The sequence below is a fragment of the Kitasatospora sp. NPDC059648 genome (assembly GCF_042734825.1).
Taxonomy (GTDB): domain Bacteria; phylum Actinomycetota; class Actinomycetes; order Streptomycetales; family Streptomycetaceae; genus Kitasatospora.
The window spans coordinates 1-48,430 of the sequence record NZ_JBHWDU010000063.1 but is presented as its reverse complement, the minus strand read 5'-3'; the positions used below and the strand labels follow the sequence as shown (position 1 = coordinate 48,430).

At 71.9% G+C, this 48,430-nt stretch carries 45 protein-coding genes and 1 pseudogene; 20 read left to right on the top strand and 26 right to left on the bottom strand.

Annotation, left to right across the window (positions count from 1 at the left end; genetic code table 11):
• Nucleotides 1-79: 79 nt before the first annotated feature.
• From ACFV1W_RS29120 to ACFV1W_RS29100, 5 genes are all read right to left on the bottom strand, one after another.
• On the bottom strand, nucleotides 80-1,303 hold the full coding sequence (locus ACFV1W_RS29120) for an MFS transporter (protein WP_380420224.1): 1,224 nt from the start codon (nucleotides 1,301-1,303) through the stop codon (nucleotides 80-82).
• Complete coding sequence (locus ACFV1W_RS29115; RefSeq protein ID WP_380420223.1) at nucleotides 1,300-1,956, bottom strand: TetR/AcrR family transcriptional regulator; 657 nt, start codon at nucleotides 1,954-1,956, stop codon at nucleotides 1,300-1,302. Before ACFV1W_RS29115 ends, ACFV1W_RS29120 begins: the two co-directional genes overlap by 4 nt.
• A 154-nt stretch (nucleotides 1,957-2,110) precedes the next feature.
• The gene (locus ACFV1W_RS29110) at nucleotides 2,111-2,836 is read right to left on the bottom strand and encodes a hypothetical protein (RefSeq protein ID WP_380420222.1); all 726 of its coding nucleotides are present in this window, start codon (nucleotides 2,834-2,836) and stop codon (nucleotides 2,111-2,113) included.
• Nucleotides 2,837-3,179: 343 nt separating this feature from the next.
• Complete coding sequence (locus ACFV1W_RS29105; RefSeq protein WP_380420221.1) at nucleotides 3,180-4,205, bottom strand: peptidase; 1,026 nt, start codon at nucleotides 4,203-4,205, stop codon at nucleotides 3,180-3,182.
• A gap of 4 nt (nucleotides 4,206-4,209) precedes the next feature.
• A complete protein-coding gene (locus ACFV1W_RS29100; protein ID WP_380420220.1) occupies nucleotides 4,210-4,725 on the bottom strand; it encodes a hypothetical protein in 516 nt (171 codons plus the stop codon).
• Between the two features lie 308 nt (nucleotides 4,726-5,033).
• Here ACFV1W_RS29100 and ACFV1W_RS29095 point away from each other — a divergent pair, with 308 nt between their 5' ends.
• The 3 genes from ACFV1W_RS29095 (at nucleotide 5,034) to ACFV1W_RS29085 (ending at nucleotide 8,866) form a co-directional block, all read left to right on the top strand.
• A complete protein-coding gene (locus ACFV1W_RS29095) occupies nucleotides 5,034-5,663 on the top strand; it encodes a GNAT family N-acetyltransferase (protein WP_380420226.1) in 630 nt (209 codons plus the stop codon).
• A 243-nt stretch (nucleotides 5,664-5,906) separates the two neighbouring features.
• Complete coding sequence (locus ACFV1W_RS29090; RefSeq protein ID WP_380420219.1) at nucleotides 5,907-6,605, top strand: SDR family oxidoreductase; 699 nt, start codon at nucleotides 5,907-5,909, stop codon at nucleotides 6,603-6,605.
• A gap of 185 nt (nucleotides 6,606-6,790) precedes the next feature.
• Entirely contained in the window at nucleotides 6,791-8,866 is a 2,076-nt protein-coding gene (locus ACFV1W_RS29085; RefSeq protein ID WP_380420218.1) for a multicopper oxidase family protein, read from the top strand.
• A gap of 176 nt (nucleotides 8,867-9,042) precedes the next feature.
• On the opposite strand, the gene ACFV1W_RS29080 is transcribed toward ACFV1W_RS29085, so the two are convergent.
• From ACFV1W_RS29080 to ACFV1W_RS29060, 5 genes are all read right to left on the bottom strand, one after another.
• The gene (locus ACFV1W_RS29080; protein WP_380420217.1) at nucleotides 9,043-11,010 is read right to left on the bottom strand and encodes a hypothetical protein; all 1,968 of its coding nucleotides are present in this window, start codon (nucleotides 11,008-11,010) and stop codon (nucleotides 9,043-9,045) included.
• Nucleotides 11,011-11,232: 222 nt separating this feature from the next.
• Entirely contained in the window at nucleotides 11,233-11,688 is a 456-nt protein-coding gene (locus ACFV1W_RS29075) for a hypothetical protein (RefSeq protein ID WP_380420216.1), read from the bottom strand.
• Between the two features lie 363 nt (nucleotides 11,689-12,051).
• Nucleotides 12,052-13,236, bottom strand: coding sequence for a cytochrome P450 (locus ACFV1W_RS29070; RefSeq protein WP_380420215.1), 1,185 nt, complete (start codon nucleotides 13,234-13,236; stop codon nucleotides 12,052-12,054).
• 30 nt (nucleotides 13,237-13,266) lie between these two features.
• The gene (locus ACFV1W_RS29065) at nucleotides 13,267-14,622 is read right to left on the bottom strand and encodes an NAD(P)/FAD-dependent oxidoreductase (protein ID WP_380420214.1); all 1,356 of its coding nucleotides are present in this window, start codon (nucleotides 14,620-14,622) and stop codon (nucleotides 13,267-13,269) included.
• Nucleotides 14,612-14,821, bottom strand: a complete 210-nt coding sequence (locus ACFV1W_RS29060; protein ID WP_380420213.1) for a ferredoxin — start codon at nucleotides 14,819-14,821, stop codon at nucleotides 14,612-14,614. Before ACFV1W_RS29060 ends, ACFV1W_RS29065 begins: the two co-directional genes overlap by 11 nt.
• 376 nt (nucleotides 14,822-15,197) lie before the next feature.
• On the opposite strand from ACFV1W_RS29060, the gene ACFV1W_RS29055 reads away from it, so the two are divergent.
• The gene (locus ACFV1W_RS29055; protein ID WP_380420212.1) at nucleotides 15,198-15,791 is read left to right on the top strand and encodes a DUF4291 domain-containing protein; all 594 of its coding nucleotides are present in this window, start codon (nucleotides 15,198-15,200) and stop codon (nucleotides 15,789-15,791) included.
• Between the two features lie 227 nt (nucleotides 15,792-16,018).
• Here the strand turns inward: ACFV1W_RS29055 and ACFV1W_RS29050 are convergent, their stop codons facing one another.
• Nucleotides 16,019-17,224 (bottom strand): hypothetical protein, encoded by a 1,206-nt coding sequence (locus ACFV1W_RS29050; protein WP_380420211.1) that lies wholly within the window; start codon nucleotides 17,222-17,224, stop codon nucleotides 16,019-16,021.
• A 626-nt stretch (nucleotides 17,225-17,850) separates the two neighbouring features.
• Here ACFV1W_RS29050 and ACFV1W_RS29045 point away from each other — a divergent pair.
• The 3 genes from ACFV1W_RS29045 to pip all read left to right on the top strand — a co-directional run bounded on the left by ACFV1W_RS29045 (nucleotide 17,851) and on the right by pip (nucleotide 22,839).
• Nucleotides 17,851-20,577 carry an AAA family ATPase gene (locus ACFV1W_RS29045; RefSeq protein WP_380420210.1) on the top strand — a complete coding sequence of 909 codons (2,727 nt, stop codon included), beginning with the start codon at nucleotides 17,851-17,853 and terminating at the stop codon, nucleotides 20,575-20,577.
• An 85-nt stretch (nucleotides 20,578-20,662) separates the two neighbouring features.
• Entirely contained in the window at nucleotides 20,663-21,619 is a 957-nt protein-coding gene (locus tag ACFV1W_RS29040; RefSeq protein ID WP_380420209.1) for a helix-turn-helix domain-containing protein, read from the top strand.
• 263 nt (nucleotides 21,620-21,882) lie between these two features.
• Nucleotides 21,883-22,839, top strand: a complete 957-nt coding sequence (gene pip, locus ACFV1W_RS29035) for a prolyl aminopeptidase (protein WP_380420208.1) — start codon at nucleotides 21,883-21,885, stop codon at nucleotides 22,837-22,839.
• A gap of 213 nt (nucleotides 22,840-23,052) precedes the next feature.
• Here the strand turns inward: pip and ACFV1W_RS29030 are convergent, their stop codons facing one another.
• Nucleotides 23,053-25,446, bottom strand: a complete 2,394-nt coding sequence (locus ACFV1W_RS29030) for a phosphoketolase (protein ID WP_380420207.1) — start codon at nucleotides 25,444-25,446, stop codon at nucleotides 23,053-23,055.
• Between the two features lie 788 nt (nucleotides 25,447-26,234).
• Nucleotides 26,235-26,882 carry a hypothetical protein gene (locus ACFV1W_RS29025; protein WP_380420206.1) on the bottom strand — a complete coding sequence of 216 codons (648 nt, stop codon included), beginning with the start codon at nucleotides 26,880-26,882 and terminating at the stop codon, nucleotides 26,235-26,237.
• 596 nt (nucleotides 26,883-27,478) lie between these two features.
• Between ACFV1W_RS29025 and ACFV1W_RS29020 the strand changes: the two genes are divergently transcribed.
• Complete coding sequence (locus tag ACFV1W_RS29020; RefSeq protein WP_380420205.1) at nucleotides 27,479-29,608, top strand: HEAT repeat domain-containing protein; 2,130 nt, start codon at nucleotides 27,479-27,481, stop codon at nucleotides 29,606-29,608.
• A 206-nt stretch (nucleotides 29,609-29,814) separates the two neighbouring features.
• Here ACFV1W_RS29020 and ACFV1W_RS29015 read toward each other — a convergent pair whose 3' ends face one another.
• On the bottom strand, nucleotides 29,815-30,495 hold the full coding sequence (locus ACFV1W_RS29015) for a hypothetical protein (protein ID WP_380420204.1): 681 nt from the start codon (nucleotides 30,493-30,495) through the stop codon (nucleotides 29,815-29,817).
• Nucleotides 30,496-30,725: 230 nt separating this feature from the next.
• On the opposite strand from ACFV1W_RS29015, the gene ACFV1W_RS29010 reads away from it, so the two are divergent.
• The 3 genes from ACFV1W_RS29010 to ACFV1W_RS29000 are packed head-to-tail and all read left to right on the top strand — an operon-like array spanning nucleotide 30,726 to nucleotide 32,417.
• Nucleotides 30,726-31,481 (top strand): alpha/beta fold hydrolase, encoded by a 756-nt coding sequence (locus ACFV1W_RS29010; RefSeq protein WP_380420203.1) that lies wholly within the window; start codon nucleotides 30,726-30,728, stop codon nucleotides 31,479-31,481.
• Nucleotides 31,474-31,932, top strand: coding sequence for a MarR family winged helix-turn-helix transcriptional regulator (locus tag ACFV1W_RS29005; RefSeq protein WP_380420202.1), 459 nt, complete (start codon nucleotides 31,474-31,476; stop codon nucleotides 31,930-31,932). Before ACFV1W_RS29010 ends, ACFV1W_RS29005 begins: the two co-directional genes overlap by 8 nt.
• A gap of 53 nt (nucleotides 31,933-31,985) precedes the next feature.
• Complete coding sequence (locus tag ACFV1W_RS29000; protein WP_380420201.1) at nucleotides 31,986-32,417, top strand: SRPBCC family protein; 432 nt, start codon at nucleotides 31,986-31,988, stop codon at nucleotides 32,415-32,417.
• A gap of 201 nt (nucleotides 32,418-32,618) precedes the next feature.
• On the opposite strand, the gene ACFV1W_RS28995 is transcribed toward ACFV1W_RS29000, so the two are convergent.
• The 3 genes from ACFV1W_RS28995 to ACFV1W_RS28985 form a co-directional block, all read right to left on the bottom strand.
• Nucleotides 32,619-32,852, bottom strand: coding sequence for a hypothetical protein (locus ACFV1W_RS28995; protein WP_380420200.1), 234 nt, complete (start codon nucleotides 32,850-32,852; stop codon nucleotides 32,619-32,621).
• Nucleotides 32,853-32,859: 7 nt separating this feature from the next.
• Nucleotides 32,860-33,699 (bottom strand): class I SAM-dependent methyltransferase, encoded by an 840-nt coding sequence (locus ACFV1W_RS28990; RefSeq protein ID WP_380420225.1) that lies wholly within the window; start codon nucleotides 33,697-33,699, stop codon nucleotides 32,860-32,862.
• Between the two features lie 122 nt (nucleotides 33,700-33,821).
• Nucleotides 33,822-34,403, bottom strand: a complete 582-nt coding sequence (locus tag ACFV1W_RS28985; protein WP_380420199.1) for a TetR family transcriptional regulator — start codon at nucleotides 34,401-34,403, stop codon at nucleotides 33,822-33,824.
• 227 nt (nucleotides 34,404-34,630) lie between these two features.
• Here ACFV1W_RS28985 and ACFV1W_RS28980 point away from each other — a divergent pair, with 227 nt between their 5' ends.
• The 3 genes from ACFV1W_RS28980 to ACFV1W_RS28970 all read left to right on the top strand — a co-directional run bounded on the left by ACFV1W_RS28980 (nucleotide 34,631) and on the right by ACFV1W_RS28970 (nucleotide 35,857).
• Nucleotides 34,631-34,981, top strand: coding sequence for an antibiotic biosynthesis monooxygenase family protein (locus ACFV1W_RS28980; protein ID WP_380420198.1), 351 nt, complete (start codon nucleotides 34,631-34,633; stop codon nucleotides 34,979-34,981).
• 72 nt (nucleotides 34,982-35,053) lie between these two features.
• Complete coding sequence (locus ACFV1W_RS28975; protein ID WP_380420197.1) at nucleotides 35,054-35,479, top strand: DUF4267 domain-containing protein; 426 nt, start codon at nucleotides 35,054-35,056, stop codon at nucleotides 35,477-35,479.
• Nucleotides 35,480-35,569: 90 nt separating this feature from the next.
• Entirely contained in the window at nucleotides 35,570-35,857 is a 288-nt protein-coding gene (locus ACFV1W_RS28970; RefSeq protein ID WP_380420196.1) for a hypothetical protein, read from the top strand.
• On the opposite strand, the gene ACFV1W_RS28965 is transcribed toward ACFV1W_RS28970, so the two are convergent.
• The gene (locus ACFV1W_RS28965; protein WP_380420195.1) at nucleotides 35,851-36,504 is read right to left on the bottom strand and encodes a DUF4360 domain-containing protein; all 654 of its coding nucleotides are present in this window, start codon (nucleotides 36,502-36,504) and stop codon (nucleotides 35,851-35,853) included. The two genes, ACFV1W_RS28970 and ACFV1W_RS28965, sit on opposite strands and share 7 nt — an antisense overlap.
• 175 nt (nucleotides 36,505-36,679) lie before the next feature.
• Nucleotides 36,680-37,732: an Lrp/AsnC family transcriptional regulator gene (locus ACFV1W_RS28960; protein WP_380420194.1), complete on the bottom strand. Its 1,053-nt coding sequence runs from the start codon at nucleotides 37,730-37,732 to the stop codon at nucleotides 36,680-36,682.
• A gap of 146 nt (nucleotides 37,733-37,878) precedes the next feature.
• Here ACFV1W_RS28960 and ACFV1W_RS28955 point away from each other — a divergent pair, with 146 nt between their 5' ends.
• Nucleotides 37,879-38,595 (top strand): SDR family NAD(P)-dependent oxidoreductase, encoded by a 717-nt coding sequence (locus tag ACFV1W_RS28955; protein WP_380420193.1) that lies wholly within the window; start codon nucleotides 37,879-37,881, stop codon nucleotides 38,593-38,595.
• Between the two features lie 69 nt (nucleotides 38,596-38,664).
• Here ACFV1W_RS28955 and ACFV1W_RS28950 read toward each other — a convergent pair whose 3' ends face one another.
• Nucleotides 38,665-39,051, bottom strand: a complete 387-nt coding sequence (locus ACFV1W_RS28950; protein ID WP_380420192.1) for a hypothetical protein — start codon at nucleotides 39,049-39,051, stop codon at nucleotides 38,665-38,667.
• A gap of 60 nt (nucleotides 39,052-39,111) precedes the next feature.
• Here ACFV1W_RS28950 and ACFV1W_RS28945 point away from each other — a divergent pair, with 60 nt between their 5' ends.
• Entirely contained in the window at nucleotides 39,112-39,564 is a 453-nt protein-coding gene (locus tag ACFV1W_RS28945) for a MarR family winged helix-turn-helix transcriptional regulator (protein WP_380420191.1), read from the top strand.
• A 536-nt stretch (nucleotides 39,565-40,100) separates the two neighbouring features.
• On the top strand, nucleotides 40,101-40,190 hold the full coding sequence (locus ACFV1W_RS28940) for an MYXO-CTERM sorting domain-containing protein (protein WP_380420190.1): 90 nt from the start codon (nucleotides 40,101-40,103) through the stop codon (nucleotides 40,188-40,190).
• 127 nt (nucleotides 40,191-40,317) lie between these two features.
• Here ACFV1W_RS28940 and ACFV1W_RS28935 read toward each other — a convergent pair whose 3' ends face one another.
• Together ACFV1W_RS28935 and ACFV1W_RS28930 are read right to left on the bottom strand one after the other, a co-directional pair.
• Complete coding sequence (locus tag ACFV1W_RS28935; RefSeq protein ID WP_380420189.1) at nucleotides 40,318-40,656, bottom strand: hypothetical protein; 339 nt, start codon at nucleotides 40,654-40,656, stop codon at nucleotides 40,318-40,320.
• Between the two features lie 137 nt (nucleotides 40,657-40,793).
• On the bottom strand, nucleotides 40,794-42,281 hold the full coding sequence (locus ACFV1W_RS28930; RefSeq protein WP_380420188.1) for a purine-cytosine permease family protein: 1,488 nt from the start codon (nucleotides 42,279-42,281) through the stop codon (nucleotides 40,794-40,796).
• Nucleotides 42,282-42,863: 582 nt separating this feature from the next.
• Between ACFV1W_RS28930 and ACFV1W_RS28925 the strand changes: the two genes are divergently transcribed.
• Together ACFV1W_RS28925 and ACFV1W_RS28920 are read left to right on the top strand one after the other, a co-directional pair.
• The gene (locus tag ACFV1W_RS28925; protein ID WP_380420187.1) at nucleotides 42,864-43,145 is read left to right on the top strand and encodes a hypothetical protein; all 282 of its coding nucleotides are present in this window, start codon (nucleotides 42,864-42,866) and stop codon (nucleotides 43,143-43,145) included.
• 186 nt (nucleotides 43,146-43,331) lie between these two features.
• Nucleotides 43,332-44,228, top strand: a complete 897-nt coding sequence (locus tag ACFV1W_RS28920) for a hypothetical protein (protein WP_380420186.1) — start codon at nucleotides 43,332-43,334, stop codon at nucleotides 44,226-44,228.
• A gap of 154 nt (nucleotides 44,229-44,382) precedes the next feature.
• On the opposite strand, the gene ACFV1W_RS28915 is transcribed toward ACFV1W_RS28920, so the two are convergent.
• Complete coding sequence (locus ACFV1W_RS28915; RefSeq protein ID WP_380420185.1) at nucleotides 44,383-45,426, bottom strand: GlxA family transcriptional regulator; 1,044 nt, start codon at nucleotides 45,424-45,426, stop codon at nucleotides 44,383-44,385.
• A 144-nt stretch (nucleotides 45,427-45,570) separates the two neighbouring features.
• Between ACFV1W_RS28915 and ACFV1W_RS28910 the strand changes: the two genes are divergently transcribed.
• Nucleotides 45,571-46,494: an NADP-dependent oxidoreductase gene (locus tag ACFV1W_RS28910; RefSeq protein WP_380420184.1), complete on the top strand. Its 924-nt coding sequence runs from the start codon at nucleotides 45,571-45,573 to the stop codon at nucleotides 46,492-46,494.
• 151 nt (nucleotides 46,495-46,645) lie between these two features.
• On the opposite strand, the gene ACFV1W_RS28905 is transcribed toward ACFV1W_RS28910, so the two are convergent.
• The 3 genes and pseudogenes from ACFV1W_RS28905 to ACFV1W_RS28895 form a co-directional block, all read right to left on the bottom strand.
• Complete coding sequence (locus tag ACFV1W_RS28905) at nucleotides 46,646-46,855, bottom strand: hypothetical protein (protein ID WP_380420183.1); 210 nt, start codon at nucleotides 46,853-46,855, stop codon at nucleotides 46,646-46,648.
• A gap of 122 nt (nucleotides 46,856-46,977) precedes the next feature.
• Nucleotides 46,978-47,430 (bottom strand): peptidoglycan-binding protein, encoded by a 453-nt coding sequence (locus ACFV1W_RS28900; protein WP_380420182.1) that lies wholly within the window; start codon nucleotides 47,428-47,430, stop codon nucleotides 46,978-46,980.
• Nucleotides 47,431-47,781: 351 nt separating this feature from the next.
• Nucleotides 47,782-48,249, bottom strand: a pseudogene (locus ACFV1W_RS28895) (diadenosine tetraphosphate hydrolase); the annotation flags it as partial.
• Nucleotides 48,250-48,430 lie beyond the last annotated feature (181 nt).

Sequence of the window (48,430 nt, the reverse complement as noted above, 5' to 3'; positions counted from 1 at the left end):
CTCCCGCTACCCATGAAGTCAGGATGATCAAGAGATCACGAAGTGACCCGCTTTTGATCCGCTGTCCGTGGTCCTCGTTTCACCCGTTGCCGACAGGCCCGATGTTCATGGCGGTCTGCTTGAGCCCGCTGACGACCCCGGCGTACCCGGGCGGCGCGTCACCGACGACGGTCCCGGTGGCGGTGACCATCACGGTGGCGAACCCGGCACCGATGGCGGCGAAGGCCGCGGCCATGGCCGTCCATGTAGTGGCAGGACCGAGCCGGGACAGCCCCGCGATGCCGACCACGACGAGGACCGTACCGGCGATCGCGGTGCGGCGCGCACCGTACCGGCGCAGTGCGGCGACCGCCGCGGGTGAGCCGAGGACCATGAGCACGGTCAGCGGGAGCACGCGCAGACCGCTGGCGAGTGGGTCGAGGCGAAGTACGTCCTGGAGGTAGAAGGTGGCGCTGAACAGCGCGCCGAACAGGCCGGCGGTGGTGACCAGCAGGATCGCCATCGACGCCGTCACCGCTACGGACCCCGCTACGGCTGGTGGAACGATCGCGTGCGTCGTGCGGCGTTCGTGCCGGGCGAGCACCGTTGCGACGCCGATGACGGCGAGGAGTTCGAGCAGCGTCGGCGCGGTGGTCCATCCCCGCGCGGGCACGTCGGCCAGGGCGTGGACCAGGATGGCGAGCACGGCCGCCAGCAGGCCCGCCCCGGCGAGGTTGAGCCGTGGAGAGTCTGCACGTTGAGGTGCCGGCGTCCGCACGGCGAGGGCGAGAACGGCGATGACGAGCGCGAGGGGCACGTTGACCCAGAAGACGGCGCGCCACCCCAGATGAGCCACGAGAACACCGCCCAGGAGCGGACCGGACCCTGCCGCCACCGCGATCGCACCGGTGCGAATGGCGATCGGCCTGCCGAGCCGGTCCGCGGGATGCGCCAGCCGTAGCAGCGCGAGCGTCGCAGGTTGCAGGAACGCGGCGAACCCGCCCTGCACCGCGCGCAGGACGATCACCCAGCCGACGCCCGGCGCGAGCGCGATCCCGGCCGAGGCAGCCCCGAAACCGAGGACGCCGACGAACAGCAGGCGCGGGTGACCGTACCGATCCCCGAGACGCCCGGCGATCACGAGTAACGCGGCCACGGCGACCAGATAGCCGGTGCTCGTCCACTGGATCTGCGCCACGCTCGCGCCGAGATCACGCTGCATGCCGGGCTGCGCCATGAGCAGGATGGTTCCGTCCAGTGCGACGATCACCGCGCCGACCACGCTGACCAGAAGTGCGATCTGCCGCTGTACGGGTGCGGTCATGAGGTCACCGGGCCGAGATGGGCGTCCAGAACTGCCGCGATGAGCCGGTCGCGTTGGTCGTCGCCGGGGTCACCGCCCAGCGGTGGGGTGCCGAGGGCGAGTTGCAGGCTGCCCCAGGCCCACAGCTGGGCCATGCCGTGCAGGTTCGACCACAGGGCGGCGGCAGTCACCGCGGGCGGCGGTCCGGCCTCGTTCGGCCCGTCGGCGTTTCGCGCGGCATCCCGCTCCGACCGGCATCGGGCGACGAGTCCGGTGAAGTGCCCGAACAGCGGGATGGTCGACTCGCGCAGCCTCGGTTGGTCCGATGCCTGCGCCGCGCCGTCGAGCAGGTCGTGCCGCCACATGAGCTCGAACATGCCGCGGCGTTCCAGTGCGTACCCGAGGTACGCCCGCGCGAGGGCCTCCAGTTGGCCGCGCGGTGTGGTCGTGCCGGCGACTGCGTCCTCGAACATGGCTGCGAGGTCCTCGAAGCCGCGACGGCCGATGGCCGAGAGCAGCGCGTGGTGCGTGGGGAAGTACCTGCGCGGCGCCCCGTGCGACACCCCCGCTCGACGGGCGATTTCCCGCAGGCCCACGGACGCGGAGCCCTCGGTCAGCACGAGGTCGACCCCGACGTCGATCAGCCGCTCCCGAAGGGAGCCTCCATCAGTCATAGACAGTGTCTACCAGGCGGTTGTAGACACTGTCTACTCGCGGAGTGAGTGATCGTTCTCCATGGCAGCCCCTGGGCGCGGATGACCGCGGCGACCGCCGTGGTCGTCCGCACCCGGGGCCGGCCACGGAGCCGACCGGTGGTCCGTGCCGCTGTCAGTGGTCGTGGCGATCGCAGTGGTCGTGACCGTCATGACCGTCGCCGCCGCCGTCGCCGTTGCCGTCGTGACCGTGGTGCTCGTGGTACTTGATCGTGGTGGGGTCGGTGGCCGTGCGGATGGTGGTGTCACCGCCTCCGGTGACGGTAGCGGTGTTGGTGACCCGTTCAGGGGCGTCGCAGGAGACGTCGACCTTCAGGGTGACGGGCGGGTAGCTCTGCCCGGCAGGAAGGACGTCGCTGCGGGTACAGGTGAGGGTGGCCAGGACGCAGTTCCACCCGCTGCCGGTGATCCTCTCGGCCGCAAGACCTGCGGGAAGGACGTCGTGGACGGTCACCGTGCCGCCGTCGGTCGGGCCCGCCGCGCTGGTGTTACCCACCGTGATGGTGTAAGTGCCGTCCTCGCCCCGGACGAAGGGGCCCGTGTGACTCTTGGCGATGGTCAGGGAGGGTGGGACCGGAATCACCGTGAATGCGAGGCCGGTAGTTCCGGTGCCGACGGCTCTGTCGGTGCCGCGGTCAGTGGTGGCGGTGCCACCGGGTTCGGTCCGGCCGGTGGTGGCGGTGCCGCTCGCCAGCGCCCTCCCGTCGTCGACCCGGGCGACGTGCGCTCCCTGAACCGTGGCGGTCCAGGCTGCGGCCAGGACGACCGCCAGGACGGCCGACCCGCCCATCATGACCGACCCCGCCTTGCGGGCCCGCACCCTCAACCACGATCCGAACATGCCACCCGTACCTTCCGTGCCGCGGCTCGCGCCGGCCCGCCCTCTCCCATGCCTGAACACCGACATCTCCGTTTCCAAACCGCCGACAACAAGCCATGGACACTCATCGTGACATTGATGCCACTCCCTGCTTCAGCAAGTGGGCTCGCGCTCACGGACTCGTCGGTGCGGCGAGCACACGGGCCCCGGCAACCACAGCGGATGGGCACATGGTGCGCCAGCGCCAGCGCGCCGGCGAGGCTGACGCCGACGCGAGGGAGCGGTGACGCGCTCGATGACCACCACCGTGCGTCGCCCACGGAACAGGTCGGCCCGGCGCGGGGACGGGGCTCGATCGGAGTGGTCACCGGCGGCGCCGGACGAACTTGAAGAGCGAAAGGCCCAGAGCGGCGAGGACGAGGGCTGAGAGCCCGGCGACCGCAGAAGCGGGGAAGTACCCCTGCTGGGCGGCCGGCGCGGCGACTGCTCCAACGCTGCCGGGAGTCGTCGGGAAGGTGACGGTGGCACGCGTGGCGTGCTCGACCAGGCCGCTTCTGAGCGTGAGCTCCGCGGTCCACGGGCCCGGCAGCCTTGCGTCCAGCGGGACGGCCACCTCCGCGGCGTCGCCCGGAGCCAGCGTGGTGCCCGGCTCGACCGGGAACGGTCCGGCGCGCCGTCCGCCCGGCCCGTCGACGAGGGAGAGCGCCCCGCCGATGTCCAGGGCGCGGGACCCCGTGTTACGGATCCGGGCGCGCGCCTCTTCCCGCCCGTCGCCGGCTCGTGTCGGATAGAGCCGCTCGATCCTGAAGTCCGACGGTGGTTCACCGCCGGGACCGACGTCGATGTACATCCGGACGCCCACCCGGCCGAGGAACGTCACATTGTGCGAGCGGTCCGTGGGGGTGTCCGTCTGCGCCCAGATGACGCCGTATCGCTCCCCGGCGACCGCGTCGCCGGGGACCCGGATGGTGGTGCGTACCCGCGCCGTTTCGGAGGCCGCCAGCTCAAGGTCCGCCCTGTCGAACGACGTCCAGCCGGTCAGCTCGTTGGGGGTGCGCTTCGGCGCGAAGGTGGCCTTTCCGTTCGTGATGGTGGCCGCCGCGGCGTAGACGTTGACGTGCATCGGCACAGACGACTTGTTGGAGACCTCCACCCGCCGCTCGATGGTCGTGCCGGGCGCGACGTGGTCGACGATGTAGGCCTGCGCCCTGGGATCGGCACGGCGGCTTTCCGGAACGTCAAGCAGCCTGATACCGATGCTCCTGCCCGCAGCCGGGTCCTGCGGGGAGGACGCCCCGGGCGCTCCGTGCCCCGCCGCCGGCATCACCCCGGCCGCCTGTACGAAGGCCAGCACCAGTAGCACGACCCAGTACCGGCGCGCCCCCGTCATCCCATCAGGCAACGGACTGGGTCAGCGTACCGGTGTAGGTCCCGCCGACGGCGCTGGCGGGGACGTTGACGGAGATCGTCGGGTCCCAGGTCGCGGTGTTGTCTCCGACACCGGCGGTCCCGCTGAGCACCGTCTGCGCGGTGTTGCTCAGCGTCACGTTCGTGGGAGTGACGGTGATGGTACCGGTCGTCGTCACCACCCCGACCGTGTAGGTGGCGTCGGTGGCGGGTACCGTCGACGTACCGTTCACGAAGTCCGTCTCCGCTGCGGTCACCGTCCAGGAGGCCGACAGGAGGGCGCGGTCGTCGGTGACCGTGCAGGGGCCGATCGGCGCGCTGATGACGGTGCCGGGCGCTCCCGAACCGAGGTTGGCACTGGCCGGTACCGTCAGCGTCAATGCGCCGGACGTGACGGTGAACGTCTCCGTGGTGCTGGGGTCGCCCGCTGCGACGGCAAGGCCCGGCTGGACCGCGACGAGAGCAGCGGCTGCGGCCGCGACGGACAGGATTCGTGAACGCACAACAACTCCCGAAGTGACAGCCCGCCAGCACACATGCTGGTTGACAGCGGACACGCAGATTGACGTGGCGTCAGGAAAGCGGGCGGGGCCCGTTCACGCAAGCCGACGCACGCCGCACTCCCCCGGACGAATGACCACATTCCAGCTGGAACGAAGCCCAGCACGCCCTTCGACGGGGAGGAGGACGCGGTAGTCGGCGAGGCAGCCGCGCTCGATGCCCTGGCCGAGGGTCCAGGTGGAGCAGGTCTTGGTGCCCGGTCAAACGCGTTGTCGGGGCAGCAGCCTGCTGTCAAGATCGTCTGGTGAACATGCCGCAGAACCGGAGCGCCCCTTCCGTACGCCCCATCACCGACACCGACGTTCCCACCGCGGTCGACACCCTCGCCCGCGCCTTCGCCGACTACCCCTTCACGCGGCACGTGATCGCGGCGGATGGCCATGAGGAGCGGATACGGCGTTACCAGGAGCTGTGCCTGACCCGCATCGGCATGGTGTACGGCCGGGTCTGGGTCGCCGACGAAGGCCGCGCCGTGGCCGTCTGGGCCGTTCCCGGCCGGGACCCCTCACCAGTCCTCGCCGAACTCGGGCCGGTCCTCACCGAACTCGGCGGCGACCGGGCCGCCGCTTCCGAGAGCGCCGACACGGCCATGGCCCCGTACCGGCCCGAGGAGCCGGGATGGTTCCTGGAGACCGCGGCCACCGCCCCCGAGGCTCAGCGGAAGGGCCTCGGCAGCGCCGTACTGATTCCCGGCATCCAGGAGGCCGAGCGCGCCGGGTATCCGGCGTTCCTGGAAACCTCCAGCGAGGCGAACGTGCGGTTCTACGAACGCCTCGGCTTCAGGGTCACCGCCGACGTCCGGCTCCCCCACGACGGCCCGCGCACCTGGTGCATGCGCAGGGATCCTGAGGCGGTGCGGCGGTGCCGTGCCGCAGGGTGACCACGACGAGCACCCGGTGCTGACCGTCGGCGGGAAGAGCGCGACGGTCCCCGCCCGGGGGCACCGGGCCACCGGCGGTGAGCGATGGTGCACCGGGTCGCGGGGAAGATCGCTGGGTATAGTGCAGGCGTTTCGGGGGCCGACCACCGGAAGTCTGTTCGACCTCACGCGTCACCTCGCGTTCGTCGACATCCATGAACGCCGCGGGAGCCCCGCTGACCACGTCGCCGAGGAGGCCGTCCCATGGAACCCGTCACGCTGATCACCGGTGGCTCGACCGGAATCGGCGCCGCCACGGCCCGCATCCTGCTCGACCACGGCCACCACGTGGCCGTCACCGGACGTGACGCGGACAAGCTGGCAGCCTTCGCCACCTCGGCCGGAGCGGGCGAGCGGCTGCTGACGATCACCGGCGACACCAGTGACGCGCACGACGTCGCCTCCGCGGTGCGCCACGTGGTGGACCTGTGGGGCCGGCTGGACAACGTCATCGCCAATGCCGGTTTCTCGTTGCCGGGCAACCTGGAGAGCCACGCCCCCGAGGACATGCGCGCCATGGTCCTCACCAACGTCCTGGGACCGGCCCTGCTGGTGCGCGAGACCCTGCCGCACCTCAGGGAGTCCAAGGGCCGGATCGTGATCATCGGTTCGGTCGCCGGGGTGCGCAACACGCCTGGCAACCTGTACTCGGTCACCAAGTGGGCCGCGCACGCGCTGGCCGAGAACACCCGGCTGCTGGTCGGCAAGGACGGCGTCGGCGTGACCGTCGTCGCCCCCGGGGTCGTGGACACCCCGTTCTGGGCCGAGCGCGGCGGCACCCCCGACGCGTCGCCGTCGATGACCCCTGATCAGGTCGCGGACACGATCGCCTTCGCCATCAAGCAGCCCGCGGGCGTGGACATCAACCACATCACCGTGCGGCCTACCGGGCAGCTGGGCTGACGCCGCGCTCCCGACGACCGTACGGCAGGGCGCCTTCGGCCTGCGCTGCGAGGGACGCGGCGAGGCCGAAGGCACTTTCAGATCGGCCTCTGCAGTAATAACCTAATGATCAGACTTTAAGGGGCGGGGCATGTCGACCGGCAGAAATAACGCCGCGCTCCATAACGTGCACATACAGTTCGAGCGTGATCAGGGATGACGACCCTCCGGGGAATTCGCAGGCTGCCGATGTCGCCGAAAATTCTCTGCCGAGCCGACGCGAGCTGCTCAGAACCACCGTTTCGGCAGTCGGCGCCGCAGGCTTTGTCGGCGTGCTTGCGGACGGACATGCCTACGCGGTCAATTCTTCACCGGGGTCGGATGCCCTTCGACACGGTCGGCGCCACCCGCAGCCTTCGCGGCCACCGGGAGGCGCGCTCGATCCGTCATCCGTACCCAAGTACCGAACGCCGCTGTTCCTTCTCGGGGAAATGCCCAGCGCGGGCCGGGACTCCTACCGCATCGCGATCCGTCAGTTCCGACAGCAAATGCTGCCGATCGGGATGCCGGCCACCACGGTCTGGGGCTACGGAGCCGTGGGCCACGAGCAGACATTCCATACGCCGGGCTTGACCATTGAGGCCCGTGTGGACCGGCCGATCACCGTGACATGGGTCAACGACCTCGTCACCTCTCGCGGCTTCCATCTTCCCCATCTATGCGCTGTGGACCCCACCTTGCATTGGGCGAACCCTCCTGGCGGAAGGGGCGGACGTGATGCGCGGCCTACCTTCTCGGCCACCCCCGGGCCGTACACGGGACCGGTGCCCATCGTGACCCATCTGCACGGCGGGTACAGCCGGGAAGAGAGTGACGGATACCCGGAAGCCTGGTACCTGCCGGCCTCTCGTGACATTCCTCGTGGATACGCTCGTGCAGGTACCTATTACGACCGGTTCGCCGATCAGTTCCGTGACCGTTACGGCATCCGCTGGCGCCCCGGGTCGGCCACCTTCGCGTACAACAACGATCAGCGCCCCGCAACCCTCTGGTACCACGATCACACTCTGGGCATGACTCGGGTGAATGTCTACGCGGGCCTTGCCGGCTTCTACCTGCTGCGAGGCGGACCAGCCGATCTCCCCCCGGGAGCACTTCCCGGGCCGGCACCGGGGCAGGACGGGCGAGGCGGGCGCGACCGCGCCCATCCCTACGAAATCCCCCTGGTGGTCCAGGACAAGTCCTTCAACGCGGACGGGTCGGTGTTCTTCCCCAGCAGTCGTGGATACTTCGGGGACACCCCGCCGGACGGTCCGTGGATCCCGGGTACCGATGTTCCGCCCATCTGGAACCCGGAGTTCTTCGGCACCACGATGGTCGTCAACGGGAACACCTGGCCGGTACTCGACGTGGAACCGCGGCGATACCGCCTGCGCATCCTCAATGCGAGCAACGCCCGTACCCTCATCCTGAAGATCGCGGCTGACGCCACGGCCCCCCGCCCCGTCAACCCCGCGCTGCCCTTCTGGCAGATCGGGAACGACCAGGGATTCCTGCCGGCTCCGGTCCAGTCGGATCAACTCCTGCTCGCCCCCGCGGAGCGCGTCGACGTGGTGGTCGACTTCACCGGCGCCCCGGTCGGCACCGGGCTCTACTTGATCAACGAGGGCCCGGACGAGGCGTACGGCGGCGGCGCACCGGTCACCGACTTCGCCCCGGCGGATGTCACGACCACAGGGCAGGTCATGAAATTCAGCATCGTTCCCCTTGCCTCCACCGACACCAGTGTCCCGCCGTCGCAGATCGCGCTTCCTCCGGTCCCGGCGCTTCCCGGGAGCCGGGCGGTCCGGAAGCTGTCGCTCAACGAAGAGGACTCCGCGTACTTCACCGGCGCGCCCACCATGGACATGCTCGGCACGGTCACGCCAAGTGGCTCGGCCACCCCACTCGCGTGGTCGGACCCGGTCACCGAGACGCCGGTGAAGGGCGACACCGAAATCTGGGAACTGCACAACTTCACCAGCGACGCACACCCGGTCCACATTCATCAGATCGGATTCCAGGTCCTTGACCGCCGGGCGATCACGGGCGGCGCATCGTCACCCCCGCAACCGGGGGAAGGCGGGTACAAGGACACCGTGATCGCATTGCCGAGTCAGATCACCCGCGTCAAGGTGCGCTTCGGCATCGCGGGACGGTACGTCTGGCACTGTCACATTCTGGACCATGAGGACAATGAGATGATGCGGCCGTTGCAAGTACTTGATCAGCGCAGCCATTGAGGTCCTCTCGGCGGTGATCACTCGGCGGCGGGATGAGAAGACCGGCCGCCGCACGGCCCCGCGGACATCCTCCGCGAACTCCTCGACGGCACGGGGCCGCTGACCGCAGACCACCGCTCACCGGTGCGCCGTGCGGCGCGGGCACCGGCCCGGCCGGGCGGCATCGCCGGGCGTGGTCATCCGGGCTGCGTGCTGGTCTGCGAGGGGCAGGCGGTTGAGCTGGTCGTTGCCGGGCGCGAGGGTACCGGGGTCAGGGGTGTGCAGACAGGTGTGGCGACTCCGATGAGTTCGACCAGGCCGTTACCGCCGGTGGGCGGGACGACTTCGGACCAGTTGTTGGCAAGCCAGACGTTGCCGGACTGGTCGAGTTGGATGGCGGTGAGGTGCTGGATGGAGCTGCTGCGATAGCCGTGGGGCGGCGTCAGCAGCGAGCCGGTGGAGGAGCCGGGTGGACAGGTGCTGGTGTTCACGCCGCACAGGACGGAGACGGAGGGGGCGCCGAAGCCGGCGACCCATACGCGGTCGGAACCGTCGATGGCCACGGACCAGGGAGCGATGGCGGTCGGCAGTCCGTACACGCCTGTGATCCTGCCGCTCGGCCCGATCTCGGTGACCGAGTTGCTGACGAAGTCGGGCACCCAGACGTTGTTCTTGGAGTCGACGGCCAGGCCGAGGGGCCAGTCGAGCGAGCTGTCCTTGATCGGCGAGAACGAGGTCGGCTTGAAGTCGGGCCCGATCACGGTGACGCTTCCGCCCGCGTGGCCCTCGGGCACGCGTGTGTCCAGGAGCCTTGCCCCGTTGAGGCGGGCGTTGGTGACCCAGGCCCGGCCGAAGCCGTCGATCTGGATGGAGAACGGGTGGTCGAGGCCGCCGCCCTCGATGGTGATCGCCTTCGAGGGGTCCCCGTGCGGGTAGACGATCACGCTCCCCTGGCCGCGATTGCCTTTCAGACCGTAGAAGTTGGCGATCCAGACGTTGCCCTTCTGGTCGACCGCGGTGCCCTGGGGGTGGTTCAGGTCGCCGTTCTTGAATCCTGTGCCGGGTGAAAGCGGGTTTCCGGTCGACGAGTACTTCGACATGGCATCGCCGCCGTAGCTGGGCACCCACACGGAGCCGTCGTGGTCGATGGCGATGCCCCAGGCGCCCGCCTTCATGCCGCCGCCACTGATGGGGCTGTTCAGGACGGGGTCACCCACCGGATCCTGCACGGTGACGTAGGGGCTGGGGTTTCGTGTTCCGGGCAGCCAGTTGTTGGAGGCCCAGACATTGCCCTTGGCGTCGATGGCCATCCGGCCGGGGGCGTAGACATCGGGTGGGGTGTAGTGCAGGGCCAGGACCCAGGCTTCCGGTGCCGCGGTGAGCGCAGGGGTGTAGGTGTGCGCCCGGCCGGCCAGGGCGTACAGCTCTCCGGTGGCCAGGCTCGGGTTGTGCGCGAGGTTGAGCACGGCTTGTGCCGTGTCGGCGGGAGTGGTCCCCTGCTGCGGTGTTGCCAGACGCAGCACGTCCTGGCACCGGCCGGTGTCCGCTTCCGGCGCGCAGAGGGAGACGAGGTCGGCCAGGGTGCCCATGGTGGCCAGGGTCTCGTTCCTGGTGCCGTTGTTCTGGTCGGTGACGACCTTGCCGGGTTCTCCCGAGGCCGGGTCGGCGAGGTTGTAGGACGTCGCAGCAGCGTTCTCCAGGCCGGGGCTGGGACCGGTGATGCCGTGCTGGTCGGTGAACTGGGCCAGTGCGTAGGTGGCGGCGACCGTGGTGAATTCGTTGACCGTGACAACGGATTCCCGGCGTTGTGGCACGCCGCCGCCCGGGCCGATCCCCACGACGGAACGCAGACGCAACGACCGGTCGCCGTGGGGCGCGGCGTCGACGTACAGCACCGAGCCCGTGGCCTGGGCGGACCGGATCTGGAAGGCTCCCCCGGCGTCGGTCGTGGCGCGGCCCAGATTCCGGACGCCCAGGCGGTCTCCGGTGAGGAGAGTGACGTCGGCGTGAGGCAGCGGTTTTCCCGCGCTGGTGACTGTGCCGTGCAGCGTCGGCGGCGTGCTGGGGGGCGGGGCAGCGGGTAGCCCCGCCAACGCCAGTGCCGCGGTGGCCAATGCCGCCACGACAGTGACCGGCCGGTGCCGGGAGAGCTTGGCCGGTGCCATGACGCGTGGCGTGTGGGGCGCGGACCTACGGGGGCGGTTCATAGCGGGAGGCACGGTCAGGTCCTCTCATGATGTCGGCATGATGCCGAGCCTTCGCCTGCGGACCGACTACCCGAGCGACGCGCCGAAGGGTCTCGCTGCGTGTTCGCGGGGAACACGCCCTGTCGAGGCGGGCGCTCGGAGCGACGGTGATCAGGCACCGGGGTTCCGGCGCGGTCGGCCCTATGCGTTGCTGTTCTCCGCGTTGGCCGGGTCGCGCAGCGTGAACCATCCGATCTTGCGGCCGGCCAGCCAGATCAGGCCCAGGTAGAGGCCCGGGCCGACCTGACGGACCTCGTCTCGCACGCCTGCGAACACCAAGGACGTGTGGGAATAGTCGATGACGATGCACTCCTGGTCGTCCAGACGGCTCGGTCCTGGTCCGACCGTGGCGACGATGGACAGGATGTCCATGGCGGTGAGCCGGTTGCTGAGGTAACCGTCCGGGCTGAAGACCTTGCCCCGCCACGCGGTCAGGTTCACCAGACTGGTGATCAGCCGGGCTCCCGCCCGACCTGCCACGGGGAAGACCGCCCGGCCCTCCATCGGACCTATGGGGATCTCACCGGCCGAACTCTTGCGAAACAGTTCCTCAAGCCGCTGATCGTCGGATGTGAGCAGTTCAGCCTCTGTAGTCATCGCAGCCTTCCTCGCTCCCGCACCCGTGCGGTCATGGACTGGTCTGTGAGCGACCGGCACACCATGCGCGCTCAGCGGAAATCCGCTCGACCCGCGACCGGACCGGCGCTCAACGAAGCCACAGGCGCACGCAGCGGAAAGACACCGTGAATCCCGACATGGACGCTTGATCACTGTTTTGGCGTGCAATCCGCCGCTGAATCCATCCTGGCCCACCGCCGCGGGGCTCACCACCGCTGCCTACGGCTGAGGTCCGCGCAGTCGCGCACGGTCGAAGGAACGGCCGGTGACCGTGGACAGGGCGCACGGCCGGGACGGAGGGGCTTGCCGGCGCTTCCGGAGCCGCGCCCCCTGGCTCGGACTTCACAGGCGGACGGGCAGGTGGCGGGGTCCGCGGAGCATGGCGTTCTGCCGGTAGGGGGGCGGGTCCTGGACCAGGCTCGCCGTCGCGAGGTGGGGAAGCAGCGCGCCAAGCGCGGCGTAGGCCTCGACACGGGCCAGGGGGCCGCCGTAGCAGGCGTGGATGCCGCTGCCGAAGCCGAGGTGCTGGTTGTCCTGGCGGGCGGGGTCGAACCGGTCGGGGTCGGGGAACCGCTCGGGGTCACGGTTGCCGGAGGCGAGGGCCAGGATCACGGAGGCGCCTCGGGGGATGGGCGTGCCGGCGACGTCCACGTCGGCGTGCGGGATGCGCTCGCGCATGTGGACCGGGGGCTCGTAGCGCAGCAGTTCCTCCACCGCACGCGGCAGCAACTCTGGTTCCCGGCGCAGCCGGTCCAACTGCTCGGGCTGGCGCAGGAAGGTGAGGGCGCCGTTGGCGATCAGGTTGACCGTGGTCTCGTGTCCGGCGATGAGGAGCAGTACGGCGGTTTCCGCGAGTTCCTCCTGGGTGAGCCGCAGGGCCGGGTCCGGCTCGTTGACGAAGGCGGAGAGCATGTCCTCACCCGGCGTGCCCCGGCGCTGCTCGGCCAGGTTCAACAGGTAGCCGCCCAACTCCATCCGTGCCTGGTCACCGCCCTTGTCCGGCTCGGCGGAGTCGTCGTCGGGCCTGACGTCGGCGGCTGCGACGATCGCGTCCGACCAGGCCCGGAAGAGCGGCTCGTCCTCGTGCGGCACGCCGAGCAGGCGGCAGATCACGGTGACGGGCAGCGGGTAGGCGAAGTCGTCGACGATGTCGACCTGGTGCCCCGCCTCGAACGGCTCCAGCAGTTCCTCGGTGATCCGGTCGATCTCGCCACGCATGCCGTCGACCCGGCCAGGGCTGTGCGGAGGCCCGAAGGGCCGCATGGCCAGGGTGCGCAGCCTGTGGTGCTCGGGGTCGTCGAGCCGCAGGAACGGCGGCTTGTGGGTCACCTCGCCACGGGTGCGGGGATCGGCACTCATCCGTGGGTCGTGGAGCAGAGCGGCGATGTGGTGGTAGCTGCCGATCAGGTAGCTGCCGTCGGCCTGCGGCACCACAGGACCGGCCTCGCGGAGTTCCGCGTACAGCGGATAGGGGTTGGGACGGCTGGCGTAGTCGGTGATCCGTGCGAGCAGGGTCGCGGAGTCCATGGTGGCTCCTCACAGGGGGCGGGATGTGGGCTACACCACCGTCAGCCGGCGGTCCGGAAGGTGCCCGGTGAGTGCGACGGTCGGGCCGTGGGACAGCACGGAGGGGTCCGGTACGGCGGAGGGGATCGTGATGTCGGCCGCGATCGCACGGTCCTGTGCGCCGGTCGGGGGCGGGAAGGGGGCGGCGGTCTCGATCAGGTGCCGGTAGTAGTCGAGCGCCTTGGCCATGTCGACGGTGACGGCGGCGGTGACCCGGCCCTGGTAGCCGTAGACCATCGCCAGACGGCGTGCCTCCAGGGACCCCTGGGCGATGACCACGTGGTCGGAGTAGGTGGGGACGCCCACCGACTTGATGTTGAGTCCGAACTGGGTCGACCAGAACACCGGTAGGGCCAGGTGCGGGCGCTGCAGCGGCCCGGGGTTGACCATGTTGTGGGCCGCGACCGCGGCCTGCTCGACCGCGTTGCCCCAGTGCTCCAGGGAGAGCATCTGGTAGCCGAACAGCGGGTGGGGGAAGCGGGAGACGTCGCCGGCCACGAAGACGTCGTCGGTGACGATCCCGTACATGGTGAAGGCCCGGCAGCCCGCGTCGCAGGCGATGCCGCGTGGGCCCGCCGCCAGCCCGGACTCGGCCAGCCACTCCACGTTGCGGATCGCGCCCAGCGCCACGACGCACACGTCCGCCTCGACGCGGCTGCCGTCGGACAGCTGCGCGCCGGTGAAGGCGCCGTTGCCGTTCAGGGCGGTGACTGTCACCCCGGTGCGCAGGTCCACGCCGTGGTTGCGCTGCATGACGGCGGCGAGCTTGGACAGGGTGCCGCCGAGCGCACCCACCAGGGGTGCGGGGCCGCGTTCGGCGACGGTCACCGCGAGGCCCAGTTCCCGGCAGGCGGAGGCGATCTCGGAGCCGGTGAAGCCGCCGCCGATCACCAGTACCCGCTCCGGTCCCGCGGCCAGCCGCTCGGCCAGTCCCGCGCCGTCCTCGCGCGTGCGCAGGGTGAACACCCCGTCCAGGGCACCTTCCTCCGGGTTGGGCCAGGGCCGCGCACGGGTTCCGGTGGCGATCAGCAGCCGGTCGTAGGGCAGCGACTCGCCGTCAGCCAGCAGCACCCGTTTCGCCAGCAGGTCCACACCGGTGGCGCGCACGCCCAGGCGCCACTCGGCGTCCGGGTCCCGGCGCATCGGCAGCTCCAGGGTGTCCGCCGTCGCCTGCCCCAGCAGCACCTGCTTGGACAGCGGCGGCCGGTCGTAGGGCGCATGGGGCTCGTCCCCGACCACGGTCAGCGACCCGGCGAAGCCCTCCTCGCGCAGCGCCTCCGCGGCTCTCAGCCCGGCCAGCGACGCGCCGACGATGACGATGAGGCCGTCTTTCAGGTCACCGGCCACCGGTGCTCACCTCTTCCCCGAGGAGGATCGCCTGCACCGGGCACGCCGCCGCGGCCTGGCGTACGCGATCCACCTGGTCGTCCGGGACGGCCGTGGCGTACAGCAGCCCCTCCTCCCCGTGCAGCTCGAACACCTCCGGGGCGAGGAACACGCACTGTGCGTAGCCCTGGCAGCGCGTGAGGTCGACAACGGTCCGCATCTCCACCACTTCTTCCTCCGTTGTCACACCCCCCTCATCTCCAGCATGGGGCCGGACCCGGGTGCCTGCATGCCTCGTGGCGAGAGCTGTGGTTCGGGTCGGCGCGATGGAAGAAGTGGACGAACTCCGGAGAACGGCCTTCCCGTTGCTCGTCAGGATTCAGCGGTGACGCCTTCTCCTGCCCCCTGCTGATGCGCCGGGACGGCGCAGCCCACCCACCGCAGGCAGGCCGCGCCCCTTGACCGGGGATCGGCCTGGCAGCACCGGTTTCGGCCGGTGCTGCCGCCCTGTGGCGCGTCCGGGCGGCCTGGCAGCCGCCACCGGGCCCAGAGGAATTCGCTGGCGCGATGCGCGCCGAAGACCGAACCTGGTCAGCGTGCCAGTACCCAAGTTCGAGATCCGCGCCCTGCACACCGCCTCCACGGTGACCGTCTACCAGGCGTACCGCCCCGAGATCGGCCTGCCGGCCGCACGGGACGGGCGGTTTCCGTCGGCGTGGAAACGGGACCGGATGACGTGGATCAAACCGTCGTTCCTCTGGATGATGTACCGCTGCGGCTGGGCGGCGAAGGAGGGCCAGGAGACCGTCCTCGCGATCGAGATCAGCCGCGAGGGCTTCGAATGGGCCCTGCGGAACAGCTGCCTCTCCCACTACGTACCCGGGCTGCACGCCGACCGGGCCAGCTGGAAGCGCGATTCGAAGCGGTCCCCGGCCCGCGTGCAGTGGGATCCGGAACGTGACCTGCACCTACAGCCGCTTGCGCACCGCTCGCTTCAGCTCGGCCTCGCCGGGGAGGCCGCCAGGCGCTTCGCGGACGAGTGGATCGTCTCGGTCGAGGACGTCACCGCGCTCGCACGGACGGTCCACGCCCAGGTGCGGGGCGGGAAGCCGGACGCCGCGCGGGAGCTGCTTCCCGTCGAGCGCCCCTACCCGACGGACGACACGCTCCTGGCCCACCTGGGCGCCTGAGCTGCTGCTGCCGAGTCCCCGTGCCCCTTCGCGAGGATCGCCGCGAACCAGCCGTTGTTCTCGGGCCTTGCCCGCAGCGGACAGCTCGTCTCCACACACCCTCCGGCTACCGCGCCTCGAACGAACCGGTCCCCGGTGCTGCTCGGCGCCGGGGGCGGTCGACCACCCCCGGCCTTGTCGCGAAGGCCGTGCGCCGGCATCGACATGCCGCACGTACCGGGACGGACTCAGGCGTTGGCCGGGGGCGGCCCGCCCGTGGTCGTGGGGGACGGTGCCCGGTCACCGTCCCCACCGGTGTCCAGGAACTCCCTGATCGCGAAGGCCAGCGCCACGAAGAAGGTGATCCACAGCCCCACCGCCCAGGTCGGGTATGACCAGGTCGCCAGGATCACGGCCGCCACCAGCAGGATCAGCACGCCGATCCACCGCTTGAAACGGTGTACGAACGGGCCCACCGGGCCGAGCCTCATGCCGAGCGAGTACAGCGCACCGCGCAGCGAGCCGATGATCCGTCGGCAGCCGGTGCGCACCGCGACCGCTGGTCGGGAGGGACCGACCAGGAAGGCGCCGACGGCGGTGACCACGGCGACGGTGCCGACCGCGCGGACGGTGGCGCGCATGAACCGGATCAGGGTGTCGTAGACCGTGCCGGCGGCTGCCTGGCTGGCGCCGGGCGGCAGGTGGTCGAGGTAGAACGCGCGGAAGATCGTGAGCGTGATCCCGAGCAGGAGCATGGCGAGCGCCACCCCGACGGCGGCGCCGACCAGTGCCCGGCGACGGTTGACGGCGAGGAACACACCACCGGCGGCGATCAGGACGGTGACGACCGGCAACCAGGCGCCCATGATCTCCAGCAGCCGGAGGTACGACTTGACCTTGCCGATGTCGTCGGAGGCGAACACCACGAAGTCGGTGTGCACGTCCGGGATCTTCGCCGCGACCCCGAGACCGGCGTTGACGAGCTCGTCCTTCACCTTGGCGATCACGGGCGCGAGATCGACGGCGACCTGGTTGTTCTCCAGTTTGATCGCGCCACCGCCCTGGCCGGTGAGCGCCTTGTCCAGGGAAGTGTGCACGGCCCGGTTGGCCTCCACCCACACGGTCTCGAAGGCGCTGCTGGTGACCACCTTGTTCACGACGGAACCGACCAGCTGGGTCAGGCCGCTCCTGATCGGACCGCTGAGGTTGTTGATGAGGTTCGCGGCGTTCTGCGGCACGCCCTGCTGGGCGGCGGCATCGGAGAGCTCCTTCACCAGGGCGTTCACATCGATCTGCTCCAGCACGACCTGGGTGACCCGGCTGGTGACTGCCGCCTGGACGTCGGGCTGGGTGGCGAGCGGAGCGACGGTCCGGACGTACCGGTCGGTGTCGCCCACGAAGTCGGACGTCCACACCGCCAGCACCGACAGCAGGGACAGCAGCGACGCGATCACGATCAGCACCACCGCGCCCGAGGTCCGCCACCGATGGTGTTCCCTACCGCGCGGCGGCGTGGCCGCCTCGAGTGCGGCGATCCGCGCCCTCAACTGCGCGACATCTTCCGCTACGCCGCCCTGCACGCCCTCACCTCCGGCCCCGGCCGGGGACGCGGGAGCGGGCGGCACCGGTTCGCCGGATCCGGGCGCGGCGGAGCCCTCGGGCCCCGGCGCTCCTCCGTCCTCGGGATCGCGACCGGGTTCGCTCGACGCCATCGCACACTCCTCGGGTCAGGGCACCATGTCAGGTCAGAGCACCATTCCGCTCACCCCACCCAGGAGAAACGCTGCGTCACCGGTCCACCAACCGATCCGGGCATCCAGGTATCGCCCATCCGGCTCGCGCCGGAGCAAGAAGATCGGCCCCGGGCCGGCTCCGACCGGCCAGACAGGTTCGGCAGAGGCCTGCGTTCAGGGCGACGCGCACCGGTTCCCGGTGACGCCGGTCCTGACTTCCGGCCCCTCGCAGGCCGCGGCCCGTGCTGAATCCACGACCGAGCGGTGGATATGCTCCGGCGGTGATGTACCTCGTCCGTTCTTCCGAACGGACGAGGTCTCGGCTTGGAACGGAGTCTCGGGAATTCATGGTGATCGGTCGTCATCAGGAACGGGCGATCATCGCCGACGTGCTGTCCCCCCGATCGGCGTCGCCCGTCGCTCTCCTGCTCGGCGAGGCGGGGGTGGGCAAGACCCTGCTGCTGGACACCGCGGTCCAGGAGGCGGAACACGAAGGCTCTCGCGTCCTGAGGGTGCGGGGCAGCGTCGCCGAGAGCGAACTCGCGTTCGCCGGCCTCCACCAGCTTCTGCTGCCCGTCCTCGACGGCGTGCACGAGGACCTGCCCGCCCGTCAGCGGGCGGCACTGCTCGGAGCCTTCGGGCTCAGCGAGGACCTCACTCCCCCGGACCCGATGATGGTGAGCCTGGCCGTGCTGACGCTCGCCTCACGGATCGCAGCGGCACGTCGACTGCTGCTCGCCGTCGACGACGCCCAGTGGCTCGACCAGGGCACCTGCCAGGTTCTGGGCTTCCTCGCCCGGCGGCTCGCGGGCGAGTCGATCGGGCTGATCGTCGCGGTGCGCGGCACCCGCCGGCCCCACTGGCTGGACCCGACGGTGTCGCAGGTGGTGGTGGCTCCCCTGCCCTCGGCCGAAGCGGAGGAACTGCTCGGCGCACAACCCGATCCGCCCGTCGGCCTGGCCCGGCGCCAGGTACTGGCCACCGCCGCCGGCAACCCCCTCGCCCTCATCGAGCTCGCCCGGCAGACGGCACGGGACGGCCGGCTCCCGCCCGTCGGGCCGGTGCCGATCACCGACCTGTTGGAGGACACCTTCGCTGCCCAGGCGGGCGAGCTGCCGCAGGCCACCCGCGAGGCCCTGCTGATCGCGGCCGCGGCGGAGGGCGTGGCCCTGGCGGACGTCCTGGCCGCCCTCCCGCCGGGCTCGGACACCGACGTGTGGCTGCCGGCCGAGCGGGCGGGACTGATGCACGTGCGGGCGGACCGGATCGAGTTCCGCCACCCGCTGGTCCGTTCCGCCGTCTACGGCGCCGCGCCCTTCGCCGAACGGCGGCGGGCGCACCTGGCACTGGCGGCCGCGCTCGGCGGCGACCCCGACCGACGGGCCTGGCAGTTGTCGGCCGCGACGGTGGCCCCCGACGCCGCGGTCGCCGCCGCCCTGGAAGCCACCGCCATGCGTACCTTCGGGCGCGGCGCCGTCGCCGAAGCCCTGGCCGGGCTGGAACGGGCCGCCCAGCTCCACCCGGACGCGGGTGAACGGGCCAGGCTCCTGTCGACCGCGGCCTACGCAGCCGTACTGGCCGGGGACCTCGACCGGGCCGAGACCCTCGGCGCGGAGGCGTCGTACCTCGCTCCGGATCCGGCCGCGACCAGCTGGATCAGCGCCCTGAACGGGCTGATCGCCATGCTGATGCTGCGCTTGGAACGAGCGTTCGCCCTCGTCGTCGGCGAGGAAGCACCGCCCGCGGGGCAGCTCGCCGAGGACGTGTCCACGATCGCGACCGGGATCGTCTACCACTCGGGCCTGGCCGCCCAGCGCGAGCGGATCCGGCCGCTGCTGACGGCCCGCGCAGCGCAGGACGGCGATGCGGTCGGCCGGCCCTTCCACCTGTGGGACATCGGCGTCACCGACCCCTTCGTCCACGGGAACACCGTGCGCGCCCTGCTGCCCTCGGTCACTGCCGCGCCCGGCCTCGTCCCGACCGAGACCCACACCCTCGGCGTCCTCAGCATGCTGCTGGACGAGACCGAGACGGCGGTGAGCCTGCTCGGGGAAGTGGTAAACCCGCAGTGGGAGGACGCGGCCGACTTCCACGGGGGGATGACGGCCGTGGACCTGGCCTGGGCCAACTTCGACTGCGGCCGGTGGGCCGACGCACGCCTCGGCGTCGAGCGGCTCGCGGAACGCTTCCTGGCCGGACACCACAACCTCGGCCCGGCACGGGCGCTCACCGCGCTCGCCACCGTGTGCGCGGTGACCGGCGAGCCCGAGACGGCACTGCGCCACGCCTCGGCGGCCCTGGCCGTCACCGAGCCGGCCCGAGCGCTCGCCACCGTGGTCCGGGCCTGCCGGGCGGCCGCGCTCGCCGCCACCGCCCTCGGCGACCACCACACCGCTCACCTGCACCTGAGCTCCCTCTTCAGCGGCTCGGGGGCACCGGTGCACTACCACCTGTCGTGCTACGCGGTCGCCGACCACGCGGCGGCCGCCGTCCTCACCGGTCATGCCGAACAGGCACGGGCCGCCCTGCACGAGGTGACCGCCGCCGTCGGCGCGGGAGCATCGGCGCGGCTGCGGCAGATCCTGCTCCGGGCCACCGCGCTGCTGGCAGAACCGGACGCGGCCGGCGCGCTCTTCCGCGAAGCGCTGGAGGATCCGGCCGGACAGCGCTGGCCGTTCGAACGGGGACAGGTCTGGTTGGAGTACGGCGAGTGGCTGCGGCGGCAGCGGCAGATCGCGGAGTCCCGAGCAGCTCTGACGAGGGCCCGTGAGATCTTCCGCGGTCTGGGCGCCGTCCACTGGGTGGAGCGTGCCGAGGCGGAACTACGGGCGGCGGGCGTCAGCGTCGACGCCGCCCGGCACAGCGTGCTGCGCTCGCTGACACCGCAGCGGCAGCGGATCGTACGGCTCGCGGCCCAGGGCCTGACGAACCGGGAGATCGGCGAACGCCTGTTCCTGTCGCCGAGGACCGTCGGAACCCACCTCTACCAGGCCTTTCCGGCCCTCGGCGTGACCTCGCGCAGCCAGCTGCGCGACGTGGTGGAGCGGGAGGACGGTTCCGGCCCGGACCGGTGACGGCGCAAGTCATGTGACGGATGGCTGAGGCGCCGAGCGGTCCGAGAGTAGGTGGGGAACCACCCGACAGCACCCGGAGTCCTCCATGTCCGTCGCCCTGCCCGAGCACACGTCCGCCACGCCGTCACCCCGCGACCATGCCGGTCGCTGGCACGCGCTGGTGTCCGACACGTTCGTCCCGCTCGACGTGATCCTGCACGGACACGCGTCCCCGGTCGGGACGATCACCAGCCGACAGCTCGGCCGGCTCCGGATATCCGAGGTCGAGGCGGGCCCGCAGACCGTGTCACGCGGCAGGCGCCGCATCTCCCAGGGCGGTGCGGAGTTCCTGACGGTCACCCTCCAGCACCGTGGCACCGCCCGGCTCACGCAGGACGGCCGGCAGGCACTGGTGGGGCCGGGCGGCTTCACCTGCTCCGACGCGGGCCGTCCCTACGTGCGGGAACATCCCGAACACTTCCGCGTCACCGTGTTCCGGCTGCCCAAGGCAGCGCTCGGGGTGACGGACGACGAGCTGCGAGCAGTCACAGGTACGGCGTTCAACGGCGGTTCGGGAACCTCCGGGCTCGTCGCCGGCTACCTGGAACAACTCGCCGCACAGGCGGCGGACTTCGACCCCGGCACCGGGCACCGGCTCGCCCTGACCGCCGCCGACCTACTGGCGGCACTGGTCCACGAGCGCCGGGGCCTGCCCGTCCAGCGGTCCGCGCAGGACGCGCGGAGCATGCTCGCCCGTATCGAGGACTACGTCCTGCGCCACCTGGGTGAGCCCGACCTCTCACCCGCCCAGATCGCCGACGCGAATCACATCTCGGTGCGCTACCTGCACAAGCTGTTTCGCGCCGAGGGAACGACGGTCAGCCGCTGGGTGCAGCGCGAGCGGCTGGAACGCTGCCGACGCGAGCTGTCCCGCCCGGCCACGACGGCGCCGGTCATATCGGGGGTCGCCCGCCGCTGGGGCTTCGTGAGCCCCTCCCACTTCAGCCGGTCCTTCCGGGCGGCATACGGCATGTCCCCCCGTGACTGGCAGGCCATGTCCTGACGACGGCCCGGGATGCGGGAGTCCGCCGCGAGCTCGTCCCGGCTGGCGGCGGGGCTGCGGCGGCCACCGGCCCGGTGCGGTTGCCCTCGCCGGCGGCGGAGGCCGGCGTGGAGGTCAGGGCGATCGCGACGCCGAGCCGAGGACGGCGACGGCGGATCGCAGGGACGTGCGGCGAGTCGGTACGGAACGACTCCCCCGTACGGACATGACGGGACAGCCCAACAGCCCCTCGACTACGAAGACTTCTGGCTACGATCACGGCCATGGCCCTCTACGCTCCGACCGAGCCGTACGACTCCGGGTTACTCGACACCGGTGACGGCAACCAGATCTACTACGCGCAACTCGGCAGCCCTCAGGGCAAACCCGCCGTGTACGTCCACGGCGGCCCGGGGGCGGGCACGGTACGGCGGCCCCTCAGGGCCTGGGACCCGGAGCGCTACCGGGTCATCCTCTTCGACCAGCGCAACTGCGGCCGCAGCACACCGCACGCCAGTGACCCGGCGGCGGACATGAGCCTGAACACCACGCAGCACCTGATCGACGACATGGAGCGGCTGCGCGAGCACCTCGGCATCGAGAAGTGGCTGGTCAACGGCGCCTCCTGGGGGGTGACCCTGGCGCTGGCCTATGCGCAGCAACACCCCGAGCGGGTCAGCGAGATCATCGTCCAGGCCGTGATGACGACCAGCCGCACCGAGCTCGACTGGCTCTACCGGGGTGCGGGGCGCTTCCGCCCCGAGGCCTGGGACCGGTTCCGCGACGGCGTCCCCGAGGGCGAGCGGGACGGCGACCTGCTCGCCGCGTACGCGCGGCTGATGGAGCACCCGGACCGCGCCGTCCGGGCGAAGGCCGCGGCCGACTGGCTGGCCTGGGAGGACGCGGTGATCACCGGCGAGCCGAACAACTCGCCCGGCATGTACAGCAACAGGGAGGTGGACGAGCAGATCGCGTTCGTCCGGATCTGCTCCCACATCTTCAGCCACGGGGCCTGGCTGGCCGAGGACCAACTCGTGCGCGAGGCGGCCAAGCTGTCCGGCATCCCGGGCATCATCGTGACCGGCCGCCACGACATGGGCTGTCCGCCGCAGACGGCCTGGGAGCTGGCGAAGAACTGGCCGGGCGCCAGGCTCCACATCTCGGACGACTCCGGCCACATCGGCAGCCCGAGCATGGTCCAGGTCGTCCACGACGCCATCGAGGAGTTCAAGATCCGCTGACCGCTACCACGCCACCAGCCACCACGGCGCGGACGATACCGGGAAACCGGGATACCGGGCCGAAGGGGGATCGCGAGGCGCTCCGGCGAGCTTCTCAACCGCGTCCAGATCGCCGGGGCGCCGCTCGGCCTCCCCCAGCCCCTGCCGCTCTTCCGGAGTCATCGTCCCGGCCGCCCGGCGGCGGCGCGTAGGCGGGGCCTGGGCCCGGGCTGGTCAGTTTGGCCAGGTCCAGTCGGTGACTTCGGGCAGGTCGGTGCCGTGCGCACGGATCCAGGCGTCGTGGCGGGTGCGGACGTCGGTCATCCGCTGGCGGACGTGGGCGGCCCGCACGGCCAGGCCGGGAACGCGGTCGATGACGTCCATGACCAGGCGGTAGCGGTCGAGGTCGTTTCGCAGCACCATGTCGAACGGCGTGGTGGTGGTGCCGATCTCCTTGTAGCCGCGCACGTGGATGTCGGGGTGTCCGGCGCGGCGGTAGGTGAGGCGGTGGATCAGCCACGGGTAGCCGTGATAGGCGAAGATCACGGGCTTGTCGCGGGTGAGGACGGCGTCGAACTCGCGGTCGGGCATGCCGTGCGGATGCTCCTCGGCCGGCAGCAGGCGGGCGATGTCGACGACGTTGACGACCCGGACCGCGAGATCGGGAAGGTGCCGGCGGAGCAGGCCGGCGGCGGCCAGCACCTCCATGGTGGGTACGTCCCCGGCGCAGGCGAGGACCACGTCGGGCTCGCGGGCGCCGTCCTCGGTGCCGGCCCAGTCCCAGATGCCCAGCCCGCGCGCGCAGTGCACCCGGGCCTCCTCCAGCGTCAGCCAGTCGAAGCAGGGCTGCTTGCCCGCGATGACGACGTTGACGTAGTCCTTCGAGCGCAGCACGTGGTCGGCCGTGACGAGCAGGGTGTTGGCGTCCGGCGGGAAGTAGACGCGCACGGCTTCGGGGCTCTTGTTGAGGACGTGGTCGACGAAACCCGGGTCCTGGTGGGAGAAGCCGTTGTGGTCCTGGCGCCACACGTGCGAGGTGAGCAGGTAGTTCAGCGACGGGACGGGCGCGCGCCAGGGCAGCCGGCGGGTGGTGCGCAGCCACTTGACGTGCTGGTTGACCATCGAGTCGATGATGTGGACGAACGCCTCGTAGCATGAGAAGAGGCCGTGTCGGCCCGTCAGCGTGTAGCCCTCCAGCCAGCCCTGGCAGACGTGCTCGGAGAGGATCTCCATCACCCGGCCGCCGCGTTCCAGGTGCTCGTCGGTCGGCAGCAGTCCTGCCTCCCACGCCTTGCCCGTAGCTCGGTAGACGGCCTGGAGCCGATTCGAGGCGGTCTCGTCCGGGCCGACCAGGCGGAAGTCGCGCCGCTCGGCGGTGTCGGCCATGACCTGCTCCAGCAGGTCGCCGAGCACCCGGGTGGGTTCGTGCGTGGTCGCGCCGCGCTCGTCCACCGTCACCGCGTACTTCTCCAGGGGCGGGATCGGCAGCTGACGGGTGAGCAGCCCGCCGTTGGCGTGCGGGTTCGCCCCGAGCCTGCGCTGACCTGCGGGCAGGCAGGCGAGCACGTCCGGCACCGGGCGGCCCCGGTCGTCGAAGAGCTCGTCGGGGCGGTAGGAGCGCAACCAGGCCTCCAGCTGGGCGAGGTGTTCGGGGTTGTCCCGCACCTGGTCGAGCGGCACCTGGTGGGCGCGCCAGGTGCCCTCCACCGGTACGCCGTCGACCTCGTGCGGGCCGGTCCAGCCCTTGGGCGTGCGCAGCACGATCACCGGCCAGCGGGGGCGCTCGGTGGCGCCGTCGGTGCGGGCCGCGTGCTGGGCATCGGCGATCCGGTCGAGTGCGGTGTCCATCGCGGCCGCCATCGCCCGGTGCACCTGCGCCGGTTCGTCGCCGGCGACGTGCAGGGGTTCGTGGCCGTAGCCGCGCAGCAGTGCGTCCAGTTCCCCGTGCGGGAGGCGGGCGAGCACGGTGGGGTTCGCGATCTTGTAGCCGTTGAGGTGCAGGATCGGCAGCACCGCGCCGTCGTGGACCGGATCGAGGAACTTGTTGGCGTGCCAGGAGGCGGCCAGTGGGCCGGTCTCGGCCTCGCCGTCCCCGATCACACAGGCGACCACCAGGCCGGGGTTGTCGAGTGCGGCACCGTAGGCGTGGGCGAGCGAGTAGCCCAGCTCGCCGCCCTCGTGGATGGAGCCCGGTGTCTCGGGTGCCACGTGGCTGGGCACGCCGCCGGGGAAGGAGAACTGCCGGAACAGCGCGGCCATCCCCACCTCGTCGCAGGTGATGTCGGGGTAGTGCTCGGTGTAGCTGCCGTCCAGCCAGGAGCCGGCCAGCACGGCCGGACCGCCGTGGCCGGGGCCCCAGACGCAGATCGCGTCCAGATCGCGCGCCTTGATCACCCGGTTGAGGTGGGTGTACACCAGGTTGAGGCCCGGCGATGTGCCCCAGTGGCCGAGCAGGCGGGGCTTGGTGTGCTCCGGCCGCAGCGGCTCGCGCAGCAGCGGATTGGCCATCAGGTAGATCTGCCCGGCCGCCAGGTAGTTCGCCGCACGCCAGTGGGCGTCCAGCTCGGCGAGTTCCCGCTCGTCCGGCACGGCGCAGGTGCGGGGACTGTTCGACTGCTCGGTGCGCATCGGGGGCCTTTCTCCGTCGGTGGTCAGTCGTAGCGTCCTCCGGCTGGTTCCCCGCTGAGCGACTCCGCCCCCGGCGTCAGCGGCACGCGGTGCCGATTCACCCGGTCGGGCGTATCGGTGTGGGGTTCGGGCAATGGGCTCGGGGCAATGGGCTCGGGCAGTGCGCTCGGGCGGCCAGAGGCCGGGGCCGAAAGGCCTCGTAGCGGATGCCGGCGCCGGGCACACCGGCCTCCGGGAACTGGGCGCGGAGGGCACGCGTGAAGGGCAGCGAGCCGCACAGGTCGATCACGGCGTTCGCCGGCGGGCCGGCCCGTTCAGATCCGTCGGGCCGGCCTCGAAGGCCAGAACGCGCCCAGGTGTGGCACTGCGGGCTTCTCCGAACTCCCTCGCCAGCCCTCACCCGCCCGGCGCGTTCGTCTCGAACTGTCCGCCACCCGACCAGCACTGGGGTGGGCCGGACGCGAGGTGCCGGACACGCGCCCAGCAGCGCGCAGACGGCTGCACCCGCGGTTGCGGGGGTAGCGACTGAAGCGACCGAGGACCCGGGCGTGCCCGAGGAGGAGTCCGGCCGGCCTCGCGGGAATCGGCGGCACACTCCTGCGGCGGGCCGCCGCCCGGGCGGCATCGAACGGCAACCCCTCCAACTCCAGGACGCACAGCGGGCGAAAGCCGAGGGGAAGAAGGCCGCGCGCAGGGGCCTGTGGCGGCCGCAGGCACGGCAGCCTCGGAGCAGCGAGACGAGACGTGCCCCGCCGTCGGCCTCCGTGATCGTGCCGGCGAGACGCCGTCTACTTCTTGTTGGCCTTGGCCGCTTCGTCCGCCGCGGTGTCCGTGGCCCGCTTGCCGTCCTGGACTTGCTGCAAGCGTTTGACGATCGCGGCGAGCGTGTCCTCCACGCCCGTCGTGTCACCCTTGGACTCCTCGACCCTGACCTCGATGTTGACGGTGCCGGTGCGGCTGTAGGCGTAGGCGGACGGTTCGCGAAGAATCACGGCGGACTCCTCGCCCACCTTGGACTTGGTGGCCTGCTCCGTCTGGTCGTTGTCGCCCTTGCCCCGCTTCCATGAGGCATAGGCGTTCTTTGCGTCCTCGGGGCTGTCGAACTGGCAGATTTGGACGTACATCATGTTGTCCGTGGACCCGTTGAACTCATACGAGGTGGAGCCGCCACGCGTCCAACCCTTGGGTGACTTCTCCCGTTCTCCTTGTCCCCCGGAACAGTATTCGCCCGACTCGGACACGCCCTTGTCGTGATGCAGGCTCCAGCCCTTGGGCATCTCACCGTTGCCCGGTAGTGCCTGGGTGATGTCGCCCTGAGCGAGTTGCTTGGTGATCGGTTTTCCGGTTCCGGTCTCCTCCCCCGACCCGGAGGAACAGGAGGTCAGGGCCGTGACGCCCAGGAGCACGGTGAGAACGGTGGTGCGCGTGCGTGACATGGGCACAGCCTATACAAGCTTGGCGATGAGCACTTTGACGTCTTATCAGGAAAATCCAGTTGCACCCGGTCCATGACGGCGCGGATGGCGTCGGCTGCGAACTTCGCCCCGGTCCGCACCAGCCTCTGATCAACCGACTCATAGCATTGGCCCCCGGCCAACCCCCGAAGGACTTCCGGCGCCGACCGCGCAGCCGGGATGTTTGAGGAGCCGCGGCGGTGAGCGTGCCGTCGTCACGGCGCCGGGCGGCGGGGTGCACACCGCCGCCGCACTCGTCCGCGTCCGCGCTCGTACCCGGTCACCGACCGGCCAGGGGGCAGCCCTCGGGCACATGCGAACCTTCGGTCGCTCCGGTCGCTGCCTCCACGGCCACGGTGGGTCTCTCCACGCACCGCCCAGTGCGTGTCCGGGCCGATCGGTCGTCCCGCGACCGTGGAGGACAGGCCGGCTCGGACAGCTCCGAGGCCTCGGACACGCCGCTCTCCCGCGGTCCGGGTGCCCCGGCGCGCCCGCCCGGGGGCGGCACGGGGAATCGCCGACGAGCGGCCCGCTGTGCGCCGGTGGCGGTGTCAGTGCCTCGTGCCACCGTACGGCCCATGATCGACAAACTTGAGGGCCTCGACCTCGTCGACTGGTCGTCCATGGGTCACGCCTACGGTCCGGCGGACGAAGTCCCGCTGTGGCTGAGGCAGATGGCCTCGCCCGACCGCGGCGTCCGGGAGCGGGCCTTCAGCAGCTTCTACAGCTCCGCCCACCACCAGGGCGGCGTCTACTCGTGCACGGCGGCGAGCCTGCCGTTCCTCTTCGCGCTCGCCGACGATCCCCGGGTACCCGACCGCGCGGCTGTCGTCCAGCTCCTGCTCAGCATCGGCAGCGCAGCCCTGGCCTGCGACCCCGACGGCGTCTACTACAGTCCGTCCGGCCACGCGTCGACGCCCTACGCGGATGTGGTGCCTCGGATGCGCGAGCGCGTCGAGCAGTTCGCCCGGCACTCGGCGGACCCGGACCCGCGGGTGCGGCAGGCCGCCGTCCCGGCCCTGGGGCTGTTCCTCGACGACGCCGACCGGGCGTTCACCCTGCTGCGGGAACGGCTGGCGGCCGAGGACGGCACCGTGGAGCGGCTCCTGGTCGTCGAGGCGGCCGCGACGCTGGCCCGGCGGCTGCCGGCCGCGCTCGGCCCGGTGACGGCCTGGCTCGGCGCCCTCGCGGCCGACCACTCGCTGGACGCCGACATCCGGCTCGCCGCCCTCGTCCACCGGGCCGCCTGCGCACCGGAGGCCATCGACGCCGGCCTCGTCCCGACGGCGACCGGCCTGCTCCGGCAGCTGACCCCCGAACCGGAACCGGAACCCGAGCACGAGGACAAGGCCCGACCGGCGGACTGCGGGCAGTGCGCCTTCGCGGACACCGCCGCCGAACCCGCACCGGACCAGAACGTCCCCCCGCAGATCGCCGCCGTCTTCGCCGACCTCGACCGCCACAGCCGCGTCCACTCCCCCACCACCGAGCTGCTGACCACCTTCCACCGGGTGCTGGACGCGCGGGTGCCCGAGCGCACCGTCCTGCTCACCGCCCAACTGCGCAGCCCCGATGCGGCCACCCGCTACGACGCCATCGCCATGACCTGGGAGCTGATCCGCTCCTGGCGCGGCGACCACACCGGCCTCGTCCTCCTGCTCGCCGACTGCCTCCTCCCCGATGACCCCTACACCGCCGCCGAAGCGGCCGGAACCCTCGGCAAGCTCCCCGCCGCGCTCGCCGAACCCGCCCGCGAAGCCCTTGCCTCCCTCGTAGGGGCGCACCGCGCCACCCACGGCCCGGACGTCTGGGCCGCACGGCACCCGCTGCTGCGCCGGGCCCACCAGCAGGCGGTCACGGCGCTGGCCGGCCTCGGTGACGAGCGCGCCCTTCCCAGCCTGCTGACGGCACTCGACACCGGCACCGACGACTGGCGTGCCCTGCAGGTCGCCGGCCACCTCCCTCAGGCCGCCGGCGAACTACTGCCGCGGCTGATCCGGCGCCTGGCCGACGCGGACTTCTCCTCGCCCTGGGGATCCGCCACCGCGCTGATGGCCGCCCTCAACCGGCTCGGCGACCCGGCGGCCGTACCCGCGCTCACCACGGCCCTCGGCACCGCCGTCGAGCAGGAACAGTGGCGCACCGCCGCCGTGGCCCTGCGCGCGCTGGGCTCCATCGGCAGCGGCGCCGCGTCCGCGCTGGAGACGGTCCGGGCGCTCGCCGACGCCGAGGACCCGGCCCTGCGCCTCGCAGCCGTGAAGGCCCTGTGGGACATCGAGCGCAACCCCGCCGACGCCGTACCGCGGCTGACCGCCCTGCTCGACACCGGCGCGAACGACGACGCCGCCGACGCCCTCGGCCGGGTCGGAGAACCGGCGGCCGCAGCGCTGCCCCGCCTGCGGCGGATGCTCGAAGCCGGCCATGCCCGGACCCGCACGCGCGCCGCCGCCGCGGTCTACGACATCGGCGGCCCGGCCGAGGCCGTGGCCGTCCTGCCCGTGCTGCTGCAGGGATGGGAGGAGAACGACTCGACGGCCGGCCATGTCCTGGACTGCCTGCGGCGCATGGGCCCCGCCGCCGCACCCGCCCTTCCCCGGATCCGCGCGGAACTCGCCTCGGCCCGCCGAAGCGACGACATCTTCCACAGCGTCGAGGGCGACGAGGCCCTGCAGCGCGCCGGCCGGGCCGTCGTCGACCAGCTGGCCTGAACGGATGAGGTGGCCGCCCGCCCCTCCTTCCGGTTCGGTCCGGCCTGCCGGGCGGGCGAGCGGAATCGGAGGAACTGCTTGTAGCCGTACCTCTCCTGACGGCGGCCCGGGCGAGTCCCCCGAACCGGTGGAGGCCGCGCGCCGCAGGCAGCCACCTACGGTCACCATCCGGCCGGCCTCCCCGACCACTTACCGACGAATGAAGCTCAGACCTCGTCCCGGACCGGCTGCGGGTAGCCGATCTCGGCGATGTCCTCGGCCAGGTCCACGAGGGTGACCTCCGAGTTCAGCGATGACACGAGCTTCTGGCTCAGCGGTCGCAAGGCGTACACATCGCGCACCGCTTCCAGGTCCACGGGAACCTCGTAGCAGTCCTCGGCGAAGCGCTGGAACGCTTCCGGCGAACGGTCGGTCAGGAGCTCGAACAGACCCGTCGCCCCGTCGGGGTCGGAACATCCGGCGGGGAAGTCGATCACGCCGTGCCGCCACCGGTCGTCCGTCGCTTCCCGCCACAGGCAGGCCGTCACGAGGGGAACGCCGTCCTCGTTGGTGAACGCCGGCTCTTCGACGAAGGGCCTGAAGACCTCCGGAACCTCGTCGATCACTCCCGCCCACGGCTCGCCATCGTTGCCGTACGGGCTCATCGGCGCTTCGTGGTCGAAGCCGCGGACACAGGCCCCGGCCGCCGAGAACACGATGGAGTACTCGTCCCCCGACCCGTTGCGCATCGACGCCATCTCCTCGCCGTCGGCCCAGCCGGCGTTGAAGGAGTAGTACCGGCCCTCCCAGTCCGGGCTCAAGATCGCATCGAGCATCGCCAGTGAGCGGCACAGATTCCGCAGGTCAGCGATGGAAGGGAGTCGGCGGGCTACGTCATGGACAGTCATGCACCCATCCAACCGGCTGCCTCCGACACCCCAGAATCTCCCTCCCTACTGTCACGCTCAGTAGCGGTCCTGGGGCAGGGCGCCCCCCAGCGGGCCCTGCCACGCAAAAGGGCTCGGGCAGACCGCCGGGACGGGCGGCCGCATGGATCGCATCCGCTCCTCCCGGCGTCCACCGGCATGTGACCCAGGTAACCTGTGTCACGACACATGTGTTGTGTAATGTGTCCGATATGAGAACTCCAGAGAAGAATCCGACCCTCGTCTTCATCCCCTGCTTCTCCGGCGCCCCGTGGAGCGCCGAGCAGCTCGCGCCCTACGGCGACGTGCCCAAGCGCACGCTGCGCCTGCCCGAGGGCGTCGACGACATCGAGCGCTACGCGGACCACGTCGAGAGCGCGATCGCGGACCTGGACGACTTCGTACTGGTCGGCGACTCGTTCGGCGCGAACATCGCGCTCGCGCTCGCCACCCGCCGCCCGCAGGGCCTGCGTGCCCTCGTCCTGTCCGGCGGTTTCGCGGCCAACCCGGTCGACTCCAAGCCGTGGAAGGCCCTGATGCGAACGATCGGCAAGACCCGCGGTCCGCTCTACCGGCAGCTGACGCTGCGCGCCCACGCCCACCGCCTCGCCTCCCCGTTCGACGGAGAGGGACAGGTGCCCTGGAGCGAGGCGCGCAGCCGCGAACTGTTCCTCGCCAACACCCCGGCCGCCTCCTTCGGCGCCCGCGTGCAGGCCAGCCTCACCGCCGACTACGTCGACGTGCTCGACCTGGTCGAGGTCCCGACCCTGCTCCTGACCCCCTCGCACGACGTGCTGATCGGCGAGAACGCCTCCAAGGTCATGCTCGCGGGCATCCCCGGCGCCCGGGAGGTCGTGCTGCCGCGCACCGGGCACATGTTCCGCTTCTCCCACCCGGCCACCTACGCCGCCGCCGTCAAGGACTTCCTCAGCGCCCTGACCGCCACCCGACAGGACGCCGATGCGTAGGGCCGAGCACCTGCGGTTCGCGATCCTGGCTGCCCAGCGCGAAGGCAACCGGCTGCTGATCCAGGCCCTCAAACCCCACGGCATCACCCCGTCGCAGGCCGAGGTGCTGCGCCTGCTCCAGCAGCACGGCACCTTGACCCTCAACGGGCTCGGGCAGCTCCTGGTGTGCGAAAGCGGCACCAACCCCAGCCGGCTGGTCGAACGCGTCGTCGCGGCCGGGCTGGTCGAGCGCCGCACCGACGCCGAGGACCGCCGCTACCTCCGGCTCAGCCTCACCCCCGAGGGCGAGCGCCTGGCCACCGAGGTCGCGGAGATCGAGGAGTTCCTCTACGCCTCGATGGACGCCGCCTGCGAGGGCCTGGACACCGACGCGATGCTCGCGTTCCTGCACAACTTCATCGACCCCCTGCCCTCGGGCAAGGCCCTCAACAAACGCCTCGACCTCGACTGAGAACACGAGCGCGCACGACCTGCCGGCCACGCGCCGAGCAAAACGGAACGACCATGCGATTCGAGAACACCCTGACCATCGACGCACCCGCCGACGAAGTCTTCGCCTACCTCGCCCGGCCCGAGAACCTTCCGCGCTGGAACTACGCGCTCGACCGCACCGAGCAGACCTCCCCGGGGCCCATCGGAATCGGAACGACCTACCGCCAGAGCCGCACGCTCCCGCGCCCGGCCGAGGAGCACTTCCGCATCACCGCGTACGACCCCCCGAACCTGCTGACCGCCGACCGCGACTTCGGCCCCTTCACGGGAACCACCACCTACCGGCTCACCCCTCTCGACCCGCGCACCACCCGCCTGGTCAACACCGTCCACCTCACCGCCCCCGGGGCCCTCAGGGCCATCGCCGCGATTACCGGCCCCCGGGTCAAGCACGCGGTCGCGAAGAACCTCGACGTCCTGAAGGACATCCTCGAAGCCCGGTGAACCGGCCTCAGGACCGGCGGACCGGCAGGTTGCGGTCGCTCAGTCGTGGAGGTGTCGAGGCGTCACGCGGCGTGGCAGCGGGAGACGCCATTCGCCCTGCCTGGCGATGAGGATCCGGCGAGCGGCGGTCCTCACCTCACTCCGGATCGCATCGGCGGCCGGCGCGTCGGCCCACCGGCTCGCACGACTGCGGGCATCCAGCTAGCCGAACAGCCGGTCGATGGTCCGGAGGTCATGGAGGGCGCCCGGATCGAGGGTCCCCCGCTCGACCATGCCCTCGGCCAGCTGCAGGACGAACCCGGCGTCGTCGGCGACGGCGGCGGTTGTCACTCGGTGTTCGTCGGCCCAGGCCAGCTGGTCGGAAGGGTCAGCGGCAAGGACGGCCAGCAACCTCGCTGTCCAGCGCTGCCAGTGGTCGTTGTCGTCGAGGCTCAAACCAGGATCATCCAGGGAGCCGGGAGGCGCCCTGCCGGCGGACCGCCGAGATCAGGCCGCCGGGCCCTTCCTCGCGCTGCGGCGGGGTGGTGATCGGGCGGCCGTAGGCGGCGGCGCGTTCGCGGACGGTGTGGCAGTCGGCCTCCCAGCCGTGGCCTGCCAGCCAGTCCACCGGGTCGTCGGGCATCTCCGAGACCCACATGGAGGCCGCCGATCCCGGCGCGGCGTTCGCGCCGAAGCGCTCGATCACACCGCGCGAGCCCAGGGTCAGCCCCATCCGGCTGCCGGGCGCCGACTGCGCGCCGATCCGGGCCAGCAGCAGTTCCACCGCGTCCTCGGGCAGATAGATCAGCAGTCCTTCGGCGATCCACACGGTCGGCCCCGACGGGTCGTGCCCCGCGGCGGCCAGCGCGGCCGGCCAGTCCTCGCGCAGGTCGACCGGGACGGTGATCCGCTCGCAGCGTGCGACGGCCCGTTCCCGGCGCAGCACCGAGGCCTTGAAGTCCAGTGGCGCGGCGGTGTCCACCTCGAACAGCCGGGTGCCCTCGGGCCAGTCCATCCGGAAGGCCCGGCTGTCCATGCCGGCGCCGAGCAGCACGACCTGCCGGACCCCGTCCGCGCAGGCCTGCTGCAGCAGGTCGTCGAGGAACTTCGTCCTGATGACGATGGAGAACGACACGGCCAGTCGGCGGCGTCGGGCGGCCTCGTCGTCGGGCAGGGGCGGCGAGGAGGGCCACAGACCGCCGGCGGCGGCGAAGGCCCGTGCCAGTGGGTCGTGGAACAGCGCGTCCCCGCGCTCGGTCTCCAGCGCCCGCACCCTGGCCACCCCCACGGCCGTGGCCCACACTCCCGACGGCTGCACCCGCTCCTGATCACCAGTCACCGCGCCAGCCTAGGTGACCGGTTCCGATCGGTTGCAAGGGGCCCGAAGGGGGGAGCCAGGTTCGTACACGGCCCTCGACGCGGTCCTCAGGGCGTCGGCGCGGTGAGATAGCGCTGGACGGTGGGTCCGAGCCAGTCCACGATCTCCTCCCGACCGAGCGCCACGCTCGCCGGGAACCCCAGCACGTAGCGCGTCAGCGCGAGTCCGAGCACGGTGGAGGCGCACAGTGCCGCCCGCGTCGGCGCCTGGTCCGGGTCGGGGCCCACCCGGCGGGCCAGCGGGATCAACTGCTCGCGGAGCACGCTCTGCATGCGCTCGGCGGCGGCCGGATCGGTGGCGCCGACCCGCAACAGCGCGGTGAGCTCCCCGTTCTCCTCCCACAGGCTGAGGAAGTGGCGCACCAGCGTGCGGCCGAGTTCCTCACCCGGTTCGACGGGCAGGCCGGGAAGGCCGGGGTCGACCGAGACGGCCTCCGCGAAGAGGCCCGCCTTGTTGCCGTAGTAGCGCATCACCATCGACGGGTCGATGTTCGCGTCGCGCGCGATGGCCCGGATGGTCGCCTTCTCGTAGCCGTCCGCCGCGAAGCGCTCACGGGCCGCGGCGAGGATCGTGGCGCGGGTGGCGTCGGAACGCCGGGCGGCCTGCTGGTTCTCCGTGCTGCCGGTCATGCCAACAAATGTAGGCCAACACGTGTTGACAGTCCAGAGCCGTCCGTTCTACGTTTGCCAACAAGCGTTGACCAACAGGCGTTGGCAAATCCGCCGCCTGAGCGCCCGTCAGATCCCCTCGTTCCGCGGACAGCGATCGCCGCGTACGTCGTCGGCCCAGTACGCCAGCACGGCGGTGGCCGGCCGAAGTCCCGTGGAACGACCGAGAGCGAGAGGAAGTACCGGAGATGGCCGAGCTGCAGAGCCTGGACCCGAGCACGCCGCTGTTCGCGCAGTTCAAGGAGAGGACCGGGCCCATCGTGCTGGCCAACACCTTCGTCGTCCCGGAGGAGAGGGCCGAGTCGTTCCTGGCCCTCTTCCGGAGGCAGGCGGAGTTCATGAGGGCCCAGCCCGGGTTCGTCTCCCTGCAGATGCACAGGGGAACGGCGGACAGCCGGCTGCTGATGAACGTCGCGGTCTGGGAATCGACCGAGGCGCTCGCCACCGCGTTCGGCAGCCCGCAGTTCCAGCGCCTGGCGGCGGAGTCCCCCGACGACATCGTGTCGTACCCGCACGTCTTCGAGCGGATCGACGTGTGACACGGCGGCCGCAGCCGAAGCACCCGCACCGGGCCCGCGAAGCCCACGAAGACCGCAAGGAGAAGCAGAACAGTGTCACTGAAGAAGACCAACACCGTGCTGGCCGCCGCCCTCGTCCTCTTCATCCTCTGGTTCGGGACGGAGTTCGTCCTGAGCCCGGAGACGACGGCGCCGGGCTTCGGCCTGCCGAGCTGGCCGTCCGGGGACGGCGGCGGCTTCCTGGTCGTCAAGGGGATCCGCGACGTCGTCCTGGCCCTGGTCCTGGGCGTCCTGCTGGTGACGGGCCACCGCCGGGCGCTGGGCCGGGTACTGCTGGTGGAGGCCCTCGCCGCGTACGGCGACATGGCCACCGTGCTGGCCCACCACGGCTCCGCGGCCGCCGCCCTCGGCATCCACGGCCTGACCGCGACGGTGATGACGGCCAACGGTCTGCTGATGATGCGTGAGACCCGCCAGGCGGCGGCCGCTCCGGTGGCACCCGCTCCGCAGCCCGGCTGATCCCACCGGCCGGAGGCGGTCCGAGGCGGTCGGGGCAGTCGAGGCGGTCAAGGCGGTCGAGGCTCCCCGGACCCGGATTCCCGATGCCGGGTGAGGCCTGCCCTGCCGCCCGGCCGAGCCCACTGCTTCGGGGCCCTGCCCGCCGGGCTCGCACCGCTGCTGTCCCGCCCCGACCAGGCGGTCTTCCTCCTGCTCGCCCCCGAGTTCCGGCACGGCACCCGCCGCGCGCGCTTCGCGGGTCCCGCCCGCGCGCGGACCGACTGGCCCCGCACCCCGCCCTCGACACCGCCACCGCCACCGACCTGGCCGGCCACCCGGCTACGCGCTTCGGCCTGGGCCGCACTGCGCAGCCGCCCGGCGGCCGCAGCGGGTCACTGACAGCGCCGAAGGGCCAGGCGGTACACGGTGTTGATCTTGCCGTCCGTCGAGTCCATCTCCATGAAGCTGGTGGCGCTCGGGCTCGACGTGCCCTGGTCGACCCGCAGTTCGGTGTTGATGTCGAGACTGCGCTCCTCCCCGCAGGGAGCGAAGACCAGGGCGGCGACGGGCACGGTGTCGGTCGTCCGCCAGTCGTTGTTGAACGGACCCTTGAAGTGGTGGTTCGAGGTGGTGGTGCGGGGGTCGCCCTGGAAGTGGTAGCCGGCCCGCTGGGTCGCGGACGCACCCGGTGCCAGCGACGCGAAGCCGCTGTAGCCGGCGGACACGACCGCGTAGGTGTAGCCCCCGGGGGCGTGCACGCGCAGGCTGAGCTGACAGTCCTTCTGGGCGCCGGTCGGCGACGTTCCGGGCCCGATCGCGGCGAGGTAGTTGCTGTAGGTGACGGTGAAGGCGGTGCCGTCGGGGGAGACCGCCACGGCGGCCGTCCCGGCCGGGCAGCCGGTGCCACTGGCCGTCACGCTGTCGATGACGATCCGGTCCTGCGGCAGGGGCGGCGACGGGGTGCCGGCGAAGGCCGGAGAGCCGAACAATGACGTGGCGACACCCGTCGCGGCCAGGGCGCGGAGCAGCATGGGCTTCCCTTCCATCTCCACGGATCCGGGACGGGCGTTCGCGGTCCGAGCCCGCCACCGGATTTCACGTGGGCATCGCACCACACGTCACCCGCATCGGGCACAGGACGTGACTGCACAGTCACCCGAACAGCCTTCGACGTGGAGAGCCCGTTCACCCGCACACGGGACAGGAGGAGGGAGGAGGCCCTCACCGGCGTGCGCGGGTGCCGGGCGTCTCGACCAGGCGGTCGCCGAAGAGCCGGGTGCCGGCCTGCTTGACGTGCCGCAGCACGGGTGAGACCTCCATGCTCTGCAGTCCGGCGAGGGAGCCGATGCGCTCCGAGGTGAACTCGAACAGCTCGTCGAGGTCCCGGCAGTGGGCGACGGCGTGGAGGTTCCAGGGCCCGGAGATGGCCGCGGCGAAGGCGATCTCGGGTTCCTGCGCGAGTGCGCGGCCCGCGCTCTTCACCGCCGACGGGTGCACGCGCAGCCACAGGTTCGCGCGGGCGTGGTAGCCCAGGGCCGCCGCGGCGATCTCGACGTCGACGTGCACGGCGCGGTGCCGGAGCAGGGCGTCGAGGCGTCGGGAGACGCGCCCCGGGGTGAGGCCTGCGGCGGCGGCGAGGTCGACGAGACCGGCGCGGCCGTCCGCGGCCAGCGCCTCCAGCAGCTTCTCGTCCTCGGGGGTGAGGCGCAGCGGCTCGCGGGCGACGACCGGGGACTCGGTGAACGGGGGCCCGTCGCTGCCCAGCGCCGCCTCCTCCTCGGAGGTCAGGGTGCCCTGCAGGGCGGACCAGTAGTGGCCGCGGCCGCCGAGGAACTGACGGAGCATGGCGAAGGCGTTGATGTCGATCACCGCGGCCGTACGGGGCAGCCGCTTCCCCAGGAGGTCCTCGCGCTGCTCCCGCGTCCGGGACTGAGTCGCGCAGATGATCTCGCAGCCCGCCGCGCTCAGGGCCACCCAGTTGACGTCGTCGCGCTCGGCCAGCGCGTCGGCGATCGCCGAGCCGCTGCCGGGGCGGCAACGCAGTCGCACCAGCCACCTGCTCTGCCCCAGGGCGCCCGGGTTGACCACGCCGGCGACGCGGATGACACCGTCGGCGCGCAGCCGGCGGTACCGGCGGTTGACGGCGCCCTCGGTCAGGCCGAGAGCGGCCGCGATCGCGGCGAACGAGGCGCGCGGGGCGATCTGCAGGGCCCGGATGATTCGCACGTCGTCGGGCTGCAGCACAGCGGATTCCGTCATCAGGGGCCTTGCCACGGCGGCAATCCTACAAACCGGCGCCCGCGGCTCGCCCGCGGTGCGGTTCGGACGGAACACTCAACGCGAATCGACGCCCGCACGAAGTAGGACACGGGCAGCACGACACGGGCAGCACGACGCCCGAAGAACGGAGATGATGCCGGATGCCATCGACCGGCACCGAACAGCACCCGCCGACCGCCCTCATCGTCGGGGCCTCGCGCGGCCTCGGCCACGCGATGGCGGCGGAGTTCCTCGACCGGGGGTGGCACGTCGTCGGCACGGTCCGCGACACCACCGCCCGGACGCCGCTGCACGACCTCGCGGACAACGCCGACGGACGGGTGACCATCGAACACCTCGACATCAACGATCCCGACCGCCTCCCCCGGCTGCGCGAACGCCTGGCGCACCGCCGGCTCGACGTGCTCTTCGTCAACGCGGGCATCACCAACAACGAGCGGACGCCCATCGGCGCGGTCTCGACGGCCGACTTCGTCGACGTGATGGTCACCAACGCGCTCAGCCCGCTGCGCGTCATCGAAGCGCTCGAAGACCTGGTGCCCCCGGCGGGACTCATCGGGGCGATGTCCTCGGGCCAGGGCAGCATCACCGACAACACCGCCGGCGGCCGCGAGGTCTACCGGGCGAGCAAGGCCGCGCTGAACATGCTCCTGCGGAGCTTCGCCGCCCGGCAGGGCGGGACCCGGCGCGCCTTCGTCCTCCTGGCACCGGGCTGGATCCGCACCGCCCTCGGCGGCCCGGACGCGCCGTTCACCATCGAGGAGACCGTGCCGCTCCTGGTCGACGTCCTGCTCTCCCGCCTGGGCACCCCCGGCCTCGCCTACCTGGACCGTTTCGGCCGGACCGTCCCCTGGTAGGCGCAGGGCGCCCTCCTGAGGTTCGAGCAGGAGGGCAAGGGTGGCGCGTCGGCAGGCACAGCGCCCCGGTCACCGTGCGCCCCCGACGGCCCGCCGCGCCGTCTCCAGATGCAGCAGTGCCAGCGCGCCGGCTCCGAGCGCCATCCCCGGGTTACGGGTTCGCGCCCCGATCGCGGCGTCCCCTGCCTGCACCGCGCCCGCGAGCAGCAGCACCGCCGGCAGCGCCGGCCCGCCGCGCCCGCGCACCAGTTGGTGCAGCAGTACCGCTCCCAGCGGCAGCGCCCGGGCGGCGTACGCCTTTGCGTAGAACCGCACGCCCTCGGTCACCGGCTCCTCCTTCGGCAGCCCGATCCCGGGGTTGGCGAGACCGGCCGCACAGGCGGCCATCGAGAGCGCCCCGGCGGCGTTGGCGATCACCAGCGGCTTCGGCAGCGCGCCCGCCACAGTCCGGCCCATATCGACCACTCCCCTAATGATTCGAGATGTGAATGATTCCTTAGGGATACTATTGTCCCCATGAACGCCGTCAACCCCCCGACGCTGACCTCCTCGCTGTCCTTCCGCCTCGGCACCCTGGGCACCGTCGCGACCGCGCGCTTCACCGCCGCGATCGAGGAACGCGGCCTCAAACCGAAGCACGTCGCGCTGCTCGCCGCCCTCGACGCGGGCGCCGCCTCCTCGCAGCTGGAGCTGGCGCAGGCGATGGGCGTGGCGCCGAGCCTTGTGGTGAGCCTGGCCGACCAGCTGCAGGCCCTGGGCGCGGTGGCACGCGAGCGCGACCCTGTCGACCGCCGCCGCCAGACTCTCGCTCTCACCGAGGACGGCCGCGCCCTGCTGCACGAGTGCGCCGCCCAGGCGCACGCCGTCGACGCCGAGCTGGCCGCCGCCCTCTCCCCCGCCGAGCGCGAGACACTGCGCCGGGCGCTGGGCGTGCTCGCCCGCGAGGCCGGCCTGCCGGTCGAGGAGTGACCCCGGGGCCGGCCGTACGGCGGCCCGCTCGGCGCATGGAACCGGTGGCCTGTCCGCTGCCCGTCAGCGGCACGGGAACCACGGGCCGTCGCACCGCACCGGGCCGGGCAGTTCGGGGTGCGGCATCTCCCGGACACACCTCCGCGCAGCTCCCCGGGCGTAGGCGGGTGCGGAGCCGACGACGGAGTGGGAACGTCAACGGTTCTGATGGGCAGTCATTTTGACGCTCTGACGGATCGACTCGCTCCCAGGAGAATACGGGGAAAAACCGAGTCCGGTTGTGAGCACTGTGCGGTGATCGCCGCCGGTAGCGCACCCCGCACGGCCCCGGGCGTGATCATCGGCGGCCGAGTGCGACGGGTCCCCCCCGGGGAGCACCGTGCGGCGGGCGGACACCCGCCGCCCCCGGCCCGTCGACCACCGAGGGCTCGTCGGCCCCCTCCGTCCCGACGTCTCCCGACACGCAGGGCCAGTCGGCCCCGACGGTTTCCGCCCCCGAGCAGGCATCGGGCACGCTCGCCAGCACCGGCACCACCGTGCTCACCACCGCGGCGACCAGCGGCACCCTGCTGACGCTCGGCGGCCTCGCCTTCGCCCTCGGCCGACGCCGGCGCCACCAGGGCTGAACCGACCGGAACCGATGAGGGGGTGGCCGTGGCGTCCAGCCACGACCACCCCCGGGACGCGCGTCAGGTCACGCGGGTACACCTCGCGGCGCTCGTCGGCAGCTCTTCGACGCCGCCGAACGCGTGCTCACGCGATCAGGGTCACCAGTCCGGCGCTGACCCCGCAGAGGGCTGAGAAGGCGGCGAGGACGAAGCGGGCGATCGTCCAGCGGCGGCTCCGGGGCATCGGCCAGGGGGCCGCGACGAGCACCAGCTGGGCGCAGCCGAGGCCGAGGGCCAGGTGCCGGCGGGCGTCCTGGTGCCCGTGGTCGCATCCGCTGTGCAGGGCGCAGTAGCCGAACAGGGCGTGCCCGACAGTGGCCACCAGCAGGGCCGCCCAGCAGAGCGGGACCAGCAGGGCGGCGGCCGTCGGGTAGTGCCACCACTTCGGGTCGGGGGTGTCCAGGGTGTTCTTCGCTGTAGTCACGGCTGCCATTACGCCGGCGCGGACCGCCCCACCGCCTGAGTACCGGTACTCAAGTCGGATACGCGGAAGCGCCCGGTCCTCTGCTCGGTTGAGCGGAGGACCGGGCGCTTCCGGCGCCGGGCGTCAGGCCGCGAGGGTCAGACGGCGACCCGTTGGGTCCGCTCCGCATCGGTGGCGGCACCGGCCGGGGCCGCGGCGTCGGCGGCCGGGGTGTTCTCCCGGGGCGTCGGCAGGACGGCCATGATCACGGCGGAGATCACGATGGTCGCCGCCCAGGCGAGCCCGTACTTGCCGACCGGGGTGCCGGAGAGCGGACCGGCGAACCAGTCGCACTTGGTGAAGGCGAGCCCGAACAGCAGCGCCAGGACCCAGGAGACCATCGCCTGCCAGCAGAAGCCGCCCGTGTACCAGTACCGGCTGCCCTTGCCGGTGTCCATCAGCGCGGCGGCGTCGTAGCGCACCGCGCGCGCCCGGCGGCGGAACATGTCCACCGCGTAGACGCCGATCCAGGCCGAGAAGGAGACGGCGAGCAGGATCAGGAAGGTGATGAAGGAGCCGAGGAAGCTCTTGGCGACCAGCATCAGCATCAGGCCGCCGACCAGCGAGATCACGGCGTTGATGCTGACGGCCATGGCGCGCGGCAGCTTGACGCCCATGGTCTGGGCGGTGAAGCCGGCCGAGTACATGGAGAGGCTGTTGATCAGCAGCATGCCCACGATCGCGGTCAGCAGGTAGGGCACGGCCAGCCAGGTCGGCAGCAGGTCGCCGAGGAAGGAGACCGGGTCGGCAGCCTGGGCCAGGCCGGGCGAGGCCACCGCCATCACGGCGCCCATCAGCACCATCGGCACCATCACCAGGCCGGCGCCGGAGACCGTCACGCCGACGATCCTGCGGCCGGAGGCGGCGTGCGGCAGGTAGCGGGCGAAGTCCGGGCCGGTGGGGACCCAGCTGATGCCGCCGGCGGCGATGGTGCCGATACCGGCGATCATCATCGCGGTGGTGCCCGCGGGCTTGGAGAAGACCTCGCTCCAGTGCATGGTCGCGACCAGGTAGCCCAGCACCAGGATGCTGAAGATGCCGAAGAGGTACGTCGACCAGGTGTTGCAGACGTTCAGCGCCTTGCGGCCCATGCCGGACACCAGGAAGGTGCAGGCGACGAAGGCGAAGAGCGTGATCACGATCAGCGCCGTGTTGCTCTTGACGCCGAAGAGCAGGTCGAGGACGGTCAGCACGGCGTAGGCGCCGGTGACCGCGTTGATCGTCTCCCAGCCGAAGCGGGCGATCCAGAGGATCGCGCCGGGGAAGAGGTTCCCCCGCACCCCGAAGGTGGCCCGCGAGAGGGTCGCGCCCGGCGCCCCGCCCCACTTGCCGGAGACCGACAGCACGCCGACCAGGCCGAACGAGACGAGCGCGGCACACGCCGCGACGATCAGGACCTGCCAGAAGTTCAGCTGGTTGAACACCACCAGGGCGGCACCCATGGTGAGCAGCAGGACGCTGATGTTCGCCGCGACCCAGGTCGGGAAGAGCTCGCGGACTCTGCCCCGGCGCTCGTGGTCCGGGACGGGTTCGATACCGCGGGTCTCTATCGCACCGTCGTCGATGGCGGTGGACGTGTTGTCCATGAGGGTGGCTCCGTGCGTGTGAAGCGGGAGATAATTCGGGCAAATGACACATATATGGAACTCTTCGCGCGTAGCGCGGGAGTTGAGCCATCCTACTTTGTTCAAGATGTGTCCCGATTGAGCGGTTCCCGGTATGGGCGGCGGGGCCTTTCGCTGCTAGGGCCGAGGGCCTGCCGCCGTACCACCGCCGTACCGCCACCCGCCCCTGCCGCCGGACCGCCGCGTGGCCGCCGCCGGCACGCCGGCAGCCGATGCCGGATATCCGCCGGCCCGTCCAGCCGGTGGCGAACGCCCGCCGAGCCCGCCAAGCCCTCGCGACCCCCAGCCGCCCGACCGCGGAGGTCGGTGACGTGGCCCACGGCCCGGGTGACCGTGAAACGAACGAGAGCCTTCCGGTCGGCGCGGATTGCGACACCCGGCCGGCCGCCGCGACGGTCGGGCCGAATTGCTCTAGACCAATTTGGTCCAGACCATTGACCGAGCCGTCGGAGCCGGGCCAAGATCATGCGCGCCGCCGCGAACGGTCGTCGACACCGGTCCGGCGTGGTCCCTGGCACAGCGAACAAGGGAAACGTGAGAGCAATGCGCAACGTCCTCAAGACCGCCGCCGCCCTCGCCCTCGGTGGAGCACTCGCCGTCGGCGTCTCCGGAACGGCCTTCGCAGCCGGCGGCCCGACCAACCTGACCGGAAAGGGCTGCCCGTCCTCCTACTCCAACAACGCCGACAGCGGCACCTACATTCAGACGCTGACCAAGAAGTTCGTCGCCCCCAACGGCTTCCAGTACGGCGACTACAGCGTCGTCTTCTACAACTCGGCGGGCATCAAGTCCACCCTGCCCGTCCACGAGTACCGCTGCTTCTGACCCGCGGCGGCACGGCGCATGCGCGCCCCGGGACCGGCCGGACCGGTCCCGGGGCGCACCTTCGGTTCGGCCTGCCGCGGCCTGTGGCGGCCGGTCAGCCGGGCGGCGGTCTGGTCACCGGGGCGCGGGCCTGACAAGCTCTCAGGCGCCAACGGACCGGAGCGATCGGGAGGACGAAGGATGCGCATGCCCGGGCTGGAACGGTTACTGTCCCGCCGACTGGCGGTGGCCGCACTGCTGCTGGGCGGTCTGACCCTGTCCGGTGCGCCGGTCGCGCAGGCGGCCGCGCACGCGGCCGGCCCGCCGGTCGCGCGGACGGCCGGGCCGGCGCAGACCGTGCGGACCGCGCCGCAGGCCGGCGGGACGACGACGATCTGCGGTTACACCCCGGTGCCGACCGGCTGGGTGATCGTCAGCGAGCAGTGGTCCGGCTGCAGCGGCTACGGGCTCTTCACCATCGCCGACGCCTCGGCCCTGACCTCGGTCCAGGCCTGCTCGAACGGGCCGGTACCCGCCGGCTGGGTGATCACCGCGATGCAGAGCGGCGCCGGCACGTGCGGGAGCTACCCGCTGTACTCGCTGCTGAAGGTCACCGACCAGAGCGTCCTCCAGGACTGCGGGCAGTCCCCGATCCCGCCGGGCTGGGTGATCACGGCGATCCAGACGGTGTCTCCCGCCTGCGGCACCTACGGCACCTACACCCTCGTGCCGCTGGGCGACCGGACCTCCGTGCAGGCCTGCGCCAACTGGCCGGTTCCGGCCGGCTGGGTGATCACGGCGACGCAGAACGGCGCGGGCTGCGGCAACTACCCGCTGTACTCGCTGCTGAAGGTCACCACCCAGACCACCCTCCAGGACTGCGCGCAGTCCGCCGTCCCCAGCGGCTGGGTGATCACCGCCATCCAGACCACCTCCGCCGCCTGCGGCACCTACGGGACGTACACCATCGTCAAGGTCACCGACCAGACCAGCATGCAGGTCTGCGGGCCGTCCACGATTCCAGCCGGCTGGGTCGTCACCAACCAGGGCTCGGGCGCCCAGTGCGGCGTCTACGTCGTCTACACCATCGCCAAGTCGTCCTGATCCCGGCGGCGTTCGGTCGCACCCGCCCCCGGCCGCCCGGGGCGGAAGCCCGCCGCGGGGTGCGCCCGCGCCCCGCGGCGGGTCGCGCGTCACGGTGGAACCGCCCGCGCCCACCTGGGCGGGACCCGCCGGTCGGCGGCGGCCGGGCCGGCGGTCACCGCACCGCCGCCACCCGGTCGTCCGTGCTGAAGGTGCGGCGGTAGGAGGCGGGTGAGACGCCGAGCGCCGCCCGCATGTGGGCGCGCAGGGAGTTCGCGGTGCCGAAGCCGGCCCGGTGGGCGACCAGGTCGATGGAGAGGTCCGTGGTCTCCAGGAGCTGTTTGGCCAGTTCGAGCCGCTGGGCGGTGAGCCACTGGACCGGGGTCATCCCGACCTCGTCGCGGAAGCGCCGGGTGAAGGAGCGCAGGCTCATCCGGGCGTGCTCGGCGAGCCGGCCGAGGGGCAGCGGTTCGCCGAGGTGGTCGAGGGCCCAGGCCCGGGTGGCGCTGGTGTCGGCGATGGCGGGGTCGGGGACCGGACGGTCGATGTACTGGGCCTGCCCGCCGTCCCGCCACGGCGGTACGACGCACATCCGGGCGGTCCGGTTGGCGACGGCCGCGCCGTGGTCGCGACGGATGATGTGCAGGCAGAGGTCGACGCCCGCGGCCACCCCCGCGGAGGTGAGCACGTCACCGTCGTCGACGAAGAGCACCTCCTCGTCGACCTTGACCGCCGGGTAGGCCCGGCGGAACTCGGGGGCGAGGTTCCAGTGGGTGGTCGCCGGCCGGCCGTCGAGCAGTCCGGCTGCGGCGAGCACGTAGGAGCCGGAGCATATGGACACCAGCCGGGTCCCGGGGCGGATGCGGGCGACGGCCGCGGTGACCTCGGGCGGCAGCGGACCGCCGTGCCCCAGCTCGGGCATCGCGTGGGTGGGCGGGACGACCACGGTGTCGGCCGCAGCCAGGGCCTCCGGGCCGGCGGCCGGCTGCACGGTGAAGCCGGCGTCGCTCAGGACGGCGGTTCCGTCGGCGGTGCAGACCGTGACCTCGTAGAGCGGTCGGCCCGCGGCGTCCTGGGCGCTGCCGAAGACCCGCGAGGGGATGCCCAGCTCGAACGGCGGGACCCCGGGCAGGGCCAGCACGGCGATCCGGTGCGGACCGGGCCCCGTCGCCGCCCGGTTCGATGTGTTCTGCGGTGCTTCGACCCGGATCCGTCCCATGGCCAGATCCTGTCACACAGTGGCCGGACGGCCAACACCAGGAGCGCCCCGGATGCCGGATCGTTGTCCGCATCGTGCCGGGGTGCCCGGCAGTGGAGCGAGTCGACCGATCCGGTCGGTCCGGAGAGAACGAGGCGTACGGACATGCGTGCAGTGGTGGTGGAGCAGTGGGGCGGACCCGAGCAGCTGGTCGAGCGGGAGCTGGCGCGGCCCGAGCCCGGGCTGAACGAGGTCCTGGTGCGCGTGCACGCGGCCGGGGTGAACCCGGTGGACTGGAAGACCCGGGCGAGCGGGGGCCTGATCGAGTGGGGTGACGTACCGGCGGTCGGCTGGGACGTGTCCGGCACCGTGGAGGCCGTCGGCCCCGGGGTGGGCATCCACCGCCCCGGTGACGAGGTCTACGGGATGCCGCTGTTCCCCCGCCAGGCGGGCGCGTACGCCGAGTACGTGGTGGCGCCGGCCCGGCACCTCGCCCCGAAACCGGCGAGCCTGACGCACGTGGAGGCCGCGGCCCTGCCGCTGGCCGGGCTGACCGCCTGGCAGGCCCTGGTCGACGCGGCGGACGTGCGCCCCGGCGAGCGGGTGCTGGTGCACGCGGCGGCCGGCGGGGTCGGCCACCTGGCCGTCCAGATCGCCAAGGCCCGCGGCGCCCACGTCATCGGCACGGCCAGCGCGGGCAAGCACGGGCTGCTGCGCGAGCTGGGTGCGGACGAGGTCGTCGACTACCGGGCGGTGCGCTTCGAGGACGCCGTGTCCGACGTGGACGTGGTGCTCGACGGGCTCGGTGGCGAGACCGCCGAACGCTCCCTGGCAGTCCTGCGGTCCGGCGGCCGGCTGATCACCCTGCCCGGCCCGGACGACGTCCCCGCGGCCCGCGACGGCGTACGGGCGGGCTGGGTCCTCGTCGAACCCGACCACCTGGGCCTGCGCGAGCTGACCGCCCTGGCCGACCGGGGCGCGCTGCGGCCCGTGGTCGAGACCGTCCTTCCCCTCGGCGAGGCGGCGAGGGCCCATGAGCTCGGCGAACGGGGGCGCACCACCGGCAAGATCGTCCTGACCGTTGCCTGACCGGTCGGCCGGGCGGCGGGCACCCACCCGCCGCCCGGGGCGGGTGGGTGCCGAGGGAGCGGCGATGCCCGGCCGGGTGCTCGCGCTGAAGGACCGGCAGGCGGTGGCCTGGCGCCGTCGCACGGATTCGGCCGGACGTCGTTCGGGCGGATCAGAGGCGCCCCCCGGTCTTGCAGGCGGGCTCGTGCCAGGTGGTGCGCACCACCGTGCCGCCCGGGGTGCGGTGTTCGCTGGACCAGGTCCGGCAGCACCCGCCGCCGCCCGGCCTGGCCGGAACCGCCGGCCGCGCGGGACGGGCCGGAGCAGCGGCGGTGAAGGCGTCCGGGCGGCTGCGGCGGTGGCGCCGGGTGGGAGTCGTCATGCCGAAGGCTCTGCCCACCGCACCCCGGCGCCGAACCCGGCCGCCACCCGTTCGGCGCAACGCGGTGTGTTCACACCTGCTGGCGCCCTGGAGTCGGAGGTTTCCGCCGCCGTGCCGTGCACTCAGCAGCCGGTGGCGTTGTAGTTCCAGAAGGCGGCCCTGGTCTGCTGTCCGGCGATCCCGTCGGGGGTTCCGGCGTTGAAGCCGACGTTGTTCAGGAACTTCTGCAGCGCCGTGATCGTGTTGGGCCCGACCTCACCGTCGACCGTACCGGCGTTGTAGCCCCAGGCGTTGAGCATCCGCTGCGCCGCCGCCCAGCTGTTGGAACCCAACTGGCCGTCGACCGTACCGGCGTTGAAGCCCCAGGCGTTCAGGCAGCTCTGCCAGTTCTTGGCCCGGTCCGTGCTCAGGCCGAGGTTGTTCACCGCGAGGACGCTGGCGCGCGGGCCGCTGACCGCGGGCTTCGCGGCCTGCTGCGGGGCCGCGACGCTCGCCCCCGCGCCCGCGAGGCTGCCGGCGGCGATCCCGACGACGGCGGCCGCGGTGACGAGTGCCCTTGCCAAAGAAGATCGCATCGGTTCCTCTTTCCTGACGGATTCCGGAGGGCTCTGACGCGGGCGCGCCGTGAGCGACCGCCCGCCCGGCTGTCCGCGCCATGCCAAGCCTTGCCGGAACCGGGCAGGCGGGGACAGTACGAATCCGGACTATCGCCACCCGGCAACCGATTCGGGCCAGGTGGCGGACACCTGACCGGCCTGGCCCGGATCCGTCCCTCGAAACGTGCCACACCACCCGGCCGGTCGGGTTCGGACGCTCCGTCACCGGGCGCCTTCGGCCTGGTCGCGGGGGCCGACGACAGCCGCTCGCGGATGCGCCGACTCGCCACCGGTCCTCGCGGCGACGCTCTCCGGATCGGTGTCCGGCGCCGCCAGCGCGTCGAGCTCGCGGCCGATCGCCTCGCGCAGGGGGCCGTGCTCCGGTCCGAGCGCGTTCGCCGGATCGCGCCAGTCCTCCGCGGGGTACAGCCACACCGGGCGACGGACGAGGTCCGCGGGCTCCCACTCGAACCGCGGCCACACGTGCGCGTGGAGGAAGCCGTCGGCGTTGCCGAGGATCTCCAGGTTCACCCGCCGGAACTGCGGGTCCGCACGCCCGCAGACCCGTTCCACGGCCTCGCCCAGCCGGTCCATGTCCGCCAGGAAGGCCAGGCGTCGGCCCCGCGGGAGATCGGACAGGCGCTGCGCACCGGGTTCGTCCGTCAACAGGACCGAGTACCCCGGCAGGAACTGCACGTCGCCGATCACCGCGAATCCGGCGTCGAGTCGGCGCAGCACGGTGGGGTTCGTGCCCTTCAGGGCACTGCCGATCCTGTCGTCCCGCCAGTCGTCCGCCACGACAGCGCACGATACAGGCCCGTTCCGCACGCCTGGCAGTCCCTGTGCGGCACGGTCGTGAGGCTGCGGAAGCGTCAGGCCGGCGCAAGGGCCGACGCCGGCCGCCGCCGCGGGCCGGTCGCCGGGGGCCCAGAGAACCCGCCCTAAAGGGGGGCCCCGGGCCCCCCCCGGGGGGGGGTAG

Excerpts from the sequence above, each read along its gene's own strand:
- ACFV1W_RS28945 (WP_380420191.1), top strand. The coding sequence starts at position 39,112 with ATGAACGCCGTCAACCCCCCGACGCTGACCTCCTCGCTGTCCTTCCGC.
- ACFV1W_RS29025 (WP_380420206.1), bottom strand. The coding sequence starts at position 26,882 with ATGTCACGCACGCGCACCACCGTTCTCACCGTGCTCCTGGGCGTCACG.
- ACFV1W_RS28985 (WP_380420199.1), bottom strand. The coding sequence starts at position 34,403 with ATGACCGGCAGCACGGAGAACCAGCAGGCCGCCCGGCGTTCCGACGCC.
- ACFV1W_RS28950 (WP_380420192.1), bottom strand. The coding sequence starts at position 39,051 with ATGGGCCGGACTGTGGCGGGCGCGCTGCCGAAGCCGCTGGTGATCGCC.
- ACFV1W_RS29115 (WP_380420223.1), bottom strand. The coding sequence starts at position 1,956 with ATGACTGATGGAGGCTCCCTTCGGGAGCGGCTGATCGACGTCGGGGTC.
- ACFV1W_RS29105 (WP_380420221.1), bottom strand. The coding sequence starts at position 4,205 with ATGACGGGGGCGCGCCGGTACTGGGTCGTGCTACTGGTGCTGGCCTTC.
- ACFV1W_RS28930 (WP_380420188.1), bottom strand. The coding sequence starts at position 42,281 with ATGGACAACACGTCCACCGCCATCGACGACGGTGCGATAGAGACCCGC.
- ACFV1W_RS29015 (WP_380420204.1), bottom strand. The coding sequence starts at position 30,495 with ATGACTGTCCATGACGTAGCCCGCCGACTCCCTTCCATCGCTGACCTG.
- pip (WP_380420208.1), top strand. The coding sequence starts at position 21,883 with ATGGCCCTCTACGCTCCGACCGAGCCGTACGACTCCGGGTTACTCGAC.
- ACFV1W_RS29020 (WP_380420205.1), top strand. The coding sequence starts at position 27,479 with ATGATCGACAAACTTGAGGGCCTCGACCTCGTCGACTGGTCGTCCATG.
- ACFV1W_RS28910 (WP_380420184.1), top strand. The coding sequence starts at position 45,571 with ATGCGTGCAGTGGTGGTGGAGCAGTGGGGCGGACCCGAGCAGCTGGTC.
- ACFV1W_RS29005 (WP_380420202.1), top strand. The coding sequence starts at position 31,474 with ATGCGTAGGGCCGAGCACCTGCGGTTCGCGATCCTGGCTGCCCAGCGC.
- ACFV1W_RS29110 (WP_380420222.1), bottom strand. The coding sequence starts at position 2,836 with ATGTTCGGATCGTGGTTGAGGGTGCGGGCCCGCAAGGCGGGGTCGGTC.
- ACFV1W_RS28965 (WP_380420195.1), bottom strand. The coding sequence starts at position 36,504 with ATGGAAGGGAAGCCCATGCTGCTCCGCGCCCTGGCCGCGACGGGTGTC.
- ACFV1W_RS29095 (WP_380420226.1), top strand. The coding sequence starts at position 5,034 with ATGCCGCAGAACCGGAGCGCCCCTTCCGTACGCCCCATCACCGACACC.
- ACFV1W_RS29010 (WP_380420203.1), top strand. The coding sequence starts at position 30,726 with ATGAGAACTCCAGAGAAGAATCCGACCCTCGTCTTCATCCCCTGCTTC.
- ACFV1W_RS29045 (WP_380420210.1), top strand. The coding sequence starts at position 17,851 with ATGGTGATCGGTCGTCATCAGGAACGGGCGATCATCGCCGACGTGCTG.
- ACFV1W_RS28925 (WP_380420187.1), top strand. The coding sequence starts at position 42,864 with ATGCGCAACGTCCTCAAGACCGCCGCCGCCCTCGCCCTCGGTGGAGCA.
- ACFV1W_RS29090 (WP_380420219.1), top strand. The coding sequence starts at position 5,907 with ATGGAACCCGTCACGCTGATCACCGGTGGCTCGACCGGAATCGGCGCC.
- ACFV1W_RS28920 (WP_380420186.1), top strand. The coding sequence starts at position 43,332 with ATGCCCGGGCTGGAACGGTTACTGTCCCGCCGACTGGCGGTGGCCGCA.
- ACFV1W_RS29030 (WP_380420207.1), bottom strand. The coding sequence starts at position 25,446 with ATGCGCACCGAGCAGTCGAACAGTCCCCGCACCTGCGCCGTGCCGGAC.
- ACFV1W_RS29070 (WP_380420215.1), bottom strand. The coding sequence starts at position 13,236 with ATGGACTCCGCGACCCTGCTCGCACGGATCACCGACTACGCCAGCCGT.
- ACFV1W_RS29120 (WP_380420224.1), bottom strand. The coding sequence starts at position 1,303 with ATGACCGCACCCGTACAGCGGCAGATCGCACTTCTGGTCAGCGTGGTC.
- ACFV1W_RS29060 (WP_380420213.1), bottom strand. The coding sequence starts at position 14,821 with ATGCGGACCGTTGTCGACCTCACGCGCTGCCAGGGCTACGCACAGTGC.
- ACFV1W_RS29075 (WP_380420216.1), bottom strand. The coding sequence starts at position 11,688 with ATGACTACAGAGGCTGAACTGCTCACATCCGACGATCAGCGGCTTGAG.
- ACFV1W_RS28915 (WP_380420185.1), bottom strand. The coding sequence starts at position 45,426 with ATGGGACGGATCCGGGTCGAAGCACCGCAGAACACATCGAACCGGGCG.
- ACFV1W_RS28980 (WP_380420198.1), top strand. The coding sequence starts at position 34,631 with ATGGCCGAGCTGCAGAGCCTGGACCCGAGCACGCCGCTGTTCGCGCAG.
- ACFV1W_RS28955 (WP_380420193.1), top strand. The coding sequence starts at position 37,879 with ATGCCATCGACCGGCACCGAACAGCACCCGCCGACCGCCCTCATCGTC.
- ACFV1W_RS28900 (WP_380420182.1), bottom strand. The coding sequence starts at position 47,430 with ATGCGATCTTCTTTGGCAAGGGCACTCGTCACCGCGGCCGCCGTCGTC.
- ACFV1W_RS29080 (WP_380420217.1), bottom strand. The coding sequence starts at position 11,010 with ATGGCACCGGCCAAGCTCTCCCGGCACCGGCCGGTCACTGTCGTGGCG.
- ACFV1W_RS29040 (WP_380420209.1), top strand. The coding sequence starts at position 20,663 with ATGTCCGTCGCCCTGCCCGAGCACACGTCCGCCACGCCGTCACCCCGC.
- ACFV1W_RS29000 (WP_380420201.1), top strand. The coding sequence starts at position 31,986 with ATGCGATTCGAGAACACCCTGACCATCGACGCACCCGCCGACGAAGTC.
- ACFV1W_RS28905 (WP_380420183.1), bottom strand. The coding sequence starts at position 46,855 with ATGACGACTCCCACCCGGCGCCACCGCCGCAGCCGCCCGGACGCCTTC.